Source organism: Vibrio coralliilyticus (assembly GCF_024449095.1).
GTDB lineage: Bacteria > Pseudomonadota > Gammaproteobacteria > Enterobacterales > Vibrionaceae > Vibrio > Vibrio coralliilyticus_A.
This window is the reverse complement of the sequence record NZ_CP024627.1, coordinates 346,029-403,699: the sequence shown is the minus strand read 5'-3', so window position 1 is coordinate 403,699 and position 57,671 is coordinate 346,029. Positions and strand designations below refer to the sequence as shown.

Below are 57,671 nucleotides of genomic sequence, written 5' to 3'. Positions count from 1 at the left end.
GCCGCAATCGCACTTTGCTTTAAACCTTCAAGCTGAATTTGGTCTGAGTAGGCGAAACCTGTTTTCTCACCAGCAACCGCTCGCACACCGAGACCACAGTCGATGTTAAACGAGCCATCCTTGATGATACTGTCTTCCAGAACCAATGATTCATGCCAGCTCGACTGAAAATAGATATCTGCGTAGTCAATCTGACGACTGGCAATGCTCGCTAAGGTCTCTGCAATGTCTTGCTCGGTCAGACCAGCCGAGTTTAGCAATGCATCTTCTACTTGGTTTATTGTCATACTTCGCTCTTAAACATGTAAATGGTTTTGGAACCGGGTGTGGCTGAGAGTCGGCATCGCCTTACGGATGTCATCTACTCTCTCTAAATCAATATCCACTAACAAATTTTGCGGTTGAGTGTCGAGACGAGCAACCACCTCTCCCCAAGGAGAAATAGCCATGGAATGCCCCCAAGTTTCTCGCCCACAAGGATGAACCCCAGTTTGATTGACTGCAATCACCCAACTCTGAGTTTCTATCGCGCGTGCTCTGAGTAAAGGCTCCCAATGCGCTTCACCTGTCACAGCCGTAAATGCAGCAGGCACCAGTAATACATTGGCACCTCGTCGCACCAGCTCATTGTATAGCTGTGGAAAACGAACATCATAGCAGATTGTTAAACCTAAATGAGCGATAGGCGTATCGACCGATACAATTTGTTCTCCCGGCTTAAAGGTTTCGGATTCGCGATAACGCTGATGCGAATCGGCAACATCGACATCAAACATATGCAGCTTATCATAGTGTGCGATGAGCTCACCTTGAGGGCTGAAGACTAACGAAGTCGTAGTCACATCATTACCACACCGAATCGGCATGCTCCCGATGACTAAAAAAACAGAGTGGCGCTTAGCTATCTGCGCTAGCTTTGATTGAATCGCTCCCTGATTCAATGGCTCGGCCATCGTGTGGTAATCCGCTCGATTACCAAACACTAGGCAGTTTTCTGGGGTGACCACCAGCGTTGCTCCCGATTTAGCTAAATCAGCGACTTGCTGTTGGATATAGGCCAGATTTTGTTGAGGATCTGGCCCTGAGGTCATTTGAATTAGTCCCACTCGTTCCATGAGCGCTCCTTACTCTTTCGTTGCTTCGCGTAAATTTTCCGGCAGCTTAAACTCACCTTTGCTTCGCGACAGCTCTTTAACCACTGGCGCATCCAGCGGGCCTTTGACTTCGTAGTTAACCTGAGTAAAGACCTCGACTACAGGTGAAATCACCGTGGTAATAGCCAAAACATACAAAGCGGTTTGCGGTGTGACAGCAAACGCTGTCAGTACAGGGATACCCGATGTAATATCAGGAACAAAGTTTACCTCCGCATCCACAGTACGTGAGTTTAAGTTGGCCAACCCCTTAATGGTCATCTCACCTGCAACAGCATCCATCTTAATATCATTAGTCAGAAAGATACCATTTTTAATCTCACCGCTGCCGGTAATGGAGTTGAACGCCATGCCGTTGTCGAATACATCACTAAAATCGAGCTGCATTTTTCGAATAATGGAATCTAAGCTAAAGAGGCCGAGTAGCCGCGCTGCCCCACTCACATCTGAAATTTGACCTTTACCTAGCTGAGTCGATACATGCCCTTGGAGAGTATCGACCCTCATCGACCATGGAGAACCATCCCACTCAATTTTTGAGTCAATCTCAAACGGCGCTTGCTGAATGCCAGACGTTATGCCGAAGCGCTCCATCACATCGCTGTTGTTTTCACCTGACATCGCGATATTAAAATTGGTGTGACTGGTTTCTTTTGTCAGTCGCCACGAACCATTCATATCCACCTTATTCGCGCCGCTTTGGAAGGAGAGTTTTTTCCACTCAAGGCGGTCTCCTTGACGCTGAAGATCTAAGTGAGTTTTCCCCACTTTATAGCCTTGTAGCCAGAAATCATCGATAGTAAGCGTGATATTGGGTATCTGCTCATGGAAGGTTCGCTCAAAATCACTGATCAACTCTTTCTGATCTTTGCCTGCTTCAAACAACGATGTATCTTTATACTCTGTATCTAACGCTGGGATATAGACATGTAACCTATCGAGCGCGATGGAGAGATCATAAGGTTCAATATAGCTTGCCTCACCTGCGATCTCTTGGCTTTCAAGGCTCATATGCCAACCCAGATTTTTGCGCTTAGCGGTGAAATCAACATCATTCCATTCTATCCCAGCCAAAGTCAGTTCCCCTACATCCAACTCCAATCGATTTGGCATCGGAATTTCGGGCGTATTCATAGTGTTTAGAACCGCTTTATGGGTACCTGATGTAGGGGGGGAAAGACGTTCTGCCCACTGCTCAATATCTAACTTATCCGTGCGGATCTGAACTTGATGACCCGCTACCGGGCTCATTTTAAAACTGCCTTTACCTAAAATCAGGTTTGTTGCTTTTAACACCGGAGTCTCTGGGCGAATGTCAATTTCAGCCTGATACTTCAAATTCGGCAACTGAAGACGAGCCGTAATACTTTCCTGATTCCCCGAGGCCTGCATACTGGCTTCACCAGATTGATGTAATTCTTTATTGAGTGGATAAGGATAGTGACTGCTCACCAGCTTCAGGTCAGCACGAGTATCCAGTTGGTAAGTAAAGCCGACGTCATTAAGCTGAATATCAACTCCCATTCGCCACGGTGCATGGCCATCGAGAGGCTCAGTCCAACGCCCGCCTAGATAAGGTGTCAGAGGTTTCAAATCCCAATCACCAACCGCATCAATATTTACGCTGTAGCCTTGGCCTGCATTTTCACCAGCAAAGTCTATCGCTACAGGTTGTTTCAACAAGTGCGCTGACAAACCTGCCGCACTGACGACGTCATTATCAAATTCGACTCGGCCTGAAACCGTTTCTAGTGCTACTGGAGGCGTCTCAATTGTAACTTGATTTTCATCCAAGTCAGCGAAGCCCCAAGCTCGTACTTCCTCATCAGAGCTAAACGGTATATTGAGCTTAAAGCTGGATGTCACTTTGCCATCCACCTGTACCGCTGTTAAAGCAGCCCCTACAGAATCAACCAATGGCGTCGCCGTCATATAATCTCGAACGGCATTACCTTGTGCGACAGCACTCGCTTCTATTTCGATATGACCACCGGGAGCAAGCTCAGGTATACGGCCAGTAATTCTAGTGGCCTCTACATCCATTAAAGTTGCACTGCGTGAGTCGAGGTACATAGCATCGTTTTGGAAGAGTAGATCTAGTTGTAAATCTGTGATGGTGGGCCAAGCTGTATCAAAGCTGAACTGGGCTTGCTTCAACCCAGCCCAAGCCTGAAAAATGCCATCATTATTGTGGTAGGGAAAGTCCGCTAGCTCACCGTACCAGAGTAACTTGGCCGTATTCACTTTTCCGCCTTGAATCGCCGTCGAAAGGTAATCGGTTAAGTCTCGCCCAAGGGCCAAAGTCGGCAAGTAACGCCAAGTTTCCCCTGCATTATATACATCGGCTTCGGCGTAAAATGACAGAAACGGGTTTTTATCATTGGGAAAATCGAGTCTAAACGCACCGAGCACCTGAAGATCGGGTGTCGCCGCCGTTACCTTATCCGCCCACAAACTCCAGCCATCTTTGTGGTTCTGCCAAACCATATCCACTTGGCCTTGCTTGATGTTCAACGGAGCCTGAAAGACCTCTCCATAAGGCAATACATCATCAATTAATGTCACACTGGCTTGAGCTTGATGAACATCACCTGATATTTTCGCCGCAAGCTGATGAATACCCGGCAGCAACTCCCATTGCTTCATAGAGCCATCAGTAAGCTCTGCTGAGTATTTGAGTGAATCCAAAGCTTCACCGCTCATCGAAACCCGAATATCTTCTACTAAGCCTCCAAGGGCTAAAGTCTCCAAGAGCTGAGTCGTTTTTTTGGATTCTGGCGCCAGTTTAACTAAAGGCAGGATAGCACTAAGATCAAGTTGAGAGATGTTGAGCAACCAGTGTTCTGGCTGCCACTGATAAGCCATATCTAACTCAGGCCATGGTTCACCATCCGTTTGTAACTGAAGTGAGTGAGCGTTAACTTGCCAACCTTCCCCTTTAGGCTCCAGTTGTAAAATGCCCGACTCTATTAACAGCTCGTGTTCTTTTCCTTCTTTCCACGTCAGTTCTGAAGGTTCGAGCGCAACATAGGCATTAGTCGGTTTATTGTTCTGTAACGTAATCCAGCTATTTAAACTAACCTGACCTTTCTCTATCCCTGTTTCAGTCTTGAGGTACTTGGTTAGCCAAGGCGTCACTAAAACATTATCCACGGCCAAGTAGAATTCACCGCTCACTTCCGCTAGTGAACCATGATCGACAAAGTTAGCTTTAACCTGAGCAGAGTTTAGGTTGCTGTGAGCAATGCTAATCTCACCGTCTGCGATGTGGCGTCTGCCTTTGTTTTGCCAGAATAACTTCACTATTTCCAGTTCACGCTTTGAACCATCAATTCCCTGCAGGAATATTTCAGAATCCACCAGAGAGAAGCTATCTAGCTGACGCAGGAGAAGCTGATCTAATTGCTGAACAACACTCTTCTGCTCACCTTGCGGTTGCATGGCCGCCTTCTCACCCGACTTGACCCATTCGATGGAGCTGATATCCAATTTGAGGTTATGGATACTGAGGTCAGCAATCACTGGGCGTCTATCAATGAGAGACTGAATGAGATCAAATTCGACTTCAACCGTTTGTGCCGAAAAGTGAATACCACTACTTTCAGGCGTCTTCGCGCGTACATTTTGTAGAGAGACCGAAGGGTGCGTATTGCGCCAGAATCCACTGATGTTATCAATGTCGAAGTCCAGCTCTGAGCCTTGGTTGACCCAGCCCTGAATCTCACTTTGGAAGTGATTAAGCTGTGGCAAAGTAATGCGCAACGTGGTGATGGCAACAGCCATGGTGACCAATACCGTCACCAAGAGCCACATTAATACCTGAATTAAGCGTCTAGCTATGGTGTTCACAAAAAGCCTACATCATGACAACGTCAAATTGCTCTTGAATATAAAGGGGCTCAGTTTGAACTTTCACCTGCTTGCCAATAAAGACTTCCAGCTCTGCCAGCGCGTGCGATTCATCACCTTGTAGTGCGTCCGCAACGGAAGGAGAAGCGTAAACCACAAACTTGTCTGCATCATATGCCCGATTCACTCGAGTGATTTCACGAAGAATTTCATAACAAACCGTTTCGACCGTTTTCACACTTCCGCGCCCCTCACAAGTTGGACAAGTCGAACAGAGAATATGTTCAATACTTTCGCGTGTGCGCTTGCGTGTCATCTCGACCAAGCCTAATTGCGTAAAGCCATTAATATTGGTTTTGACTCGGTCTTTATCAAGGGCAGCTTCCAGTGAAGTAAGTACACGCTTACGGTGTTCTTCTGACAACATATCTATGAAATCAATGATAATAATACCACCAAGGTTACGTAAGCGAAGTTGGCGGGCAATCGCCTGAGTCGCCTCAACATTGGTATTAAAAATCGTTTCTTCGAGGTTGCGACGGCCAACAAAAGCACCAGTATTAATGTCAACCGTTGTCATCGCCTCTGTCTGATCAATGATAAGATAGCCACCAGATTTGAGTTCCACTTTACGCTCCAGAGAACGCTGAATCTCATTCTCAGTGTCGTACATATCGAAAATGGGCTTATCACCGTCATACAATTCAAGTTTTTCTGTCAACTCAGGCACATACTCAGAGGTAAATTCTTTGAGGTTTTCAAACTCCAAACGGGAATCAACCAATATCTTGGTCAACTCTGTCCCCACAAAATCGCGCAGAATACGTTGGGACAAGCCAAGTTCACCATACAGAGTGGAACGGGTTTTGTACTTCGAACGACGCTCATTCACTTTAGACCAAAGTCGTTTGAGGAATGCCGCGTCCTGAGCAAGCTCAGAATCATGCGCCCCTTCCGCAGCGGTTCGGATAATAAAGCCACCATCTTCATCGCAGTAATGACCGACGACTTTTTTGAGACGGTTACGCTCCTCTTCGCTCTCGATACGCTGTGAAACCCCCACATGACTTGCGCCTGGCATAAATACGAGATAACGGGAAGGTAAAGTAATGTCTGTGGTCAGGCGAGCACCTTTGGTCCCCAGCGGGTCTTTAACGACTTGGACGACAATATCCTGCCCTTGACGAACCAGTTCAGAAATATCCCTCACCTGAAACTGCTGCTTTTCATTCTCAGCCACACATTCAGTATGCGGAACAATGTCAGAGGCATGGAGAAACGCCGCCTTGTCGAGGCCAATATCAACAAAAGCGGCTTGCATGCCCGGTAGGACACGACTCACTTTGCCTTTGTATATATTGCCGACTATTCCACGCTTCGCCTCACGTTCAACATGGATCTCTTGTAGGGTTCCCCCTTCAATCATGGCCACACGAGTTTCACTCGGGGTCACATTGATTAGCAACTCTGCACTCATCGGCGCACCTCAAAATTTTAAATTATAAGAATTTGTGCAAGAGCTGGTCTGTTTCGAATAATGGCAGGCCTACCACAGCGTGATAACTGCCTTCAATACGCGTCACGAAACGTCCTCCAATACCTTGGATTCCGTAACTACCAGCCTTATCGCATGGTTCACCTGTCTGCCAATATTGTTCTATCTCTTTTTCTGACAAAGACTTAAACCAAACGTCTGTAGTGACCACTACAGTTTCTTGATGTTCGTTTGTCGCCACTGTCACCGCAGTCATTACCTGGTGTGCACGCCCCGACAGTAGCATTAGCATCCTTTTAGCATGTTCCAGATCTTCCGGCTTTTCCAGAACCGTACCATCGCAAACAACAATAGTGTCTGAACCCAGTACGACAGCATCGTTATCAATGGCTACGCCAGCCATGGCTTTATCGAAAGAAAGACGAGATACATACTGAAAAGGCGTTTCTTGGACGGCTTGGCTTTCTTCAACATCAGTGCGAATAACGCTAAACGAATACCCGAGTTGTGACAGTAATTCTTTGCGTCTCGGCGAACCTGACGCTAGCACCAGTTTTTTCATCATCAATTATCTTATATGCCAATGGCGTCTGACTCTGCGCATTAATAGGAACAGCCAAGGCCAGAGAATACAGTTTATCAAGCCACTCCATAGTGACAGCAGATTAAATGAAATGTCTTGAATCAGGTACTCGCCCGAGAAGATCAACACATCAAGCAAGACGGAAAGCAAGCCGATCAGCATTGCTTGCTGCCACAACGCCATATTACGTAGTACAAGGAAATTAAGAGCCACGAGATACACCACGATGGACATCATCATGCCGCGGATCCCCAGTGTCGAGCCAAGCAAGAGATCCCAGAGTAGTCCAAGCACTAGCGCAGTACCCACATTGACTCGATGTGGCAATGCAAGAACCCAATAGCAAATCACCAAAAATAACCAAGAAGGTCTCAGCACATCCAATACACCAGGCCAAGGAATCGTCTGCAGTGTTAAAGCAATTAAAAATGAAAAGGCAATGACCATTTTGCCTTTAAATACACTATTCGCCATTACCCACTACCTCTTGACTGTTATCTGGTAAGGCCTGCTGAATTTTATCTTGCCGAGAGTCATTAGGCCAAATCAACAGCAGATAGCGTAGACGTTCAAAGTCCACAACGGGCTCCGCCTCAATAGCCGCAAATTCACGTGCAGTATCACGAAGCACATCCACTACGTGCGCGACAGGGTAGCCTTCGGGGTATACACCTCCCAGCCCAGAAGTCACCAGTAAATCACCTTCCTGGATATCTAAACTGATCGGGATATGGTCTAGGTTAATCCGATCAATTTTACTGTTACCTGATGCAATGACTCGAATATCGTTACGTATTACCTGCACTGGAATCGCGCTCTGGCTGTCGGTAAGCAACAACACGCGGCTATTATGCGCTGACACAAATGTTACCTGACCCACAATCCCTTTTTCATTCGCCACAGGCTGACCAACATACACCCCATCGATCTGGCCTTTGTCGATAACAACCTGCTGTCGATATGGAGATGTGTCTACCGCCATGACTTCTGTAACGACCTTGCGCTCATCACGAACAAAGGAAGAACCTAACAGCTTGCGCAATCGCTGGTTTTCTTCACGATACTGATCCAATAACAGCATATCGTTTTTGAGACGCAGAATTTCACGTTTGAGCTGATAATTGCTCTCCATAAAGTCTTTACGAATATTGAAGCGCTCATAAGCGTCATCGAACATGGTGCGAGGAACGTCTGCGAGATACTGAATCGGCGCGACCATACTGTTAAGTAAATAACGTACTTGGGCAAATGCGCCTAAACGACTATCAGCCAGCATAAGGCTGGCTGATATAATGACTGCAAAAAACAGGCGTAATTGAAGTGAAGGTCCTCGGCCAAAAATAGGCTTCATTGAGTATGAGTTCCTTAATCGATCGAAGCAGCCTAGCGAATCACTAGGCCAACCCAATTATTCTTCACTGAATAGATCGCCACCGTGCATGTCGATCATTTCTAGAGCTTTACCGCCACCACGAGCCACACAAGTTAGTGGATCCTCAGCAATCACCACTGGGATACCCGTTTCTTCAGTCAGAAGGCGATCAAGATCTTTCAGTAGAGCACCACCACCTGTAAGAACCATACCATTTTCTGAAATATCCGATGCCAACTCTGGGGGGCACTGCTCCAGCGCAACCATCACAGCTGAAACGATACCTGTCAGCGGCTCTTGTAGAGCTTCAAGAATTTCATTGGAGTTTAGGCTGAAGCTACGTGGCACACCTTCAGCAAGGTTGCGGCCGCGAACTTCGATTTCTTCTACTTCATCGCCAGGGTAAGCGGAACCGATTTCATGTTTGATCTTTTCAGCCGTTGCTTCACCAATCAAACTACCGTAGTTACGACGGACATAGTTGATGATGGCTTCGTCAAAGCGATCACCACCGATACGAACGGAAGACGAGTAAACCACACCATTTAGGGAGATGACTGCGACTTCTGTTGTACCACCACCGATATCAACAACCATTGAGCCTGTAGGCTCAGAAACACGCAAACCAGCACCAATTGCGGCCGCCATTGGCTCATCAATCAAATACACTTCACGAGCACCGGCACCAAGCGCTGACTCACGAATCGCTCGACGCTCAACTTGCGTAGAACCACAAGGCACACATACAAGAACACGTGGGCTTGGTTTCAGAACACTGTTGTCATGCACTTGTTTAATAAAGTGCTGAAGCATTTTTTCTGTTACGTAGAAATCCGCAATCACGCCGTCTTTCATAGGACGAATTGCCGAAATATTACCTGGAGTACGACCTAACATTTGCTTTGCCGCATGACCGACAGCAGCGACGCTTTTGCCTGCTCTGTTACGGTCCTGACGGATAGCGACTACTGAAGGCTCGTCTAGAACAATACCCTGTCCCTTGACGTAGATAAGAGTGTTGGCAGTACCTAAATCGATTGATAGGTCATTAGAAAATATGCCACGAAGTTTTTTGAACATATTCTTCGCTCGTCCTGAAAGAATTAGAAGATAGAAAATTGCACTAAATGTACCAATGCCTTGCCGTATCAGCAAGGCATTGAACTATAAACATGGGCTGAAACCCGCAATTTCTAACAGATTCCTAACGAAAGTCGAAAAAAACGCCTTGTCTCTAATTCTGTTCATTCCACCAAATGACCCGATCGCTCCCTCGGTAGAGACCAAATTGTGTCAGTCCTGAGGCAGTACTTTCAAAATTGCCATCATCGTCTTCATCATCCCTTAGCCAAGGAAACAACGAATTCACGTTGAGAGAAGTTGTAATCGTTCCATAACTGCCAGAACCCGGTGGGGTGAATTCTATCCAAGACTCACCACCACTAGCTGTCGCAGAAACGAGTGAAGCATTAACCTCCGGTTGAGTAGGGCTACCGCTGTCAACAACCGTGTATTCCCCTGATGTAAATACAAAGTTTCCAATCGCCCCGAAGCTGGTGCATGAGTCATCGGTATTAGTTTCAAAGCGATCATTTTGATAGTGTTGTAATTCCAGTCTCTGCCTCACCGTTGCTATCTCAGAGCCATAGGTGTCGTTGATAAGCAAACGCCCCCAACGAAGCTGCATAGTGTCATCTACATTCTCAAAGGTAATACCTTGGCAAGCTCCTGAGTCGTTGGACTTCAAGCAAACGCCATCGGAATCAGTCACATCACTTGCAGTTAATACTAGTTGGAAGCTAGCAGTAAAAGGATTAATTGGTGTCGTTTCCTTGGTGTAGAAAATCATCTCATTATTTAACACCATGATGTTCTCATCAGAGGGAGTTCTAGTCACACTAGGAGAAGCCGTGGGGTCTAAAGCAATAGTTAAACCATTATCAGCAATATAGTTACGACTTCCCCAGCTATTACTGTAACGCCACCAATTACCGATAACATAATTTTCAATATCCGAACCATCAACGGCTTTAGGATTTAGCGTCAATGCAGGGTTAGTCGAATAACCAAATGATTGGCCAATATAGCTAAACTGCGGGAATTGAGAACAAGCCCCCAGCAGCACTGGCGTATTCAAAATACCAGTAGACGTCGCCGGAAGCTCAAAATATGCCGGAGTAAAGCGCCCGATATTACCTGTAGAGCTTGAGGTGATAGGTTTAGTCGTCTTTCCATAAAATGAGCTTGGTGGATCAACCGTAAAATTAAACACCCCAACCTCAGAGACCGACTGTGTAACACTATTAGTACCATTCAAAATCGGAACGTGGTTGTAAGAAGTGGTGCTGATACTTCCTGTGCTGCCTGTTGAGGGCTCAACCAAACTATGGGTGATGGTAATGCCACTATGTTTATAGTTGGGCGTCACTTCATCATCTTGATTATAAGCAGTGACTTTAAGAGTAAAGTTTTCTCCTGCCTTCGCAAAAACGCTACAACTTGTATCCGCACTACTACAAACACCTGTACCTCCAGAGGTATTCTCTGCGCTGACAGTTAGGTATTTAGGCGCACTAATAAAATTGCCACTCCCTGTTAGCTCTAACCCTTGTTCATCACCAGTACCATTAAATTTAGCATTGAGCTGCATGTGCCCTGCATCATCATAGTTAAGGTTAACCGATGCTTGCCCCGAGCTATTAAAGGATAGGTTGAAGTTGGTGGCATCGGATTCGTTAATACCAATTTCTGTGCTTTCTACCGATACTTTGGGCTGACCTATTAAGTCAGCCCCTTCAACAGGGTCTAAGTACTGGCTCCATAGGTCAACACTCTTAGTGACATTAGCAAAACTAGGTACACACTGAGTCGCACTATCACCTTGCTTAACCGCTTTAATCGTAGCAGTCACAGTCTCTGCACCATACTTATCAGGCACATCGATCACAAAGCCACTATCAGAAAAAACCATGTCACAGTTATTCTCACTCAAGCCACTGCCATCATCACACAGATTGCTAGAGAAAGGCTTAGCTGGTGGCGTAGAACCTGTCACATCCAATGTCAGTGTGCCTGGCTGATTCTTGCGAATATAAAAAGTACCAGAGCCTCCAGAGAAGGTTTTCACATTGCCACCAACCCATCCTCCACCTCCAGGAACGGTTGCAGGAGACAGAGTTGCCGTGACAGTATCTGTGTATTCTTCTGTACAACTTGAGTCTTTACATGCTCGGATGGTAACTTCTGATTCGTTACAAGTTACACCTTGCCCTGTATGCGTTATACGGAAATGGTCAATTTGATCTTCTATTGGGCGGGAATTCAGCGCACAAACTTGGAAGTTGTCGATTTCATGGATATTAGTCACACTACCAGTTGAACCAGTAATGGATAGCAAGAAATCGTCGGGAACTGCAGCTTGGTTGTATTGACTGTCCAACACATTAATGGGACCAACAATTGATTGCCAGCTACCATTACCAATCTTACGTGAGATCTCTACTTGGGATTCATTCGTCACTCTCGAATCAACCACAATCTTATAACGATGTACTGCTCCAGAGTTATTATCATCGACAGTTGGAGATAAGCAATCACCATTCTGGTTGGTTTGACCGTTATTACAAGCCCCCGCTAAATAACGATAACCCGTTTCATCCACGCCAGAACCTCGCAATGCAACCGACTGACGCCGGCGTCCTGGGTCACTGCCCTGCCCACCTTCATTCGAAAAGTTACCATACTCATCAAGACCCACACCAAGCCAACCACCAGCGAACCCCGGTTCATTTGTCTTAAATCCATAACCTAGAGGACCACCAAATGCCCCCGCTCTTGGCGTTACTAATGCATCAGACAGTACAACTGCAATACCATCCGCACCTGACCCATTGTAGGCAAAATGGTCAAATTCAATTTCAACCAAGTTATCCTTAGCTGGGAATAAGCGTTGATAGGTCGATGAAGTGGCCTGATTTTGAACTGCTTGGGTAAAGCGTAATCGGCTACTCACAATACCTGGCTGGAATGAACCACTACTGGTAGAAGTGACCCAAAGGCTAGAGAGTGACCCCGAACTAAAATCATCGCTGAAACACTGCAGTGTAGGGGTGTTGTCACATGTATGACGCTGGCGGTAAAGCTGACGAATCTGCTGCTCGGTGAGTGCCTCATCAAAGATCTGCACTTCATCAATCGCACCGTCGAATGCTCGCCCCGAATAATTCTGATCTTGTCCAATCTGAAAAGGATTACTGTTAGTTTGCAATTGCTTATTTTGGTTTGAACTTCGACTCGCTCTCAGCTCACCATTAATGAACAAACTCGCTTTTGATTTTTTAGAATCATATCGAATGGTTACAAAGGTCCAATCATTAAGGGGAACAGTTGAGCTACTGGTTAAGTTACGGGTAGAGCTATTTTTTTCCTGCCACCACCAATATATCCTTCGATTAGAATCAAGATGAAGTTCAAAGTTCGTATCCTTCGAAAAGATACTAAATAACCCCGAGTTTGGCTTACTAGTCGGATAAATCCACGCAGATACCGTTAAGGTCTTATTAAGATCGAGTAGATTATTGTCCGCCACTTCTACATATTGGTTACTATCATGCTCAAAATAGCCATACCCACACGTTCCCATATTATCAATTGCTGGCAATGCGGGAGTAGAGGTCGCTGTTAAAGCACCATTAATTGCTCGTCCATGTAAGTTATTACCAGACTCATCTTGCACTTCGTTAGCCGTACCATTCCAAGTAGATTCTTCAAGATGATATTTAGCAATTGGATCAGGTAAAGGGGTGACCCCACAAGAGTTTGCTGGAGATTGCTGGTATAAGCATGTCCCATCAACGGTACTGCCATCATTAACATAAACGGTTCCCCAGTTAGGCTGCCCTGCGGTAACATCACCGATAACTTCTGAGCCATCTTCTAGTTTTATATGGTTATTGGTACTGGTGAGGTCTCCAATTACGACTGAACCTTCTATCGTAATTTCTCCATTAGCATTCACCTCACCGTATACATCTGAGTCCTTGACTGTGACTTTATTGTTTGTAGACGTTAAATCACCCGTGATATTAGAATCTTCTATAGTAAGGTCGCCATTGGATTCAATATCACCCACGACTTCAGACTCTTTTACTGTCACTTTGTTATTTGGCGTAGTAACACTGCCCGTCACCTTAGAGGACTCTTCAATAGTGATATCACCATTAGCATAAACACTGCCGGTAACTTCGGTGCCTTTAAGTTCAACTTTGTTATTATCAGACCGTACAGCTCCACCAATATCGCTATCTTCAAGAACGATATCGCCACCAGTGATTATCCCACCGGTCATCTCAACATCTTCGAGCGATACAGTCGTACTATCTGCGTCAAAACGCCCATAAAGCGTATTGCTACTTTCCGACCAATCAAATGAACCATAGTTTGCTTCGAGATCAATGGTATAAGTAGCATTCCCGACAGTATTGCCACCATCGAAGCTAAAACCATCATCTGCACTTAATATTGAATTATCAGTAGCACGGATAGTGTCATTAGAAGAAAGATCCACCTTACCATTTTGACAACGATAGGTATCCGTTCCTGAGTTAAATGATAAAGACCAATTACCCGAGGAACAGGGGGGTAAACTGCGCTGAGCAGGGGTATGCGATAACACATACTCCTGAGCCACAGTAGGAGTAGATAACAAGGCCACCAAGATGAAAATCAGTCTAGGCATCATTACGTACTCCCACTTCTATCACTCTTTGTAACTGCCAAGTCCCAACCTGACACTGCCCGGTAGAAACCAGCTGAAAGACTTCTACATTATTATCCAATCTTCCTAACGACGAGCATGTGACCGTTGCTGAGCACTGAGATAGTCCGCCGCCATTAAAATTAATTGTTTGTTGAACCCCAAGCTGACAACTGCCATCCGTTACGGGTTGGTAAAAGCGACTGATTTCTATCTGAGCGGCTGAGCGTGCCGCCATTTCCGCTCTTGTGCCTATCACTGCGGCAATAAGCTGATCACTGCTACGCTCTTGGTTTCTATTGGCAATAGCGGCCATAAACCCCACCACCACCACAATGATGAAGATAACCAGTAACAATCCACTGCCCTGTTGTCTACGGCGTGTTGTAGATAAGCGCATCATGATCAAACCTTATCTGCTCTCCATTGTCAGAGAATGTTAACTCCATTTTTACCAAGCCATTTCGTTGCAATTGAGGTTCTGAGACCAAAAAATTTACTTGGTTAAGATTTCCAGCAACTCGAACACCACTACCCAACAACGCTGGTGTTAGAGAAGCCCTACCTAGATCATAGCCCGAATAACGCATTAGCTCATTGCCAACCAAGCAAAATGCGACTGGCTCTTGATAGAAATACAGGCGTTCAGCAGGGCTGAAGGTCGTAAAACCTGTGCTTACTGTCAGATCAACATCTACCATAGAAGACGTAGCGCCACTGGCAGTAAAATCAACATCACTTCTCACTTCAGCAATTTGGCCGGTGCCATCAATCGTTTTTCTTAGCTCAGAGGCATCCGTTGGGTAAACGACAACACGCTCACCCGCGGTAATACTTTTGACCACAGGTAATACTCTGATCGACGCAGAGGCGGAGGAAGGGGTAGGAAGATCCATATAAATAGCACTGTTGGTAATCGGCAGAATTTCAATGCAGTTATTTTCAACCACGACACTGTTAGGGATCGCTTCACGAATTTCTCGACGTAATCTTTCCGTGGCAAACCGCCCTTGTTGAATGAGCGCTTCTCTATTTGCAGAGTCGGAATAAAGCACTAATGACTGACGCACCACCTCACCCACAAACAAGCCGACTATACCGAGTAAAGTAATAGACACCACCATCTCAATCAGAGTAAAACCACGCATCAAAAATTCCCTTTTGTCGCCGCGAAGGGGTAGGAATTCCCCTGCCGATCGGTAATAGTGACGTTGATTCTCTTGTAGTTTGTCATTGCGGTCGATTCTACGCCTTGCATTGTTCCGCCGACTTCCTGCTCATAAAAAACCGTAATCGCAATATTATAGCCTTGGTAGCCATCATCGATGCTATTACCCAACACATCTTGAGCCGCTCCATTCAGCCCATCAAAGTCATCGACATCATTGTAGAGCGTTTTATCCGACTCTCCGGAATCCGATCCAAGGTTGGCCGCCGAAGTACATAACACTCGATCAACCTGAGCAACGATGACGCATTCAGGTACTCCTCCATTCGGCCCAGAATTCTGATCAAAATGGCGCCCTAATACTTCGTCCAATACTGCACGCCCAAGCTCAGCAGCTTTGACTGACGCAACTTGGTCGGCACTTTGCTTACCTTTAGGAAAAAGGGCTATCGAGACACCACCGATTGCGATGCCAATAATCACGATCACCACCACCATTTCTAACAGTGAAAAACCCTTTTTTTTAGCAACTTGTCGGATTTGCAAAAATACCACCTTCTGAATTGATACAAATAAATCGGCTGGTTCCCGACTGACCTTGAATTGCTATTGTGCAAGAAGCCGCAGAGCATTGCGAAGGTCGCCCTAAGCTATCAAAGTCAATAAACCCTTGGGAGCTAGAATTGAGTGTTATGGACACATCCTCGACCTCAGCATCGACAAAGCTGCTGTCACTGGTGTCACCTGGGAAAACAGTATTACAGGCTCCAGAAGTTATTGAAGCTGCCATATCAATGGCTTGGTTTCCACTCAGAATCCATCTACCACACAAATTACTACGATTCATTGCTCTTAGCTGAGTTAAACGCAACGAAGATAATACTGCCTCTTCCATTAATTGGGCATCGAAGCTACTTTTGCCGAAATATCGGCTGGCCGCATAAACAGAGACAACCGCCAGCAGAACAATAACCATGATCAGTTCAATGAGTGTAAATCCTCGATCACGCTTAACTTTCATAGCATACCTAAGTAGTTAATTTTTCTTATTTGATTATAAATTAGAAAGGCTATTGATGAGGGAATTTGTGTGAGTTTTGAGAAGGTATTTAGAAATGGAATAGAAGTAGAGTGGCTTAAAGAAAAGGCCAGCATTGCTGGCCTTCAGAGTTTAACAGCCTCCAGAAGACACCGTAGTAGTGGCAGCAGCAGAACTCGTTGCCTGAGTATAGGTTACTGCACAGGTCGCCGAAGTATTCGATTCAAAACCATACGTAATCGAAGAACCAGAGCTAGTCGCAACTGCCCAGTCAGTCGACAAGCCCGTAACAGCAGCACCGATACCTGCCGATGTTGCAGCAGGGTAACCATAAACAACGTTGATACTATCTACAGAACCTGATGCTTGAGCCTCAATGCCATTAATGGCTGCTTTACCATAAACAATACCAGCAGCACCATCAACTGCACCTTTTAGTCCTTGCAGGGAAGCTTCTCGAGCATCCTCTTGCAAGTTAAGAAAACGAGGTGCTGCAGTCACTGCAAGAATACCTAGAATAACAATCACCACGACCAATTCGATTAGGGTGAAACCGCCTTGTTTTTTCATAGTCTCAATCTCTCTGTGTTAAATGTCCGCAGTACTACTGCAAGGTTACGGTCACACGACCTGTTTTAATCTCATAAACAAACTGATGATCCGTACCACCTTCTTGTTGAATATAGGTACAAGTGTCATTTGAGTCATCAGCCTGTGCTGAATATTTTATATTTCCATTCGTGTTTGCATTCGATACTGTATCAACACTTGGTGGGTTTTGTAATAAGTTATTCATCAAGTCAATACACATCTGGTCAGTTAAGCTGGTTGGAAAACTCACATTATCGGTGTTTAAACCATAGGGATATCCGTCTCGAAAGCCAGTATCCGCATTACTGCCGTTTTGGGCGCGAGTCAGCCAAAAATCCACACCGTCATAGTCAACTCGATTATACGTTTCAGTGTTGACTGTCACCGAAGGACGAGCCTCTGCTTCCCATTGCGCACGAGCGGATAACACGCCAGTAGCAAAGCCACCAGCCACACCTTCCACGCTAGCCTTTTTCGCTTCATCAGTAACATCTAAAAAGCGCGGCAAAGCAGCAACCGCTAATAGACCAACCACAACAATGACAACAACAAGCTCAACTAACGAAAAACCGAACTGCTTATTATGCATAATGATAAACTCGCTATTTACTACAACATATTATACGAAATATCCGCAATATAGCTATCGCAAATACGTCAATATAATCACTTGGCCGAGAAGCCGACACTCACGGTAAAATTATTATCCACGAGCTGTATATGAATCGACTTTCCATAATTAAAAATATACTCACATCGATAATTATTTAATTCAGAACGCTCCACAACTTTAGACGGTGCTACCCCTAACACTCTTTGTTCTGGATATAATAACGAAAACCAACTCTCACATGCTGTTCTACTCTGTTCACGGTTTGGGATAACCCAACCATGCTTTGAAAACAAAAGGTTTTCAGTATCTACAACTAAGTGCTCTCGTTGGCCATTCAACATCCATTGCTGCTTATAGAAGCTCGCTCTTTCTATCATTCTTTTACTCGCCAGTAAAAATGCAGCATCATCAACATCTTCTTCTAATTTCTCGATTATCAGAACAAAGCTCAGTATTAGAATAATGATTACCAACAACCAAACAACGAATCTAGAGCGTTCAATATTACTCGACATATTAACCTTGAATTGCGTCTAACATGCCCCACATTGGTAGGAATATACCCAATGCAAGTATTAATACCATGCCCGCAACCACTACTAATAATATAGGCTCAATTCGTGCCGTCAGTGTTTTCAAATCATAATCGACTTCACGATCATAAAAATCAGCGGCTTCAAGCAAAAGCTCGTCAATCCGACCGGTTTCCTCTCCCACCGACAACATCTGCAGAACCAAAGGGGTAAATACCTGACTATTGCTCGCTGTCGATGAGATCGTTCCGCCTGCTTCAATCGAAGATTTCATCTCCAACAGACGATTTTCTAGATATCTATTTTCAAGCGCTTCTGCGGACAGAGCGAGTGACTGGTTAAGTGGAACACCTGCCTTCAACATCAGAGCAAACGTACGGGAAAAGCGCGCCAGTTGGGCACGATTTACCAGATCACCAATGATCGGCATACGCAGGCGAAACTTGTCCCAACGTTCTTGGCCTTTGGCTGTCTTGAGCCAAGCTTTGAATGCAAAGATCAGACTCACGATCCCAGCCAACATAAATGCCCAATAATTCACAAAGAAATCGGATGTCGCAATGATAATTCGAGTAGGTAAGGGTAAATCGACGCCAAAACGAGAAAACATGCTAGCGAACTGTGGGATAACCTTTACATTAAGGATAAACAACGCCACGACAATGAAACTGATCACAAAAGTGGGGTATCGCATTGCCGTTTTAATCCGCTTTCGCGTCTCCACTTCCTGCTCATAGTAGTTAGCCAGTTGCATCAAAGCCTGATCCAATCGACCAGTGTTTTCCCCCACATTGATCATAGAAACAAATAAAGGGCTAAAGACCTTAGAATGCATCTGCATTGATGCCGACAAGCTTCGTCCATTAGTCAGCTCTTGCGTTACTTCTTCTAGTGCCTCTTTTAACTGCTTATTAGCGCTATTTTGCGTCAAGCCCTTCATTGAACGCAGCAAAGGAACACCGGCTTTGGTCAAGCTGTATAACTGACGACAGAAAATCACCAGCACTTCCAAAGGGATCGAAGGTTTAAATATCGACCGGAGATCAATATCAAAAGAGCTGCCGCCTGAACCCTGTGTAATAGCGGTAGGAATGACACCTTTATTGATAAGCGATTCAGCCGCCGCCTCTTCATTGGGCGCTTCAACCTGCCCAGCCGCAGCTGAACCATCTAGATTACGTCCCTGATAGCTAAATACTGGCATCATTCTCCCTATAAGTAGATAGCTTCAACAGAGCCAGAAGCATCGCCTTCTCCAAGATTCATCACTTCGTCTAAGCTAACGATCCCCTGTAAAGCAAGCTCCATAGCAGAGGCAAGCAGAGGTTTATAGCTTGCCGATTGACGAGCAACAATGGAGAAACCCACAGCATCATTAGCTCGTAGCTTATCCATCATCTCCTGTTCAAGTTCAAGCATTTCAAAGACACCGATACGACCCTGATAACCAGTCAGGTTACAGTTTTGGCATCCACGCCCTTTAACAAAAGTCGCTTGCTCTTGGTTTGGGAAACGTTGCGCTAGCCACTGTCTACGTGCGTCTTCCACATCATCATCCGTTTTACAGTCAGGGCAAACCTTACGAACCAGACGCTGGGCAACCACTGCTCGAACGGCACTGGCTACCAAGTAACCCGGTGCTCCCATATCCATCATCCGAAGCGCACTATCCACCGCATCATTAGTATGCAAAGTACTCAATACCAAGTGGCCCGTCAGCGCCGCACGTAAGCCAATTTCAACCGTTTCTTGATCACGCATCTCCCCAACTAGAATGATATCTGGATCCTGACGAAGGAAGGTTCTCAGGATGGTGGAGAAATCGAGGTCAATTTTAGGGTTCACCTGCACTTGGTTAACACGCGGTAAGCGGTATTCTACCGGGTCTTCTGCGGTAATAATTTTCTTACCAGGTTCGTTCAGTTCACTCAAGGCACCATATAACGTGGTGGTTTTACCTGAGCCTGTTGGCCCCGTCACCAATATCATGCCGTGCGGGCGGCGAAGCTGCCGTCTTAGACGAACCAATAAATGGTCCGGAATACCTGACTTTTCAAGCTTTCTCACCCCTGTAGACTGGTTGAGAAGACGCATCACCACTGATTCACCATGCTGGACAGGCATGGTTGACATACGAATATCGACCGACTGACCTTTAGCACGTATATTGAAGCGTCCATCTTGTGGTAAGCGTTTTTCGGAGATGTCCAAGTTAGCCATTAGCTTGAGGCGCAGTACCAAAGCCGGAGCAACATTAACTTCATTCAGTAAGGTCTCGTGTAACACACCATCAATACGCTGACGCAAACGCAGCACATTGGCATCAGGCTCAATATGAATATCTGAAGCTCCAACTTGAATGGCATCTTCAAATAACGAGTTAATCAGTTTTACAACTGTAACTTCGTCACTGTCTTCATCCTCGATACTGAAATCAAACGCTTCATTGACCTGATGCTCAGCCTGAAGTTGCTCAGCAAAAGAAGCAATTTCTTTGGTTCGTCGGTAATAACGGTCAAAGCCATCCACCAGTTGTTTTTCTGGCGCAATAACAAATTCGATACTGTAGTTAGGTAACTGACCCAGTAACGCTTCTTGGGCAAAAAGATCCGCCGGATCACTCATAGCGACTCTTAGCGTATCCCCTTGACGCCCAATAACCAAAGTCCTCAAACGGCGGGCATGTACTTCGGGCAGTAGCTGTACCGCGTCGGCATCAACATTTGCACGGCTCAGGTCAATGAGAGGGACGTCAAGCTGCTGAGAAAGGAAGGTCAGCATTTGATGTTCCGTTAAGAAACCAAGCTCAATCAGAGTTGCTCCCAGTTTTCTGCCTGTGCTTTTCTGTGCCGCTAGCGCCTCTTCGACTTGAGACTCAGTAATAATCCCTTCTTCGACGAGCAAATCACCAAGACGCTTCCTAAGTTTAATTTGCATCTGGCTGCTCCTTTAAACGGCTGATAAGGGATAAACGGTCACGAATAAACTGCTGCGACTGACTGGATAACCCCAGCTTAGTTAAAGCTTGCTGGTAGGCTTCTTCGGCTTTGGCTAAGTTCAAAGCCCGTTCTTGTTGAATACCTAAGCCAAGCCACCATCGCCCACTATCAGGTTCCAGCGTCACTAAACTCTGATAGCTACTGAGTGCAATGTCATCTTGCTTCGATTTCTGAGCTAACGCTGCTCGAAGAGATAAATACTCTACCGGTGCCTTTTGAGGCACATGCACCAAAGCCGTTAAAGCCGCTTCATTTTGCTGCTCTTTGATGAGCAATTTAGCTAACGACATCCGCAGAGCACTCTCTTCTTTATCAATTTGAATGCCTTTACGTAAAATATCGACCGCCTTACGGACCTCTCCTTTACCGTAATAAAGTGCAGATAGCTTTTTACGATATTTAACGTTATCAGGCGCATAACGCAGCGCTTCTTGGTAATGCTTAAGTGCTTCAGTCAGGTTATTGTTATCCAGTGCTTTTTTCGCTCGACTTTGCGCTTTCTTTGCTAACTGAGCAGGAGACAACTCCACTTGTTGAATGACAACTTGCCCCTGAGCCACTTTCACTGAAGGAGCAGCAATGCTAGCCTCTTTTATTGTTGCCGGTTCAGGCTCAACGCTTGCTTTTGCTGCCTCTACTTCATTGGGGAGAGGATTCAATTTACTGACCAGACGAGGCTGTGAAAGATAAATAGTGTCGCTACTTACCGATGATTTCGATGTCGGTGAGGAAATAGGTTCATTCGCTTTCTCAACTCCGACGGTGGGCAAAGGTTGCGGATCAATAACTGGAGTCTGACTTGAAATAGCCCATCCCCCGACCGCTAAACTTAAGCCAAAGCTGCCTACCACCCAAGGCAAAACCTTAAGTTGTTTCACAGGTTTTACGTTCGCTTTAACCACTTGCTCTTGCTTAGTTGACTGATTATCGGCTAGTTCAGAAAGCGCATTGTTAATCGCACTCATGATAAACTCCAGCCCCAAATTAACGGGATTCTAAATTTTGGTTTGCAGCTGTCATACGTATCATGGATAGCATTAAACAACTGTTGGTTGCTGACAGTCAGTTCATCTTGACTACACGCCAGAACCAAACACTTATGGCAGATTTGATTGATCAACCTCGGAATACCTCGGCTCGCTTTCCAAATGGCTTTTTTCTGATTAACCGTGAAGATATCTACTTCCCCACCGGACTTTTCTAATCGGTTGTCGATGTACGCCACCACTTCAGAAACCGTCAGCGTTCTTAGCCGTGCACTAAAAGTAATACGCTGCCTAAGTTGGCGCAGGTGGTGCTGCTCTAATCGCTCATCCAACTCAGGCTGACCCAGCAAGACAATTTGTATCAGCTTATGGTATTCCGTCTCTAAGTTGCCAAATAAACGTAATACTTCCAGCGCTTCATCGCTTAAGGCTTGCGCTTCATCCACAAATACCACCACCTGAGAGCCATTTCGCGCAAACTCTATAAGTTTAGCTTGAATATCCTCGACCAGCGTGGTGTCTGCAGTGATGCTAACTTCGAGTTCAGTCGCAATGGCTCGCCTAAGTTCATCACCGCTCAGAGCAGGGTTAGGTAGATAAACAAGCTGAACGGCCTGACTCAGTTGGTTCACCAAGATCCGGCACACCATGGTTTTTCCAGTTCCGACTTCTCCGGTGATCTTGATCAGACCTTCTCCCATTTCTATCGCGGATTGAACCGTCTGAATCGCCTCATAATGAGGCTCCAACCCTAAGAACAATTCAGTGTTCGGGGTTAAGTGAAATGGAAACTGAGTTAATCCAAAATGCTCCAAATACATAGGCGATTATTGCTCATCAGGGAACCATTCCTGAAGTAAATCTCTAGATCTTTCGAGCTCTTTTTGCCACGTATTTACCCCCACAACGGTAGGTTTAAGTAAGATCACTAATTCAGTTTTCTCTGTGTACTGCGTAGTATTGCGGAACAAGTGACCCAATGCCGGCACATCACCAAGGAATGGCACTTTGGAAGTTCGCTCTAGAGTATTTGACTTCATCAAACCTCCGATGACAACCACATCCCCATCTTGAGCACGAATCACAGAGTCCGACTCGCGAATAGAGCTGGTCGCCAGCGGTAAAGAAACCGTATCCGAGCCATTGGTAATGTTTTTTTCTTCTTCTGTCACATCAATAACCGCAGGATGAACATGCAAAAGCACACTGCCATCATTGTCAATCTGGGGGGTCACATCAAGAGAGATCCCTGAGAAGAACGGCGTTAATTCAATATCCGTGCTGGTTGTCGATGTTGTACTGCCGGAATCGACGTTCGTCGAAAAGTCCGTCACAAAGTAACTGTCCGTACCGACTTTGATCACCGCTTTTTGGTTATTCGAAGCTGTCACTCTTGGGCTAGAGAGTACATTCAAGTCACCTTGAGTCGACATAAAGCTAATAACGGCATCAAAACTGCCGCTAGAGATGACTAAGTTGGACTGACCTCCTAGCAAAGTCCCTATCGCATCCAAACCAGGTAATGTAGCTGCTGTCCCAGGGTTTCCTTGACCAATCGTGTAGTTAGTCCCATTCGAAGTAAATGCCTTCGACCAATCGATCCCTTGCTGGTAGCCATCACTCAACGTCACTTCCAAGATTTTCGCTTCTAGGATCACTTGTCGATGCAGTCTTTGCTGTGAAACCCCAATAAAGCTTTTCACTTCCCGGATTTCATCAGGGAAAGCTCGAATCGTGATCACACCAGCTTGTGGGGTAGTCACCACACTTTGCCCTTGACCAGAGCCAATCAGCTGACTCACCGCTTGTTCTAACTGAGGCCAAAAGTCACTTTCACTGGTGGTTTCAATTTCCGTCCCTCCTTTTGATGAAGTGGTACTCGAGCTGCCCGAGCTGGAAGTATCCGAATCCGAACTGGAGGATGACGAACTGGAAGAGCTACTGTTAGTGATGGTGCCTGTGGTGATGGAGGTCAGCGAGCGACCGCTACGTTTAAATTGCAAGTAATCAACTGGGATAGTCACTGTTCTTAGCCCTGCTGGGTATATCTGGATAACTTTCCCTGTTGTTTCAATCTGATAGCCATAAAGGTCTTGCACCACAGACAACACTTCGTCCAATGTCACATCCGTTAAATTGACTGTGATACTGCCTGATACTTCTGGGTGCAAAGCAACACTAAATTCCGTTCCTCTAACCAAACTAGCAAAAAAAGCTTTAGCATCAACATCATTGGCTTGGATTCTAAAGCGCTTTACTGTTTCAAAGGTAGTGCTTGCTGCTCCCTCGAGGTCAGGCATTAAGTCTGCTTCAACAGAAGGTGGCAATTCATCTAAACTGCGGCTGCCTGATTGATTAATCGCTTCATTGAGCGCATCTTTAGCTTCCACTGGCTCACGATGGCCCATAGAACAACCGACTAATGACGCAACAGTAATTGCTACAACGAGTTTACGCATACGATTCCAATCACCTTACTGTTTTATATCCAGAGTAAATAGCTCTAACTTCCACTGCTTGCCCGCTTTGACTAGCGTAACAAGCTCCGGCCCAATGTAACTCACGGTGTAACCATTAACCGTTTCTCCTACTAATGCCACTTGATTGTTCAGAACGGCCTGACATTGTGCAATCTCTCGGCAAACGATACTTTGCAGCATCGGAACGGGTTGGTCAGTTATCTTAGAGGCAGGCTTAGCCTCTTGTGGCTTTTGCCAACCCAATGGGGCTGTCGGGTCCTGCGAAGCGAGGAGTATCGATGAGTAAGCCATCAAAATTACCATAATGCATCTAACCACCGATAAACTCCTGTCTTGTACCCAGTGTATACACTTCAAGTATTAAACGTGCTGTCGGGTATTCCTCTACGGTATAGCTGAAGCTTCTCCAATAGTACTTAACAGGCAAAGACTCTAGTGTGTTGAGATAAGTCAGAATCGAAAAATAGCTGCCAGTTAGTTCTATTTTGACCGGATGTAGATAATATCCAGTCCGTGTTTGGTTATCGACGCCACCTGTAATGGGTTCTGCGGTCATTGATTCAAGTGACACCAGTTTTAGCCCTTGTGTACCAGTTAACACATCTTCTAATAAACGAGCCATCTGACTAGGAGAAATCAGGTTTTCTATTATTTCTGCTAACTGCTGTGATAATTGCTGACTCTCTGTCAGCAACTTCTTGTATTCCAAATCAATCTTCTGATTAGGGTCTCGCTTAAGTTTAGCGGTTACCAGCAAAATATCCGCTTCTAAGCGCTGCACATTCTGCTTAGATGAGCTGACTTGCCCAGACAGGGACTGGTTGGCTTTCAAGATAGGTTCAACGAGCCAAACCAACAAAGTCAGGCTAATAATCACGATGCCACAAAGGGTTAGTAACCACTTTTCTCGTCGACTTAAAGTATTAAATTTATCATTGAGTTGGAGCCAAAATTGCTGCATTACTTGGGCTCCTGCTTAGTGATAAGTTCAAACGTCACAATATCATCATCGTTACGACCAATTTTAAGCTTTTCAAATGTACGTCCGACAAGGTTCACTTCGGACTTAAATTGATTGACCCAATTCGGAATGGCTTTAGCCTCACGCGCAAGCCCTTGTAAATCCATGGTATTGGAATCGATAAAAATATGGCTCAGTGAAATGTCTTGTCTTCCCAGCTCTGCCAATGCACGCATGACTCCTGAATATCCAATTTGCTGGGATTGATCAAACTCATTGACGGCTTTTAATGACGCGCGTTTCGCTTGAATCTCAAGCTTCAACCGGGCAACAGCTGCGATTTTAGCGGCTGAGGGCTTATGTTTAGCAAGACGCTGATTCAAGCCTGAAAGTTGTTGCTCAAGCTTCACTTGCTGTGCCCTGTGGTCTTCGAGCTCTTGCTCAAGCTGAATTTGTTGGACGTAAAGATAAGCAAAAGCGCTGAGTAACACTGTCGTTACCGCCCCCCAAGCCAAAACAACATTGGTGAGCGTAAAGTTTTCTTTTTTGGGCTTAAGAGAGTCAGGGAAAAGATTCACCGCACTTTCACTGAGTTGATCAGCATACTCAATCAGAATATCCCCTGATTCACGCTCATCCTCACTTAACCCGGCAACTTTGACACTCAAGCGTTCACTCAATGCTTCAACCAACTCTTGCTGGTCTTCTTCATCACAACAGACTTTCATTTTGTGGAGAGAAGCTCCACGCAATTGCGAAGAGAGGTAATCAATCGATCGCTGTAACTCCAAAGCGATCCCATCAAGCTGGAGAATGCTAGTCGCCACCCCAGTCAACGGAGAAGCTACCCCACGAATCGTTCTTTGGAAAGCACAGTGATGGTCAACAAAAGCACTGACTCGAAAGCTACTTTGCTTACTGCGCTGTAAAAGTAAAAAGCTTGATAACTCGCCCGCGGATATCCCCCATACCTCATCTTCAACTAAGACGCGGTTGAGCTGAATATGATGAGCAGACAGGCTTTGTTGCAGGCCGACAATCAGACTTTTAGGGGCAACATAGACTTGAAGTTTATTACCCACTGGAAGGTGCGCCGCATCAGCAACGATGTCCGTTACTTTTTCACTGATCAGGTCTTTAAGTAAAAACGGGAGTGCGCTTACCAACTCCGCATCTGGAATGTTGGGTTTATCGATTTGATAGGTTTGGTAGAATTTAGAGTTCAGAACAATATCAAGATGAAGATCCGTTAACTTGGATCGCACCAAGGTTTTAAGCAGTGTTTCTTGCCAGGAGTTGCCTTCCACCATCACTTTAGATGGCAGTTTTCCCTCAGCTAATGCTGAAAAATACAACTCGCCGGGTTGGACAACAACTGTCAGGTTTAAACCAACTCGTTTATTGTGACTAAACTTTCCGATCAAGGATTGGATATTCATTTACTGCTAACTTTTCGCCACCGGTTGCGACGACCAATTTGCACTTTACTGGTCGTCATGACTTTCTTTTCAGTTTCAACTTTAGGTAATAGCTGTTGCTCAGACTGAAAATAACGTCCTTGCACCCCTTGTACTCCTAAAGCCAGCATTGTTTTATACTCTTGTTTATTGTCGACACCCACGGCAATAACTTGAGTTTTAAGCCCTTCACAAGCTCCTAGCAAGCTACGTACAAATAACTGGTTTTCATCTCGCTGATCTATTTGTTTCACTAGACTTCTATGCAGCTTCAAAAAATCAATGGGCAGATCTTTTAAATAATGAGTACTTACTATAGAGCGACCTGCCTGCCCAACAGTAACTCGACAACCCAATCCAGAAATCATTTTGATCACTGGACGCATATAATCGAGATGTTTGACTAGTCTCGCTTCCGCAAATTCAAAAATCAGCGACTTGCGTTGTTCTGATGTTAATTGTAGTAGCTCATATCGAAACCACTTCAAGTAATCACGATCAGCAAAAGGTACTACGTGAATATTGACAGAGTAACATATTCTTTTCTTTGACACTTTCAAAAACTGAGCGACTGCCGAAAAAACAGCGCGATCCAAAACGGACTCATAACCCACAGATTCTATTGCAGAATTAAATCGCGATGCTTTTATCAATCCCTTATCAGGATCATTGATACGGACAAATAGCTCTGAATGCTCAAAGATTCTGTCTTTATGTGAGTCCAGTAAATAACAAGGTTGATAGAAAATATAAAGCTGGTCCGGCTTAAGCACTAAATCGAATAGAGTACGCCAACGCACACTGCCACGCTCATCATCATGCGTGACCAATTTATTAAACTTATTCCAGGTATTTACACGTTGTAATTGGGCACTTTTAAGAGAGGTTTCAGCTTCATCTAAAATACGTCCTTGACTCTCTCCTTCCCTGTACATACTGACACCAATATGCACCCAATTTTCTTTATCCAATGGAGAGGGAGGTGATAATTTAGTCAATTGCTTTAAGCTATTTATCGCTATTTGTGACACCTCTTTACTGCTTAAATGAGGGGCAAAAATGGCAAAATCAGACTCGTAATAACGAGAAAGAATCACATCAGGATAACGTTGAATAATATTATTCAAGCTATCACCAATATCGACAACAAACTCATCTGCGACCTGCTTGCCAGATTCTTCCTGCAGTTGCTCCCAATCGTCAATACGCAGCAGCAAAACACCGCCATGTGAACCATGCTCAGACAAAGCCGCTTCCAATTTACTGTCAAACAGGACACGGTTAGCCGCACCAGTTAATGGATCAAGGAAGGTTTGGGTACGAATAAATGTATCAAAGCGACTTCTTTCTTGACGTGCATCTTGTAGCTCTTCAATTAGGCAGTCTAATGCTTCACTGGCTGTATAGGGCCACTCTTTCATGTCCCCTTTCGCGTATTCTTCCACACGTCCGGCAAGAATCATTCTGCCCCGCTCCTCCAATAACTCAGAACCTGCAAGCTGTTCTTTCAACCACTTCACCCCACGCATTAAGCAAAAGATAATCAAGGCCACGGCCAATGTGATCGACCACAGAGCTTCAAGAGAATAACCGTAGCCTATGTATGGGGGGACAGCTTTAAAATGAAGGCGATAGCCAATATTGCGCTCCAGCTGATATTCAGTGTCATACAGCAAAGTGGTATCGACTTTCGAAGAAGTATCTTTATAACGGTATATCACACCGTTATCTGACAGGAGCTCCATTTCAACAATATTAGAGGCTTGAAGCATTTTGGGCATCCAACGCTGGAGTGAATAAGCCGCGTCAGGATCTTCCATTTCCTTATCCAATACTTCAACGATACCTTGCAGAGAATGATCTAAATACTCTTGCCCAAGTCGCTTAAAAGATAAGGTACCACCTAAAAATAGGATGAACATCGCACTGGTCACTATAACGGTGACAAACGCAACTAGGCGAGTGCTCAGTTTTAAAGTAGGTGTGTACCTCATAGATAAAGAATTCCTTTTCTCAAAATAAGGTCGCGATAGCGCTGGCGGTCAGTTAACTATGTGATAAAAGAGACCACTAACTGATGAGTCTGTTTTTCTAACTATATAAAAAAGCCGCGAAATTCGCGGCTTTTTTCAGGATTCAATGATCTAGAATGGGATATCGTCATCAAAATCCATTGGAGGTTCATTGTATTGTGGCTGGCTTTGACTCGGCTGCTGTTGCGGCTGAGAGTATTGCTGCTGAGCAGGTTGGCTTTGCTGCATCGCTGGCTGTTGAGGCTGTCCCCAACCACCTTGCTGCTGAGGTTGACCCATTGGCTGACCTGATGCTCCCCCCTGCGGACGACCACCAAGCAATTGCATTTGACCAGCTGGCCATTGAACAACGACTTCAGTTGTGTAACGGTCTTGACCATTTTGGTCTTGCCACTTACGCGTTTGAAGTTGGCCTTCAATGTAGACTTGCGAGCCTTTACGTAGGTACTCACCCGCGACTTCAGCGGTCTTACCAAAGAGCACAATACGGTGCCATTCCGTTTTTTCACGCTGCTCGCCCGTATTTTTGTCTCGCCAAGATTCAGAAGTTGCAACGGTAATGTTCGCCACGGCACTACCGTTCGCAGTGTACTTAACTTCAGGATCCTGCCCTAGGTTACCCATAATGATAACTTTATTTACTCCACGGCTCGCCATGATTCGCTCCGTCTAAATTCTCTATTAACCTTAAAAATAGCGCACTAGGATAACACGCTTTAGCCTTCGAACAAATTGCAATCCACACCATGAGCTCACAAAGTCATCAGCCCAACTCAGGGCACATCTATTTTCGAGTAAATTCAATCTATTGTTCGATTGATAGATTTAATGATTACTTATCAATATGAAATTGAACGCAATCCTGTAAACTTGATTCGCACTGGTCAAATTTCTCATTCACTCTGCCAACACCTCAATTAAACCGAATGAAGAACCTTATGGCCAAAAACATTTACGCCCGAACTATCTACTTTCTTTGTGAAGATACATCGAAACCCCATCACCTTATCCATCAAGTAGAAAAGCTACTCAGTATCGACATTCCACGTATTGAGCCCAATGAACTCATGCTTGCCATGCAACAACATAAACATAAGATCCTAATGATAGATCACAACAATTATCAAAAGCTTAACAACCAGATTCGCGACCTCCCTCTGTCGAATAAAATGTTTGAGACGATCATTTTTAATGTCGAGAAAAGACTGACTACAGAAGAACTATTACGTTTTGGCAACCTCAAAGCCTTATTTTACCAAGAGGAGTCTATTGAAGCAGTCGCCAAAGGATGTGGTGAAGTCATCAACAGCCAAAACTGGCTGCCACGTAAGGTCGCCGCTCAGCTACTGCACTATTACCGCCATGTAGTATTAAGCCAGACCGCACCCGCGACAGTAGATTTAACAGCCCGCGAGATCCAAATTCTTCGCTGTTTAAAAACTGGCGCATCAAATATGCAGATTGCCGAAGACCTGTTTATCAGTGAGTTCACGGTGAAGTCTCATTTATACCAAATCTTTAAAAAGCTCTCGGTCAAGAATAGAGTGCAAGCCATCGCTTGGGCCAATCAACATATGATGTCTTAAATATAATCCAATGTGCAAAAACTCACGTTTTCGCTTCTATAGTCATTATTCATTCATGCAAAAAGTGATATGGTTGCGCCAGCTATATAAAAGACGAAATACAGATATAGGGTTTTAACATGATCAAAAAGTGCCTTTTCCCGGCAGCAGGCTATGGAACTCGCTTTCTCCCAGCGACCAAATCCATGCCTAAAGAAATGATGCCTGTCGTTAACAAGCCATTGATTGAATACGGTGTAGAGGAAGCGATTCAAGCCGGAATGAATGGTATGTGTATTGTCACAGGTCGTGGTAAACACTCGATCATGGATCACTTTGATAAAAACTACGAATTGGAACACCAAATCAGTGGGACGAACAAAGAAGAGCTCTTAGTCGATATCCGCGATATCATCGAAAGTGCTAACTTCACCTACATCCGTCAACGCGAGATGAAAGGGTTGGGTCATGCAATTCTGACTGGGCGTGAACTCATCGGTGATGAACCTTTCGCTGTAGTTCTGGCGGATGACCTTTGCGTCAACGAACAAGAAGGTGTGCTGGCGCAAATGGTGGCACTGTTTAAACAGTTCCGCTGCTCAATTGTTGCCGTACAAGAAGTGCCTGCTGATGAAACACATAAGTACGGTGTGATTTCAGGTGAAATGATCAAAGACGATATCTATCGCGTTGATGACATGGTTGAAAAGCCAGAACCTGGTACCGCCCCAAGTAACCTCGCTATCATTGGTCGCTATATCCTGACTCCAGATATCTTCGAGCTGATCGAAAATACCGAGCCAGGCAAAGGCGGTGAAATTCAGATTACAGATGCCCTTCTGAAACAGGCTAAAGCAGGCTGTGTTCTGGCCTACAAATTCAAAGGCCAACGTTTTGACTGCGGTAGCGTTGAAGGTTACATCGAAGCCACTAACTACTGTTTTGAGAACCTTTACCTTAAAGACAGCAAGAAATCTGAGTTGGGTAAACAAAGTACAACCAAAGAAGCCTAATGGTTTATTTCTCTTTTTTCAAAGGCTGCTCTGTGAGCAGCCTTTTTTATTACTGTTTTTTCATACAGTATTTTCTTTGAACATTTATCACTCTATGTAATACTTAGCCCACTTGTTTTTACATTGAGCGAGAGCAATGGATAAGATCGAAGTTCGCGGCGCACGCACTCATAACTTAAAAAATGTCAATCTGACTATCCCCCGAGATAAACTCATCGTCATTACTGGATTATCAGGTTCAGGTAAGTCATCACTTGCCTTTGATACTTTATATGCGGAAGGTCAGCGGCGCTATGTTGAGTCACTATCCGCTTACGCTCGTCAATTTTTATCTTTAATGGAAAAGCCAGATGTTGACCATATCGAAGGTCTATCCCCTGCCATCTCCATTGAACAAAAATCAACATCACACAATCCTCGCTCAACCGTCGGTACCATTACTGAAGTCTACGACTATTTACGTTTACTCTATGCACGAGTCGGTGAGCCCCGCTGCCCAGAACATAAGGTTCCACTCACCGCCCAAACCATCTCACAGATGGTCGATAAAGTATTGGAACTGCCAGCAGGCTCTAAAATGATGCTACTGGCTCCCATCGTTAAAGAGCGTAAAGGTGAGCATGTAAAAACACTGGAAAACCTCGCAGCGCAAGGTTTTATCCGTGCTCGTATCGATGGTGAAACCTGCGATTTATCGGATCCTCCGACCTTAGAGCTGCACAAGAAACACACCATCGAAGTGGTCGTAGATCGCTTTAAAGTGCGCGATGACCTACAGCAGAGGCTGGCAGAGTCCTTTGAAACCACACTGGAACTTTCTGGCGGTATTGCAGTGGTTGCGCCTATGGACGGTAATGGTGAAGAGGTGGTGTTTTCTGCTAACTTTGCTTGTCCGCACTGTGGTTACAGTATGCAAGAGTTAGAGCCAAGGCTTTTCTCATTCAATAATCCAGCGGGGGCGTGCCACACCTGTGACGGCCTTGGTGTGCAACAATACTTTGACCCCGCGAGAGTTATTCTTGATGACTCCTTAAGCTTGGCAGAAGGAGCCATTAGGGGGTGGGATCAAAAGAACTACTATTACTTCCAAATGCTCTCTTCCTTAGCTGAGCACTTTGATTTCGATCTTAAAGCTCCTTTTAAGTCCTTACCGAAGAAAGTTCGTGATGTAGTGCTGAATGGCTCGGGGCGAACTGAGGTTGAGTTTAAATACATCAATGATCGCGGTGATATTCGTGTGAAACGTCACCCATTTGAAGGGATACTGAACACTTTAGAACGTCGTTATCGAGATACAGAGTCAAATGCGGTCCGTGAGGACTTGGCAAAATATATTTCGACTCGTACCTGCTCTAGCTGTGAAGGCAGCCGTCTTCGTCTTGAAGCCCGTAATGTGTTTATTGGCGATACAACATTGCCCGAGATTGTTGAGTTAAGCATTGCCGATGCGCTCGGTTTCTTTGCGTCACTAGAGCTAGAAGGGCAAAGGGCTCAAATCGCAGAGAAAGTGATGAAGGAGATCAATGATCGTCTCCAATTCCTAGTGAACGTTGGCCTCAACTACCTCAACCTTTCCCGTAGTGCCGAAACTTTATCCGGTGGTGAAGCACAACGAATTCGACTCGCCAGCCAGATTGGTGCAGGGTTAGTCGGAGTCATGTACGTGCTGGATGAACCCTCCATCGGGCTACACCAACGCGACAACGAACGACTCTTGAATACCCTGACCCATCTACGTGATTTGGGCAATACCGTCTTGGTCGTTGAACACGATGAAGATGCAATTAGAATGGCGGATCATGTGATCGATATTGGCCCCGGCGCCGGGGTTCATGGTGGTAATGTAGTCGCAGAAGGCACCATGGAAGAGATTGTCGCCACTCCAGAGTCTCTAACGGGTCAGTACCTTAGTGGTGCGAAAAAAATTGAAGTGCCTAAACAACGCACTCCTATAAATAATAAAAAAGTGGTCGAGTTGTTCGGGGCAACAGGCAACAACCTTAAAGATGTCACATTAACGATTCCAGTTGGCTTGTTTACCTGTGTGACTGGCGTATCGGGATCAGGTAAGTCGACTTTGATTAACGATACTTTCTTTAAAATTGCCCACACTCAACTCAACGGTGCAACAACTGCGACCCCATCACCTTACCAAAAAATAAAAGGGCTAGAGCATTTTGATAAGGTCATCGACATCGATCAAAGCCCGATTGGGCGCACACCACGCTCCAACCCTGCAACTTATACGGGGATCTTTACCCCGATTCGTGAATTATTTGCCGGTACTCAGGAAGCAAGAGCTCGAGGCTATAAACCGGGTCGCTTCAGCTTCAACGTACGCGGTGGTCGCTGTGAGGCCTGTCAAGGTGATGGTGTAATCAAAGTAGAAATGCATTTCCTGCCTGATGTCTATGTACCTTGTGACGTATGTAAAGGAAAACGCTATAACCGCGAAACGCTGGAAGTTCATTACAAAGGCAAGACGATTGATGAAGTACTCGGAATGACGGTTGAAGATGCTCGCGAATTTTTCGACCCTGTGCCTGTTATTGCCCGTAAGTTGCAAACTCTGATGGATGTCGGTCTGTCATACATCCGACTAGGTCAGGCGGCAACGACCTTATCCGGTGGTGAAGCGCAACGTGTTAAGCTAGCTCGAGAGTTGTCAAAGCGCGATACAGGCAAAACACTCTATATCTTAGATGAACCCACAACGGGCTTACACTTCCATGATATTCAGCAACTGTTAACGGTACTGCATCGTCTACGAGATCACGGCAATACTGTGGTTGTTATTGAGCATAACCTTGATGTGATTAAAACCTCAGACTGGATTGTGGATCTAGGTCCAGAAGGCGGGCAAGGTGGCGGTGAAATTATTGCCCAAGGCACACCTGAAGAGGTCGCTAAGGTCACAGGTTCTCATACCGCAAGGTTCCTCAAGCCTATGTTAAAATAACGAAAAGTAGTAAATTAAACAGACCAGAATTTGGTCTGTTTTCTTTTAAGGACATAATCATCGATGGCAACTACCCATTTAGCAGGGACAAGCTTAGAGCCTCAAGCGCCTAAACTTCCACTCACCAAGCCATTTCTTGTTTCTATTGCAATAGTGTTTCTGCTCGCAATGCACATTTTTATGCCTAACCCCGGAGGGTCTGGGCTGGCATTGTCTTTTAATGCGACCACTTGGATTGCTGTCAGCCTTTCTCTCGCGTTGGGATTATATCAAGCAGGGACACAAGGGGTACTGCGATACAACAAACTGACTATAGGGCTCTTCATTTGTTGTTTACTACTAACCATACCTGTGCTCTACCCCAAGTCAGACTTTTCTTTATCTCAAGGCAAGCTTATCGGCCTTTGGGCAGGTTTTACCCTCTTTTTCGTGCTGCAACAATTTCGTTTCAGTAACAAACAAAAACAGCGTTTACTGTGGTTTATTACCATCGCGGTTTTCATTCAAGCCCTATTTGGTTGGGTACAATACTTCGTTCTTCAGCCTAATAATCTATTTGGCTACGATACCGCCCAAAACCGCCCCTATGGTATTTTTCAACAGCCGAACGTCATGGCGAGTTTTCTCGCGACAGGCCTAGTTCTTTCCGGGTACCTACTCACTCGACACCCCAAAAAATATCACCGCCAACTCAGTGAAGTGCTACTACTCTACGTCATGCCAGTTGTGACAGTTCCACTTTTGATACTGATTGCTTCTCGCACCGGCTGGTTAGGCGCCTTGCTTGCTGTCATGTTGCTGTTACCTTACTTATACCGATTTGCCACAAAAAAGCGCTTTTGGGGATGGCTAGCCGCCATCTGCCTGGGTTTATCTATAGGTAGCAGTATTAATCTCCTGTCGGCTGGAGATTCTCTTGCCACGCAGCGCGCTAATCTGGAAGGCCCGCGACAGTACACCTTTCCACAAACTCTGGATATGCTAGTCGAGAAGCCCTTCACAGGTTATGGCTACGGACGATTTGAGCCTGAATATATTGTCTACACGGCCCGCCAGCATCAGCTAAACCCTAGCTATCATCCAGGTTTGGCTGCGATGGATCACCCACATAATGAACTGCTCTATTGGGGAGTTGAAGGGGGGTTATTGCCTGTTTTAGCCATCATGCTTGCTGCCGTGATGGTGTTACTTCGGATATACAACGCGAAAAAAGGTACTCGCTTAGCTATGTTTGCTTTATTTGTCCCTATCGTTCTGCATAGCCAATTGGAGTACCCTTTTTACCATTCAGCCATCCACTGGATTACCTTTGTGGTTTTGCTCTTTTGGATAGATCAACGTGCTGGCTCATACCGTCTCGCATCCATTAGCATTGTCAGTAAAACACTCTTTCGAGTGATGAGCTTAATCGTACCCATCCTAGTCAGCTTCTATATGCTGACAGCCCTACATACCAACTATGTGTTGACGAAGTTTGAAACATCAACGCCTAAAGACCCAGACTTGCTCAATGAAGTGACTAATCCAATCGTTTGGAAAGACAGATACGATTGGGACATTTATAGCACCTATCTCAATATTGGCCTTTATCGTCAGGAAGCAAAGTTCATCCAGCCCTACATTGACTGGTCACTTCAGATTATTAAAGACAAGCCAAGGCCGGCGTTTTATAACAACTTAATCCTTGCTTACCAAGGCTTAGGCGACAGCGAACGTGCCGAGCAAATTCGCAGAGAAGCCCAATATCTATTTCCTGAACGAGATTTCTCACACGTACAGTATATTGCGCCAGATATTGATGCACTAAAAGCCGACAGCGAAAAGCAATTAGATTGAATTCAACCCTAAGTTAGCCAACGATGACTCACCAGCTTTGACAAAGCCGCTCAGAGCTGGATGGGCGTTCTGCTGAGACAAATGTTCTATCTTATCCGCAACCGCCACTTTTCCTTGGTCAACAAAGGCAAAATGCGAAGCAATAGCTTTAGCGTCACTGATATGATGAGTCACCATCACCACGGTAATATTGCGCTCTGCGGCTAATTGCTTGACCAGTCCGAGCATCTCTTCTCGCAATACCGGATCAAGCGCCGAGAAAGGTTCATCAAGCAACCAAATAGGATGAGGCTGAACAAAGCAACGAGCCAATGCGACACGCTGACGCTGTCCGCCCGACAATTGCTCAGGTAAACGATCCAAATAGTCCGCAATACCGACCTGCATCGCTGCGTGTTCCACCTGACTGACTTGCTCTGAGTTGAGCTTCAAACCAGGGTGCAGGCCCAATCCGATGTTTTCACGTACTGAGAGGTGGGCAAACAGGTTATGCTCCTGAAACAGCATCGCAAAAGGACGCTGGTGAGGCTCTTTGCCCACAACCTCTAATCCACCAGCTTTAATACTGCCACTTTCAGGTTCGATAAAGCCTGCGACCAAGGCCAGTAACGTTGATTTACCTGCCCCACTCGGCCCCATCAATGCGACCAGACTCCCCTGCTCAATATGTAAATCAAAATGGAATAGGTCCTGATGGTAATAGTAACGAACATCATTGAGGGTCAACATAAGTCACCTTAGAGTTTGCCTTAAATAGGGTTTCAATCAGTGCAAAACAGCCAACACTGAGCAGTAACAGAGTGACTGACACGACAGCTGCTGCATCCATCTGATAGCTGCCCAGCAATTGGAAAAGATACAACGGCAACGTGCGGAACTCCTGACTACCAAATAGGGCAATCGCACTTAAATCTCCCACCGCAAACATAAAACTGATCGCGAAAGCATGAGCCATCGGCTTTTTCAGGGCTCGCCATTCAACAACGCGAAAGCGCTGCCAGCCTTTCATACCTAAGCTTGCACATACGTATTGGTATTGCTGCTCGATATGCAGCATCGGCTGTGACAAGGTTTTGATCACGTAAGGCAAACCCATCAGCGCATTCACCGCGATCACAATAAAAAACGCCAGACTAAACACATCGGTAAAAGATCGCAGTAGTAAGAATAACCCAGTAGATATCACCAAACCGGGCGTGACAAGAATGATCGTTCCCAGTAACTCAATCTGATCCGCATGACGGTTTTTTGCATTCAAACGCAATCGACGGCTGGTCAGCATTATTGCAATCCCTGCCGAGAGCGCGATACCGCTCGCCAATGTTGCCACTTTAAGTGACGACCATAACGCCAGCCAAAATCGTTGATCCGTAAACACTGATAGGGCTTCTGAGTTGATGCCACTGAGCACCACCATCAGTAAAGGTGGCAGCACTAATAGCATACTCAGGCCAATCCAACTCCAATCCCAGATACGTGACCAGATGGAATCCTTGGCCATATAAAGGTTGTGACCTTGTGTACCAGAACTCACAGCCACAGGCTTGGTCAAACGCTGCACTGCCAACGCCATAATGCCACACAATAGCATCTGCCATATCGCCAGTAATGCCCCTGCCTGCAAGTCAAAATCGAATTTGATCGCTTGATAAATCGCCAGTTCTATCGTGGTCGATTTCGGCCCACCACCGAGTGCCATTACCGTCGCGAAACTAGTAAAACACAGCATAAACACCAAGCCACACACGTGCGGCAACTGCTGACGCAAGCGAGGCCATTCGACCCACTTAAATTTATACCAATGGCCCATACCTAGATGAGTACACAGTTTATGCTGTTCAGCGGGAATAGACTCCAATGATTGCAATAGCAAGCGCGTTGCATAGGGCAGGTTAAAAAACACATGCGCCAGTAAAATACCGTTCAGACCGTAAATCGAAAATGGCAGTTTAGAATCAAACCATGCTAAAGCTGATGACAACAGACCGCTATTACCATAAATCGCCAGTAAGCCAAACACCCCAACCAGCACAGGCAGTACTAATGTGGTAGCAAACAGCTTAAGCAGCAAAGATTTACCAGGAAAGGTACGCCGAGATAGTGCGTGCGCGACTGGGATGGCTAAGCCAACACTGAGCAGAGTCGACAGGAACGACTGGTAAAAGCTGAACTTGGTGACATGCCGATAATAAGGGTCTGACCAAACCTGAGCGATATTCAGAGATGGGGCGGCAACTAATAAAGCACCGAGAGCAGAAACAACAAAGGCCGCGATAGCAATCGCGACCCAGAGTCCCAATTTTGGAATACTACGCAAAGCGTCTCCTTAGAAGGTTAAGGCGCTTTGCCACTCACGTATCCAAGATTTTCGATTTTGCGCTACTTCTTCTGCGCTAAAGCTCAAGGCTTTTTCAGGTACCGTCAGTGTCTCAAAGCCTTCAGGCAGTGCGACTTTAGTTACTGGGTACATCCAGTTGCCTGTTGGCATCAAAGACTGGAAGTCGTCGCTAAGGATAAACGTCATAAATTCATCGGCTAATTTTTCGTTTTTCGATGCTTTTACTTTAGCCGCCACCTCAACCTGAGTGTAATGGCCTTCGGCAAAATCAGCGGCGGCGTATTTGCTGTCGCTTTCTGCGATCAGGTGATACGCCGGTGAGGTAGTGTAAGACAACACCATGTCTGACTCACCTTCAAGGAACATAGAGTAAGCCTCAGACCAACCTTTTGTCACAGTGACGGTTTTCTTAGCCAGTTGTTGCCATGCCGGGGTAACGTCATCGCCATAGACAGATTTCATCCACAGCATCAGGCCTTGGCCCGGCGTTGACGTACGGGGATCCTGATAAATCACTTTCAGATCATCGCGAGATTCCACCAGCTCTTTAAGGCTCTTTGGTGGATTGGTAAGCTTTTCTTTGTTGTAGACAAACGCAAAGTAACCGAAGTCATAAGGCACAAAAGTGCTGTCTTCCCAGCCGTTAGGCAGATTGACCGATTTGGTATCCACTTTGTGCTCGGCTAGCAGTCCCGTTTTCTGCGCTTCTGCCATCAGGTTATTGTCCAAACCTAACACGATATCCGCTTTGCTGTTGTCTCCTTCAAGACGCAGGCGATTAAGAATAGAAACGCCATCATCAAGAGCAACAAAGTTCACATCACAGCCACATTGAGCTTCAAACGCTTTTTCCACTTTCGGGCCTGGGCCCCAATCCGCGGCAAAAGAATCGTAGGTATAAACGGTAAGGGTGTGATCTGCTGCCAATGCAGAAAAAGATGTCAGTGTGGCAACGGCGATGGTACTTAAAGTGGTTTTCACTGCTCGCTCTCTCCTTGGTTGAGCGGCACAGGTTTGAGGAAACATTGGCAGGGCAAATGTTCAGACTCAATTCCTACGCCAGCATTATCTGGTTCAGGTACACGGGTCCTGGGCTTTGCCCAATCTCAGCTTCATCTGTGCGATGAATAGCTCCCCGATGAGTATCGGCTGATTGTAATCGTAATGTTGTCAATTAGCCAGAGTTATACACGCTGGTCATATCCCCAACGCGGGACAAGCCCCTGTTCAACATTAAGATGATCGAGAATTCTCGCCACCATAAAGTCGACCAGATCATCAATAGACTTAGGTTGATGGTAGAAGCCTGGTGCCGCAGGCATAATGGTGACGCCCATCTGCGACAACTTATGCATATTCTCTAGATGCAACGTAGAGAACGGTGTTTCACGCACGACCAACAGCAACTGGCCGCGTTCTTTGATCACCACATCGGCCGCACGCTCAATAAGATTATCAGACATACCATGTGCGATGGCAGCGACACTGCCTGCAGAGCAAGGGCACACGACCATCTGTTTCGGTGCTGCGGACCCAGAAGCCACTGGAGAGAACCAGTCGTCTTTACCATAGACGATGAGTTTTTCGGCATCACAGTTTAAGTGTGTCACTAGCGCCTGTTGAGCCAAATCAGGGTTGGCAGGTAGCTTCAAATTATGCTCGGTCGCTAACACAACCCGAGCCGCTGAAGAAATCAGTAGGTGAACTTGATAGCCCGCAGCTAACAGGCATTCAAGTAGTCTTAGTCCATAGGGCGCACCGGAAGCCCCTGTAAAAGCGAGTGTAATCGCTTTGTGTTTCTCTTGGTTCATACCGTTACATTCATCTATTCGGCAAGTTTCGCCAGAATTTTATCGTGGATACCTTCAAACCCACCATTGCTCATCACCAGAATTTGATCGCCCGGTTGAGCCTGTTCTGCCATCATCTGCACTAACGCATCAACACTGTCTGACGCATAAGCCGACTGCTGACATTGCTGGGCAATGTCCTCGACAGACCATTCAATATTATCTGGTTGATAAAGGAAGACGACGTCAGCCTGAGCAAGGGACGCAGCCAATGTTTCTTTGTGCACGCCACGTTTCATCGTCGCACTGCGAGGTTCAAGTACTGCTAGGATACGTTGTTTGCCAACCTTATTACGCAATCCACCCACAGTAAGTTCAATCGCCGTAGGGTGATGAGCGAAGTCATCGTAAACCGTAACCTGATTCACCTCACCTTTTAGCTCAAGTCGACGTTTGGTATTGATGAATTTCGCCAGCGACTGGCAAGCTAAATCCGGAGTAACACCCACGTGACGAGCCGCGGCGATGGCCATCAAGGCGTTATCGACGTTATGATCGCCCACCAGATCCCACTTCACAGTACCGACGGCTTCCCCTTGGAAGAAAACTGTGAATATTGAACCATCGGCGACTTGTTTCTCCGCTCGCCAGTCACCTTGTTCGCCGCTGAACTCCGTTTCGCTCCAGCAGCCACGCTGTAATACATCGGCAATTGCTGAATCGCCTTGCGGGGCAAGGATTCGACCATTCCCCGGCACGGTTCTGACTAAGTGATGGAATTGGCGCTTGATCGCTTCCAGATCATCGAAGATATCCGCATGATCAAACTCCAAATTGTTCATGACTAACGTGCGAGGATGGTAATGCACGAACTTAGAACGCTTATCGAAAAAAGCGCTGTCGTATTCGTCGGCTTCAACGACAAAAAACATACTTTCGCCCAAACGTGCTGAAACCCCAAAGTTGCCCAGCACCCCACCAACAAGGAAGCCAGGTTGATAGCCACAGTCTTCCAAAATCCACGCCAGCATGCTGGAAGTTGTGGTTTTACCATGGGTTCCTGAGACCGCCAGCACCCAGCGGTCATGGAGAAGAAACTCCTGCAGCCACTGTGGGCCTGAGGTATATCTCAGGTTACTGTTGAGTACCTGTTCGACACAGGGGTTACCTCGACTCATCGCATTTCCGATCACAACCAGATCAGGTGCTGGGTCAAGCTGAGAAGGGGCAAAGCCTTCAATGATTTCAATACCTTGAGATTCCAACAATGTACTCATTGGTGGATAAACGTTGGCGTCACTGCCCGTCACTTTGTGACCTAATTGACGAGCTAAAATTGCAGCACCTCCCATAAATGTGCCACAAATTCCCAAGATATGAATATGCATAAACAACCTTCTCCAAGGCGAAAACTGAGCTGACATTATGGCGATTATACGCAGAAAAGCGAACTACTTTGCTCACTGTTTTTACGTCACACGAGCGCAAATGATTACGTGTTATGCTCGTTCTCGTTATAGGATTGCATCAAATAGAACGATGAAAACCTTAATTAGGTCGACAAATAAAACGAGATCTCAGTCAGTTAGTTCATTACCAATAAAAAGATCTAACTCTTAGACTAGAGCGTAGGCGAAATCTAAGATCCGTCAGAGGTCATCAACGCCAATCCCCCTATATTGAAGCGACTTAAAGGAAAAATCATGTCTGGAATGCGCACCCTTGGCGAGTTCATTGTTGAGAAACAAGCGGACTTCCCCCACGCTAGCGGTGATCTATCATCCCTACTTTCTTCTATCCGACTTGCTGCAAAAATCGTTAACCGCGAGATCAACGCTGCAGGTCTTGGTGACATTACCGGTGCAGTCGGTACAGAGAACGTACAGGGTGAAGACCAGCAGAAGCTGGATGTTTACGCGAATGAAAAGTTTAAAGCAGCGCTAGAAGCCCGTGATCAGGTTTGTGGCGTTGCCAGTGAAGAAGAAGACGAAGCTGTTGCGTTCAATAAAGAGCTGAACAAAAACGCGAAATACGTGGTTCTGATGGATCCGCTAGATGGGTCTTCAAACATCGATGTTAACGTGTCAGTTGGCACTATCTTCTCAATTTACCGTCGCGTGTCGCCTATCGGCACCCCGCCGACAGAAGAAGACTTCCTTCAGCCAGGCCACAAGCAGGTCGCTGCAGGTTACGTCATTTACGGCTCTTCAACGATGTTGGTCTACACAACCGGTAAAGGCGTGAATGGCTTTACCTACGATCCATCTCTGGGCACATTCTGCTTGTCTCATGAAAACATGATGATTCCTGAAGATGGGACGATTTACTCAATCAACGAAGGTAACTACATCCGCTTCCCGATGGGTGTGAAGAAGTACATCAAATACTGCCAGGAAAATGAACCGAGCGAGCATCGTCCTTACACGTCACGCTATATTGGCTCACTGGTCGCGGACTTCCATCGCAACCTGCTTAAAGGCGGCATCTACCTTTACCCAAGTACGCAAAGCCATCCAAACGGTAAGCTGCGTTTGCTATACGAATGTAACCCAATGGCTTACATCATTGAGCAAGCTGGCGGTGTAGCGTCTGATGGTAAAACTCGTATCATGGACCTCAAACCAACCGAACTGCACCAGCGTGTGCCTTTCTTTGTTGGCTCAAAAAACATGGTCAAGAAAGTGGAAGAGTTCTTAGAGCAACACCCTGAAGATTAAATATAAAGGCGCTTTCGAGCGCCTTTTTCACATTTTCTTGAGCAAAATCTCGCCTTAGTTGGTTTACATAAAACCGAGTTTAGCAGTAAGGTATTCCGGTCTTATATTCAGCCCGTGTGCCTCATTGAGGTACAAACTAAAAAAGGAACTTTCTTAATGAGTTTAAACAACGTACCAGCAGGTAAGTCTCTTCCTGATGACCTCTATGTCGTGATTGAAATCCCAGCTAACGCTGATCCAATCAAATATGAAGTAGACAAAGATTCAGGTGCTGTGTTCGTCGACCGCTTTATGTCTGCACCTATGTTCTACCCATGTAACTATGGTTACGTAAACCACACTCTGTCTCTAGACGGTGATCCGGTAGACGTTCTGGTTCCAACACCACATCCTCTGATGCCTGGTTCAGTGATCCGCTGCCGTCCAGTCGGTGTTCTAAAAATGACCGATGAGTCTGGTGAAGATGCGAAAGTAGTGGCGATACCACACACTAAGCTGTCTAAAGAATACGATCACATCCAAGACGTAAACGACCTACCTGAGCTGCTAAAAGCGCAAATCACGCATTTCTTTGAGCGTTACAAAGAGCTTGAGTCTGGCAAGTGGGTAAAAGTCGACGGTTGGGAAGACGTAGAGTCAGCTCGCAAAGAGATTCTAGAGTCTTACGAGCGCGCACAGAAATAATCAAAAAGAGCCAGCAATGCTGGCTCTTTTTACATAAGTGTACACTTAGACTCGCTGACACCAATCACCTGATGAAATAATGGTATCGAGCTTACTACTGTCTTGATACAAGTATATCCAAGCTTCACCAAAAGGAGTCTCAATCTGCTCACGGCGATACTCGACTGGCACATCTTCCAGCTTATCTACCTTGGCCAATGTCTCATCATCAATCAGGTACACTTCACCCAGTATTGAGTCATGACCTTCAACCACTGCCGGATACGATCCAAGATCGTATAACGCGTAGTTAGGAAGTGTTTCAAAATGCCCCAAGCATTGGGTTCCGATCAGATAATCGTGGTTGCTCTCCCCTTGACGTAGGGTTCCATACACAAAGAGTAAATGCTGCATCCTGCCACCTAACTTTCCGATTAATTAAACTCAAACTGATACAGTAGATCGACAGCACTATCCAGACCTGACACAGCCTCAACGTACAAATCCTGCATCAGACGATAGCGCACCGTAAACTCACCCACAGAGTCAAAAATACCAACGCCATATTTGACTTGTAAGCCCGGTAGCACATAGCCACTCACGGTCACTTGGGAATCATCACCAGATCCTGCGGTATCCAACTGAAGATCCTGAACACCAAAGGCTTCTCCAATTTCTCCAACCACGTGACCACTTTGCGCTAGACTCAACCCAATCAAAGTCGTCGTCATAGAGTTTCCTCCAGACTCCCCGTCTATATTCTGACCACGTAACAAATAAGATAGTGCATTAGCTTGTGGCATAGCGGGTTCAGAGAAGATAGTGACGGTCGGTTCGTCAGCTGGGCCTGTAACTCGCACTCCTGCCGTCACCTCATCCTGAGTGTTATCAGGGTTACGTATAGCGGTAATTTGCACATAAGGCTGATCCACTGGACCATTCATGAGAATCTTCCCTTGTTTGATCAACAAGTCTTGACCAAAAGATCGATAAGAACCATCCACAATGTTCACTTCACCGGTCACAAATGGTCCCTGATCGCGTTGTGCAACATTGAGATTACCCGATAACCCGCCTTCCAAGCCAAAAGCGGACAGCTTGAAATCATCACCAATATTGATGTTGACATTTGTTTGAATACTGAATGGAACACTTGTCGTTTCATCTTCGGGTTGTAACTGCTCATTCAATAGCACTTGATCTTTTGACACCCCGATCGCGCTTGGTGGTAACTCTTCAACCACAATTCGCCCCCAAGGCAAAGAAATATCACCATCGATACGAGCTTGTTGAGGTGAAGCGGAAATCGTCATATCCGGCACAACTTTGATTTTTACCATCGGCGGCACATCCACCAATAGCTCTTCAGCAAAAACACGCACATTGGTCTGCCAATCTTCAAGATCTTGCCAGTCAGCATCACCCGCGATTTCCAACTTGCCATCCGGGGTATTAATCGCTGCGGCTAAGGTCGCATCATAGCCAGAGAAATTAACCACCAGCTTACCCGTATCAATTTCGACCGGCGTAATCTCACCTTTAAGCAAAATATCATCGACCACAAACTGGCCATTAACGCGAGGTTGCATCATTGGGCCTGAGAAGGTTAATTCTGTCTGAATATTGGATTTCATCTTGCTGTAGCCCCCAAGCAGTGGAGCAAGAAAATCCACGTTAAACGTCGTTAAACCCAGCTTACCGTCGAGCCGTTTGTCTTTTGCTAACACATCAGGGATCCTAACTTCTCCTGAAATGTCACCATTGTCCGTTACATCCAATAGCCAATCCGCCTGTAGCTTATTGTCTACTAGGTGAGCATTGAGCTTGAATGACTCCCAACCTAGCTTTACAGGTTGCTTGTTAGTCTGAGCCAACGAGCCTTTTGGCATCTCCACATCAAGCATCACCTCAGGTGCAGTGTCAGGATTCCACTTCGCGATGGCTGCTGCGTTAACGGTGCCTTGTAGATTAATTTCCTGTGGGATAAAAGTTTTGATCTGTTCAAAATCGAATTGTTTAATTGAGAGGTGCGCTTCTCCACTCTTGCCTGCCGTTAAATCTTGATCGAGACAAACTGAAGAACCGGATTGCAACCAGCAATGGGCAGCAACGAAAGCTTGTTGTGAATCCATCAGCAATTCTATTGGTGTCGGCTGTGCCAAGGTCCATGTTCCCTGTTCCGAAGTCAGTGACATGTTCTCTAACGCCCCTTTCCATGCAAGCTCAGGCGTATCTTGAAGCGCACCTTGAATCGCAAGTTTCGTCGAAGCAAGATTTGAATCAACATCCAATCTCAGCGTATGTTGCTTCTGCTCCCCATCAAAGTTCAACGCAATGGTATCGATCAAATAGTCTTGATAATGAGTATTAGCGACTTGAAGTTTGAGTTCTCCTGACGGCAAAGGTAACGGAGAGATCTGCCCTTTCAGCGCCACGCTTTGCACACTCACTTCCTGCTGCCATTTTATCGCTTTCGCCTTGAGGTTAATGCCAACTTGGGGCTGCTCTAATTGGCCGGTCAGCTTGATCTTACCTTGTGCGCTGCCCTTCAAGTCGGGGATCGACTTAGCAATATCCAAAAAGTCTACCGTCACCTGCATGTTCAACTCTCGGTCTATATCCCCTTTAGCTATGAGGTGATTAGGACCATGGGACAAAACAAGGCGAGGTGTACTGAGTTTGATATCTCCACTACTAGCGCGATCTGATGCTGACAACGCACCTTCAATGTTAAGTGGGTAATCACGTAAGATACCATCGATATCCAAAGTAGGTAGTTCCACCTGCCAGCCACCTTGCTCAGTTAATGAACCTGACGTCGATAGCTGACCGCTGATTTTCCCTTCCGCCTGCTGCCACTGGAGGCCAGGCTGAATATCGACCAATGATATGTCCGCTGCCCAATTAATCGGAGCTTGCCAATTCGCCATCACCGTACCACTCACCTCTCCACCTAAAGTTTGTATAGAGAGGGACTGAAGATCGATTTGGTTTAAATCCCCATTGCCGCGCAAAGTCAGGTCAGCATCAGGCAATTGCTTACCTTTCAGAGCCGAATCGAGTTCAATACTGTAGCCGTTTAGCGAGCCTTGAGTATGCAAGTTGCGTATTGTGGCAAAATAATCACCTTGACCTTTCAACGGCCATTGAAGGTCGCCATCACTCAAAGTCAGTTCAAAAGGAAATTCAGACTTCAGTGGCTGCAGTGCCGCTTCAAGATGTGCCTTCGCTAAACCTCCGAAGTCTGCCTTTAACTCCAAGTCAGCAACACTTCCCGTCGCATGCAGTTTGACTGTCTGTCCATCCGCTATCTCCTGCTTCACTTTGGCATTCAGTTCCAGATCCAACGGATAGTCATCTGCTAAGGTCACCGTTGTACTCAGCACACCTTCGACTTCAGGCATATCCAACTCAAGAGTATCAACCTGAACTTGGGAGCGGGCCGCACTTGCCTCCAACCCCAAATGGTGCACGACTACAGGAGTGGGTTGTCGCAGCTCAAAATCATTCACATCTAGTCGCACTACATCAATTTGCAGCGGTAAGGTAATGTTTGGTAAGGCTATCGGTGTGTTAGCGTCCGCAGAAGGACTTGCAGCAGGGGCTGGTTCACTGGCCTCACTTGGCGCCAGTGCGACGCGAATGGAGTCTAGCGCCGTTTTGTTGATTCGTAGACGATTGCCCTGAAACGCTAATCCAGTCGTGAAAGACTGCCAGTTGATCTGATTACCTAGAATATCCAGATATATGTCGGTTAAGGCGACGCGTTTGACTTTAATTGGCAGCGGCGCTGTTACTAGACCACTTTCTTCAGCCACAGATTCATCTGGCGTTGCGTTGCTCTGCGGTAATTCCGGCATCTCAAATTTAAGGCCATCTACCGCGAGTTCATCGACACAAACGCTGGGCTCTGTCAGACAAGTAGCATTAACTGCCAACGTGATTGAGCGTGCCTGCACATCGACGTTAAGTGAGTCGTCTTTAAACACAACACCATTAAGCGTAAAGCGCGGGAAAATCGCTCCTGAATGGGACTCGACTTTCAACTGAGGCACAAACTTTTCTGCACCCCAGAGCGCTAATTTAAGACCCGGAGTTGTAAACAGTACTACTGCTAAGCCGATGGCAATCGCCACCAATAAGCTGATTAAAGAGATAGATAGCCACTTAGACCATTTAAACACTACCTTGGTCATAACTCAGGCCCTAATGTGAAGTGGATTTTGAATTCATCACCCGGCGTCGCATCTAACCCCCATGCAAAATCGAGACGAATAGGACCGACGGGCGATGCCCACCGGACACCAAAACCGGTCCCGCGTTTAAAGTCAGGTTGGTCATTGAACGCATCACCGTAATCATAAAAAAGCGCGCCCCACCATTTACCATAAAAACGATACTGATATTCGAGAGAAGAGGTGGCGATGTACTTTGCGCCCGTTAATGCGCCACTGCTATCTTGAGGAGAGATAGACTCGTAACCATAACCACGTAAATTGTTATCACCACCGGCAAAGAAACGCAGTGATGGCGATAACTTATCAAACTCATCCGCGAAGTTAGCACCGCCGTCTAAGCGCAAAAGGCCACGATGATTACGCCCTAAACTTCGAATCCATGTGGTTCCTGCTTGAAGCCGAATCACTCTAGTCTCAGACAGCAAGCTATCATCGCCAAACTCCAACGTCATGGTTTGACTATCTCCCCAACGAGGCATCGCTCCACCACGAATACGACTCCGGCTGAACGTCACCCCAGGTAACACAAACTGCCCTGAGTCATCTTGTAAGCCCTGCTCATAATTTTCCAGCAAGTAACGTACAAATAAAGTCCTGTGCCAGCCATTATCTAATAGCCAATGACGCTCAACAGCCAAGTTCGATTCCAAGCTTTTGGTGTTACGGTTGTCGACATTTTTCATACCGTAGCTGACTTGATAATACTCATTGAGTGCATCTTCAAGTGGAATTCGGTAACCAGCAGTAATCGTTTGTTCTGGCCCAGAAAGTGAGAAGCTACTGTCAAAGCTGTGCCCTCGGGCATTTACCCAAGGCTTTTTCCATTTTAAAGAGCCTTTTACTCCAACATCTGTGGAGTAGCCTAAGCCCGTTTCAATTTTGTTCTTAGCCTGTGGTGCCAGAGACACTTTCACTGGTAGTTCCCGACCTTTTCCAAGCATGGATAAATCGGGCTCCACAAACACCGAAGAAAACCAATCCGTATTCGAAAGGTTTTGGTTGAACTCACCTACTTGAGAAACCTGATATGGGTCACCTTGTTTGAATGGTGCCAACGAGCCAACACGGTCTTCTTCAATTTGGCTGCCAGAAATGATCTTCTCACCAAAGGCATAACGAATCCCACTATCGAAATGTAAACGTATGAACGCTTCATTCAAATCAGGAGATACCTCCAGTCGACTCATGGTGTAGTCACCTTCGAAGTAGCCTTTTTGCAAAGCGAGGTTGCGAATACCAGATTTGAGACCGTCATACAAACTGTGGTTAAGAACTTCCCCTTCATGAATACCGCTTTTACGAATCAGAGCCTTAAATGAACGATCATCACTAGCTTCGCCCGTTAGCTGTATATCCACTTCTTTAATCAGTACAGGAGAACCGGGAGTGATGACCACCACCAATTCACTTCCCTCGTCTTCCACACGAAAAGAAAAATCTGGGTGGTAATAACCAAGCGCATTGAGGGCTTCGGTGAGGCTCTTTTCAAGGCGAGCTTGAAAGCGTAGGCTGGTGTTGTAATCTTCCTCAGGGATAGAAGACAGATAAGCGTCAACATTCGTCTCCAACTCACCAGATAAACCTTCAACGGACAAATCCACGGTCTGAGCAAAAGCAGGTAAACCGCTAGCAAGGAGAATGACTGGTAATGACTTTCTTATCATGGTTTATTTACTACCTAAAAATCTTAACGGAATAATAACGCCACTCAAAAAATAAGTCTGTACGAAAACAGTCAATTAGGCGGTCTACTCTCAAGATTGTTAATGTAAGGATATTTTCTATGCTCGACAAACAAACTATGATCACCGCTCAGCAGGCACTACCAGGCCGTGATCAAGCCCTGCCCCTTGATGATTCACATTTTGTTAATCAATCCAGTTTGACCGCAAAGCCTGCCAAGGGTTGCGAAGAAATGTTGTTTGGCATGGGGTGTTTTTGGGGGGCTGAGCGCCTGTTCTGGCAACTTGATGGCGTAGTTAGCACCTCTGTAGGGTACGCAGGCGGTTTTACGCCTAACCCTACCTACGAAGAAGTGTGTTCAGGCCAGACAGGTCACACAGAAGTAGTGCGGATTGTCTTTGATCCTACTGTCATCAGCCTCAAACAACTATTGCAGATCTTCTGGGAACACCACAATCCAACCCAAGGTATGCGCCAAGGCAACGACTTAGGCACACAATATCGTTCTGCCATTTACGTTTATAGCGATGAACAATATCAGGCAGCGATACAATCAAGAGACGAGTATCAAGCGTTGCTCGGACAGGAAACCTCATCCATTACCACCGAAATCTTGCCTGCTGGTCGATATTATTATGCGGAAAGCTACCACCAGCAATATTTGGCCAAAAACCCGAATGGGTATTGTGGGTTGGGGGGAACGGGGGTTTGTTTTCCACCGGAAAGTTAAGGCATACAAAGTAAAAGTCGCCCAATTGGGCGACTTTTTATTTTCCTACACAGGTAACAGGGTAATGGCCTGATTGATTTCCTTAAAGGTATTCATTTTCTTTTTATCTTTAATATCCGGCATTAAGACTTTGCCGTTATCAAATCGGAACTCACCGACCCCTGAAATAACAAACTTTCCTTTGAATAAGGTTTTGACAAAACGTGCCACCTGACGTGGACGATATTTTGTAAACTCGCGTAGCATAACCACCTCATATCCATTTGCGATTCGAACCTATCCTTGGTTCCACCTTTCCTCCTGAAAGGCTTACAACACATCATACACATTAATAGTATCACCACAAGCAGCAGGATCACAATTAACAAACAAAAAATTAACATTTGGCATTTTACTCAGCAATAGAGAAAATTTCGTTATATACTTTTTCCGCTTACTAAAAAGGAAGAAAACAATGAAAAACAAGACTCTATTAGCTTTAGCAATAGCATGCTCTCCCATGTTTGCTCTGGCACATAATCTCTCTGTAGGTCAGCCAGTGCCGAGCATTGAAGTGACGAATTACGGTGAGATTATGGTCAAGGACAACGATACAAACTATCAATCATGGTCCTCTCAGGACATGTTGGGGAAAGTTCGTGTCATTCAAGCGATTGCCGGTCGCAGTAGCTCAAAAGAGCTCAATGCTCCACTAATGGCCGCGATTACTGCCGCTAAATTTCCAGAAGACAACTACCAAACCACGACAATCATCAATCAGGATGATGCTATTTGGGGCACAGGATCGTTCGTCAAGTCCTCAGCCGAAGACAGCAAAAAAGAGTTTCCTTGGTCTTCAATGGTGCTTGATGAAGATGGCGTTGTCGCGAGTGCTTGGCAGCTAGCAGAAGAATCATCAGCCATCATAGTTCAGGACAAACAAGGTCACGTCTTGTTTGTTAAAGAAGGCGCACTCAACGAAGATGAAGTTCAACAAGTTCTGACCCTAATTAAAGATAATATCTAATCTCATTTGATCTTAGCGTTTCAATAAGAGTTGTTATAACATAACAGCTCTTTTTTCGTATTGAACAAAACGCTGTGACTTCTATTCATTCCCATCGCATCAGATACTTAACCCTTCATGCTCTATGTGGCATTGGGCTGATGCTGTGGATGAGTTTCGCCTACATCGACCATCAATACGAGCTCTCGTCAGCTCATCATGATGAACATCACTGCCAGCTATTCTCATGCGCACAACACGGCATGAGTCAATCATCTCTGACACTAATCGACACCTCATTACCTGATAGATTCGTCATTCAGGATGATTACCACTTCTACCAGCGACCAGCCTTTGCCTATCAAGCTCGCTCACCACCTGTAAGACTGATTTAGTTCACTCAAACTTTATACGTGCTGTTTTACCACTACAGCCATCGATTTTTATGATGACACTTTATTAGGATTCACAATGAACTCAATGACAAAAACTGCCACATTGGTTGCTCTTGCACTAAGTACCACTGCTTTCGCTGACGAAGGCTTTCGTCAACACGAAGCTCACGTACATGGACACGTTGAACTGAACATCGCTCAAGATGGTAAAGAACTGTTAATGGAAATTACCGCTCCTGGCGCTGATGTTGTGGGCTTTGAACATGCTCCAAAAACAGCAGAGCAAGAAAAAGCCCTTAAAGAGGCCGTCACTCGCCTAGAGAGAGCAGACTCAATTTTTACTCTTGCATCAGCAGCAGGTTGTAAAGTTGAACATCAGTCAGTCACACATACACTAGGGGCTGACGACCACGACCACGACCACGACCACGACCACGACCACGAAAAGCATGACGGACATCATGATGAACACAAGCATCACGATAGTCATGAAGAGCATCATAATGAGCACGAAGGTCACGAACACCATGATGAACATAAAGGTGGCCATGGCGAATTTACTGTCGAATACCACTTCGAATGTGACGATATTAACGCGCTCTCTTCCATCGATACGCAATGGTTTAACGCTTTCCCAACCACAGAGTCGATCAGCGTGAACCTACTGACAGATAAAGTGCAAACAGCACTTGAATTGTCTTCAAGCAACACTAAGATTTCGTTTTAATCACTCTCTAAGTCTGATGGCCTAAGCCATCAGACTTTTTCGTTCAGGTTATGCCGATGGTAGAAAATAGAAGCAACAGCGTTGTCGAGCTGGAGCAGGTCACCTTTACCTGGCCCGGAAATCCAACGCCAACACTCGATATCAATCAACTTAGTATCACCGCAGGAGAACATCTCTTCATCAAAGGACCTAGCGGCTGCGGTAAATCGACTTTACTGGGCTTGCTCACGGGGATTAATACAGCCAGCAGTGGCCAGTTACGGGTTCTTGGCCAAGACCTTAACCAGATGAAAGGTAGCCAGCGCGACAAGTTCCGTGCCGACCACATTGGCTATATATTTCAACAGTTCAACTTGTTGCCTTATCTCAATGTGATTGAAAACGTCATCCTACCCTGCCAGTTTTCCGCACAACGCAAATCACAGGTCGATACATCACTGGTTGAAGACGCGACTCGGCTGCTGGAAAAACTTCATCTACCTGCACATTTGCTGGATAAGCCTGTCGTGGAACTGAGTATTGGTCAGCAACAGCGTGTCGCAGCCGCTCGAGCTCTGATTGGCAAACCAGCCCTAATCATTGCCGACGAACCAACTTCTTCGCTCGACTACGACAACCGCACCGCGTTTATTGAGTTGCTGCTTGAGCAGGTGAATCAAGCTCAATCAACTCTGCTGTTTGTTAGTCATGACCCAACATTGGAAAGTTTGTTCGACAGAACATTAAACTTAAACGAATTGAATCAGGTAGGAGTGACACCATGACCCCAACATTCATGCTTGCCTGGAAAAGTGTTCGTAATCGCCGTGTCACCGCCATTCTGACCATATTAACCGTCGCAATTTCGGTCATCCTACTACTGGGTGTAGAAAGAATCCGTACTCAAGCCAAAAGCAGCTTTGCTAATACTCTCTCAGGAACTGACCTGATCGTCGGTGGACGCTCTGGTCAAGTAAACTTGCTGCTCTACTCAGTGTTTCGCATCGGTAACGCCACCAATAATATTGACTGGAAGAGTTATCAGGAATTCAGCAATCATCGCTCTGTGAAGTGGGCGATTCCTATATCTCTCGGAGACTCACACAAAGGTTTCCGCGTGATGGGCACCAATCACAGCTATTTTGAGCACTATCGCTATGGCAAAAAACAGAACATTGCCATCGCTGAGGGACGCGAATTTGACGGCTTGTTTGAGACCGTCATTGGCTCTGATGTCGCCCGCTCTCTGGGGTACAAGATAGGCACAGAAATCATTATTGCCCACGGTATCAGTGACGTTGGATTCAGTCGTCATGACAACCTGCCATTTAAGGTGGTCGGTATTTTAGCCCCAACAGGCACCCCAGTAGACAAAACTGTTCATGTTTCTCTTGAAGCGATTGAAGCGATTCATGTGGGTTGGGAGTCCGGAGCCCACTTGGGCAATACACCAAGCTCAGATCAGCTTGAAAAGCAAAACTTCCAACCAAAACAGATCACTGCCATGTTGCTTGGCCTAAACTCCAAAATTCAGACCTTTGCTCTGCAACGTCAAATTAACACCTACCCTAAGGAGCCCTTGAGCGCGATTCTTCCGGGAGTTGCCTTGCATGAATTGTGGGGAATGATGTCGGTGGCAGAGCAAGCTCTGATGGCCGTGTCTGTCTTTGTTGTTATTGCCGGTTTACTCGGTATGTTGTCGAGCTTACTAACTAGTCTCCAAGAGAGACGACGGGAAATGGCAATCCTGCGAGCCATGGGAGCGAGGCCTAGGCATGTACTGGCGCTACTGGTTATGGAAGCCAGTGCCTTAACCTTAGTCGGCTTAGCGGTTGGCGTTATAGGTTTATATGCCCTGTTAGCGACTATTGCTCCAGTAATTCAACAGCAATATGGGATACACATAGAGATGATAGCTTTATCCCATTATGAGTGGATGCTACTTGCAGCTGTACAGTTAGCAGGTACTGTAATCGGCTTTATTCCAGCGTTCCGCGCGTATAGACAATCTCTCAGCGACGGTATGACAATACGAGTTTAAATATGAAACAGATATTCTTAGCGCTCATGCTTGCCGTGAGCTTTGTAACCCCATCGCTGGCTAGTGCCAGTGAAGATATTCTCAAACTAGATTGGATAGATCTAATCCCAGAAAGTGAACGCCAGCAATTTGATTCTTCTGGTATGCCAGTAACGGATCACTCTGGTCAAGCAGCAAAGCAATCGCTAGTGGGTAAAGTACGCCAAGAGCTGAATGGCAGTAAGGTAAAAATACCTGGCTTTGTGATCCCCTTAGAAGGAGATGAGGATAAAGTCACGGAATTTCTGCTGGTTCCATACTTTGGTGCATGTATTCACGTTCCACCACCACCACCAAACCAAATCATATATGTGAAATTCCCTAAAGGAGCGCCTGTGCAGCAACTTTGGGATGTCATTTATGTGGTAGGAACATTAAAAACGGAAACCATCAACCATGAACTGGCTGAAACAGGCTACGTTTTAGAAGGCACCGCTATCGAAGAATACGATGACTACTAATATTATTTAACATAAAAGCAACCTGTTAATTATCCGCTTTTCTTTATATGTATCTAGAGAGATAAACCAAGACGGCTAGATAAACCAGAAACAATAGGGCAATTGACAGGTGCTTTTTCAGTTTACTCTCATTTAAAAACTTCATAAGCCCCTCAAAAACATCGATAACAATTTTAACAACTTATTATCATTTGGCATAGCGCCAATTTTCAAAGCTTGCTCACATAGTTCTTCTGGCGGCTAAACTGGTTAAGAGGTAAATTTAATAAGCATATTTAACACTTTGATGAGTAAGGAATTCACATGTCAGAGAAGCAAAAGCCAGTTGTCATTGAGCACGAGTCTAACGCTGAAGCTCGGCATGAGAAAAAAACCACCTACATCAAAGACAGTGCTAGCCGAGTCATGAATATTGCTCAAACTCATGGCCTTGATGCCCTGTTACAAAAAGAGGCTCCGCAAAAGACTGCATTAGAGAGAGCGCTGATTCGAGAGCGCCGCTACAAAGAACAAAAGCAGAAAAACCTCGAACAAATTCTCAAGCTCGCTCACCTCTCCTGTAAAGACGAAACGGCGGGCGACCCAGATCATGACTGGCTTCATCGTTTCTTCTCTATGGCACAAGAAGTTCATAACGCATCGATGCAACGCTTATGGGCACAGGTGCTAAAGCGTGAAGTCACGAACCCTGGCTCCACTTCCATGAAAGCTTTGAAGGTACTACAGGATATGTCTCCCAAAGAAGCGCAAATACTGCAGCGTGCCGCTTCTCTTGCATGCAGCTTTGGAGGAGATACTAGTCGTAAACTATTAATTGGTTATCGAGCTCAGGGGGGAATTTTCAACTTTGGTAAGCGCAACATCACTGGCAACATCAATGTCGGTAACTTCCAGTTGCCTTACTCCAATCTGTTGGTGCTGTTTGAGTTAGGTTTGATGCACGGAACAGAGCTTGAGTCAGGCGAAATTGATCTCGACTCTCCCTTACCCCTAACATATCAAGGCAAACAGTTATCATTGCAAGCGCACAGCAAAGGTGTTCGACTACTCTATTACCGCTTCAGCCCTACGGGCAATGAGTTATGTAAGCTGCTTGGTAATAAGCCTAATATGCAATACTACGATCAGATGATCGCTTTGCTCAGCCAGAAATTCACCGCAAGTACCGACGTCAAGTCAACCATTGATACCACCGTATGATAAAGAGTTGCCTCGAGAAAGTATTAACTCCAATTATAAAAAACGCCAACCTTTCGGTTGGCGTCATCATCAGCTAACTAGGTTATATGCGATTACGCTTTGAAAGCCTTAAATGCATTAATCAAACCATTAGTCGAACTATCGTGTGAGCTGATTGCTGAATCATCCGCAAGTTCAGGCAAGATTTGGTTTGCTAGCTGCTTACCAAGCTCCACACCCCATTGGTCGAAGCTGAAGATATTCCAAATAACACCTTGTACAAAGATCTTGTGCTCGTACATAGCGATTAGGTTACCCAGTGTACGTGGTGTGATCTGTTTTACTAGGATTGAGTTAGTTGGGCGGTTACCTTCAAATACCTTGAATGGCGCAAGTGTTGCGGCTTCTTCTTCGCTCTTGCCTGCTTTAGCAAATTCGGCTTTCACTGTCTCTTCTTCTTTACCAAAAGCAAGCGCTTCAGTTTGGGCAAAGAAGTTAGACATCAATTTCTGGTGATGATCACCTGCTGGATTATGACTGATGGCAGGTGCAATAAAGTCACAAGGGATCAGCTTAGTACCTTGGTGAATCAACTGGTAGAACGCATGCTGACCGTTAGTACCAGGTTCACCCCATATAATTGGACCTGTTTGGTAAGTCACTGCGTTACCGTCACGATCAACGTACTTACCGTTCGATTCCATATTGCCCTGTTGGAAGTAAGCAGCAAAACGGTGCATGTACTGATCGTATGGAAGAATCGCTTCAGACTCAGCGCCATGGAAGTTGTTGTACCAAAGCCCCACTAGCGCAAGGATTACAGGAATGTTGCTCTCAAAATCCGCTGATGCAAAGTGGTTATCCATTTCATGAGCGCCATCAAGTAGCTCAATAAAGTTGTCGTAACCAACCGCTAGAGCAATTGAAAGACCAATTGCCGACCACAGAGAATAACGACCACCAACCCAGTCCCAGAACTCGAACATGTTGTCTGTGTCGATACCGAACTCAGACACTGCTGGAGCATTAGTTGAAAGCGCTGCAAAGTGTTTCGCTACGTGCGCTTCATCACCTGCAGATTCAAGGAACCAATCTCGTGCGCTATGTGCGTTGGTCATGGTTTCTTGAGTAGTAAACGTCTTAGAAGCAACTAGGAATAACGTGGTTTCTGGGTTTACTTTTTTAAGCGTCTCAACGATGTGAGTACCATCAACGTTAGAAACGAAGTGCAGATTTAGGTGGTTTGTGTATGGCGCTAGTGCTTC

Annotated in this window: 50 protein-coding genes and 1 riboswitch (2 of these 51 cut by a window edge); of the genes, 14 read left to right on the top strand and 36 right to left on the bottom strand. The window is 45.8% G+C overall.

Translation table 11 applies throughout. The features are described from left to right. From tldD to CTT30_RS01730, 26 genes are all read right to left on the bottom strand, one after another. A protein-coding gene (tldD, locus tag CTT30_RS01855; RefSeq protein ID WP_252035893.1) for a metalloprotease TldD crosses the window boundary here: on the bottom strand, positions 1-287 show its 5' portion. The gene continues 1,159 nt to the left of window position 1, outside the view; the window shows 287 of its 1,446 coding nt (coding positions 1-287); it begins with the start codon at positions 285-287; its stop codon lies beyond the left edge, outside the window. Between the two features lie 9 nt (positions 288-296). Continuing rightward, entirely contained in the window at positions 297-1,115 is an 819-nt protein-coding gene (locus tag CTT30_RS01850) for a carbon-nitrogen hydrolase family protein (protein ID WP_252035892.1), read from the bottom strand. 9 nt (positions 1,116-1,124) lie between these two features. Beyond that, positions 1,125-4,967, bottom strand: coding sequence for a YhdP family protein (locus CTT30_RS01845; protein WP_252036590.1), 3,843 nt, complete (start codon positions 4,965-4,967; stop codon positions 1,125-1,127). A 43-nt stretch (positions 4,968-5,010) separates the two neighbouring features. Further along, complete coding sequence (gene rng, locus CTT30_RS01840; protein WP_239835124.1) at positions 5,011-6,480, bottom strand: ribonuclease G; 1,470 nt, start codon at positions 6,478-6,480, stop codon at positions 5,011-5,013. A 22-nt stretch (positions 6,481-6,502) separates the two neighbouring features. Beyond that, positions 6,503-7,063 (bottom strand): Maf family protein, encoded by a 561-nt coding sequence (locus tag CTT30_RS01835; protein ID WP_275667395.1) that lies wholly within the window; start codon positions 7,061-7,063, stop codon positions 6,503-6,505. Positions 7,064-7,066: 3 nt separating this feature from the next. After that, positions 7,067-7,555, bottom strand: coding sequence for a rod shape-determining protein MreD (mreD, locus tag CTT30_RS01830; protein WP_239871306.1), 489 nt, complete (start codon positions 7,553-7,555; stop codon positions 7,067-7,069). Then, positions 7,545-8,432, bottom strand: a complete 888-nt coding sequence (gene mreC / locus CTT30_RS01825) for a rod shape-determining protein MreC (protein WP_239835122.1) — start codon at positions 8,430-8,432, stop codon at positions 7,545-7,547. Before mreC ends, mreD begins: the two co-directional genes overlap by 11 nt. A gap of 57 nt (positions 8,433-8,489) precedes the next feature. Further along, positions 8,490-9,533 carry a rod shape-determining protein gene (locus CTT30_RS01820; protein ID WP_004747218.1) on the bottom strand — a complete coding sequence of 348 codons (1,044 nt, stop codon included), beginning with the start codon at positions 9,531-9,533 and terminating at the stop codon, positions 8,490-8,492. 154 nt (positions 9,534-9,687) lie between these two features. Continuing rightward, entirely contained in the window at positions 9,688-14,193 is a 4,506-nt protein-coding gene (locus tag CTT30_RS01815; RefSeq protein ID WP_252035891.1) for a DUF6701 domain-containing protein, read from the bottom strand. Continuing rightward, entirely contained in the window at positions 14,183-14,611 is a 429-nt protein-coding gene (locus CTT30_RS01810) for an MSHA biogenesis protein MshP (protein ID WP_252035890.1), read from the bottom strand. The genes CTT30_RS01815 and CTT30_RS01810 overlap by 11 nt, the downstream gene beginning before the upstream one ends. After that, a complete protein-coding gene (locus tag CTT30_RS01805; RefSeq protein WP_239876684.1) occupies positions 14,583-15,356 on the bottom strand; it encodes a PilW family protein in 774 nt (257 codons plus the stop codon). Before CTT30_RS01805 ends, CTT30_RS01810 begins: the two co-directional genes overlap by 29 nt. Beyond that, positions 15,356-15,922: a prepilin-type N-terminal cleavage/methylation domain-containing protein gene (locus CTT30_RS01800; protein WP_252035889.1), complete on the bottom strand. Its 567-nt coding sequence runs from the start codon at positions 15,920-15,922 to the stop codon at positions 15,356-15,358. Before CTT30_RS01800 ends, CTT30_RS01805 begins: the two co-directional genes overlap by 1 nt. After that, positions 15,900-16,397: a prepilin-type N-terminal cleavage/methylation domain-containing protein gene (locus CTT30_RS01795; protein WP_239871321.1), complete on the bottom strand. Its 498-nt coding sequence runs from the start codon at positions 16,395-16,397 to the stop codon at positions 15,900-15,902. The genes CTT30_RS01800 and CTT30_RS01795 overlap by 23 nt, the downstream gene beginning before the upstream one ends. Before the next feature lie 150 nt (positions 16,398-16,547). Continuing rightward, on the bottom strand, positions 16,548-16,985 hold the full coding sequence (locus CTT30_RS01790; protein ID WP_252035888.1) for a prepilin-type N-terminal cleavage/methylation domain-containing protein: 438 nt from the start codon (positions 16,983-16,985) through the stop codon (positions 16,548-16,550). Between the two features lie 34 nt (positions 16,986-17,019). Then, positions 17,020-17,595: a prepilin-type N-terminal cleavage/methylation domain-containing protein gene (locus CTT30_RS01785; RefSeq protein WP_239871326.1), complete on the bottom strand. Its 576-nt coding sequence runs from the start codon at positions 17,593-17,595 to the stop codon at positions 17,020-17,022. A gap of 77 nt (positions 17,596-17,672) precedes the next feature. Next, entirely contained in the window at positions 17,673-18,134 is a 462-nt protein-coding gene (locus CTT30_RS01780; RefSeq protein ID WP_239835114.1) for an MSHA biogenesis protein MshF, read from the bottom strand. A 1-nt stretch (position 18,135) separates the two neighbouring features. Then, a complete protein-coding gene (locus CTT30_RS01775) occupies positions 18,136-19,356 on the bottom strand; it encodes a type II secretion system F family protein (protein ID WP_252036589.1) in 1,221 nt (406 codons plus the stop codon). 8 nt (positions 19,357-19,364) lie between these two features. Next, the gene (mshE, locus tag CTT30_RS01770; RefSeq protein WP_252035887.1) at positions 19,365-21,089 is read right to left on the bottom strand and encodes an MSHA fimbrial ATPase MshE; all 1,725 of its coding nucleotides are present in this window, start codon (positions 21,087-21,089) and stop codon (positions 19,365-19,367) included. Then, complete coding sequence (locus CTT30_RS01765; protein WP_252035886.1) at positions 21,079-22,116, bottom strand: tetratricopeptide repeat protein; 1,038 nt, start codon at positions 22,114-22,116, stop codon at positions 21,079-21,081. Before CTT30_RS01765 ends, mshE begins: the two co-directional genes overlap by 11 nt. Beyond that, positions 22,113-22,958 carry an ExeA family protein gene (locus CTT30_RS01760; protein WP_239876689.1) on the bottom strand — a complete coding sequence of 282 codons (846 nt, stop codon included), beginning with the start codon at positions 22,956-22,958 and terminating at the stop codon, positions 22,113-22,115. Before CTT30_RS01760 ends, CTT30_RS01765 begins: the two co-directional genes overlap by 4 nt. Positions 22,959-22,964: 6 nt before the next feature. Next, complete coding sequence (gene mshL, locus CTT30_RS01755) at positions 22,965-24,596, bottom strand: pilus (MSHA type) biogenesis protein MshL (RefSeq protein WP_239871341.1); 1,632 nt, start codon at positions 24,594-24,596, stop codon at positions 22,965-22,967. Between the two features lie 15 nt (positions 24,597-24,611). Continuing rightward, positions 24,612-24,908, bottom strand: coding sequence for an MSHA biogenesis protein MshK (locus CTT30_RS01750; protein WP_239835109.1), 297 nt, complete (start codon positions 24,906-24,908; stop codon positions 24,612-24,614). Between the two features lie 19 nt (positions 24,909-24,927). Next, positions 24,928-25,578 carry a type II secretion system protein GspM gene (locus CTT30_RS01745; protein ID WP_239871344.1) on the bottom strand — a complete coding sequence of 217 codons (651 nt, stop codon included), beginning with the start codon at positions 25,576-25,578 and terminating at the stop codon, positions 24,928-24,930. After that, the gene (locus CTT30_RS01740; RefSeq protein WP_239876691.1) at positions 25,578-27,017 is read right to left on the bottom strand and encodes a type IV pilus biogenesis protein PilM; all 1,440 of its coding nucleotides are present in this window, start codon (positions 27,015-27,017) and stop codon (positions 25,578-25,580) included. Before CTT30_RS01740 ends, CTT30_RS01745 begins: the two co-directional genes overlap by 1 nt. Further along, positions 27,014-29,029: an RNase E specificity factor CsrD gene (gene csrD, locus CTT30_RS01735; protein WP_252035885.1), complete on the bottom strand. Its 2,016-nt coding sequence runs from the start codon at positions 29,027-29,029 to the stop codon at positions 27,014-27,016. Before csrD ends, CTT30_RS01740 begins: the two co-directional genes overlap by 4 nt. Before the next feature lie 150 nt (positions 29,030-29,179). Next, on the bottom strand, positions 29,180-29,725 hold the full coding sequence (locus CTT30_RS01730) for a single-stranded DNA-binding protein (RefSeq protein WP_239835105.1): 546 nt from the start codon (positions 29,723-29,725) through the stop codon (positions 29,180-29,182). A gap of 281 nt (positions 29,726-30,006) precedes the next feature. Here CTT30_RS01730 and CTT30_RS01725 point away from each other — a divergent pair, with 281 nt between their 5' ends. From CTT30_RS01725 to CTT30_RS01710, 4 genes are all read left to right on the top strand, one after another. Next, positions 30,007-30,654, top strand: coding sequence for a LuxR C-terminal-related transcriptional regulator (locus CTT30_RS01725; protein ID WP_239871354.1), 648 nt, complete (start codon positions 30,007-30,009; stop codon positions 30,652-30,654). 119 nt (positions 30,655-30,773) lie between these two features. Continuing rightward, positions 30,774-31,646, top strand: a complete 873-nt coding sequence (gene galU / locus CTT30_RS01720) for a UTP--glucose-1-phosphate uridylyltransferase GalU (protein ID WP_239835103.1) — start codon at positions 30,774-30,776, stop codon at positions 31,644-31,646. A 136-nt stretch (positions 31,647-31,782) separates the two neighbouring features. Next, positions 31,783-34,605: an excinuclease ABC subunit UvrA gene (gene uvrA, locus CTT30_RS01715; RefSeq protein WP_252035884.1), complete on the top strand. Its 2,823-nt coding sequence runs from the start codon at positions 31,783-31,785 to the stop codon at positions 34,603-34,605. 63 nt (positions 34,606-34,668) lie between these two features. Then, on the top strand, positions 34,669-36,441 hold the full coding sequence (locus tag CTT30_RS01710) for a PglL family O-oligosaccharyltransferase (RefSeq protein ID WP_252035883.1): 1,773 nt from the start codon (positions 34,669-34,671) through the stop codon (positions 36,439-36,441). Here the strand turns inward: CTT30_RS01710 and thiQ are convergent. The 5 genes from thiQ to mpl all read right to left on the bottom strand — a co-directional run bounded on the left by thiQ (position 36,433) and on the right by mpl (position 41,957). Continuing rightward, positions 36,433-37,170, bottom strand: a complete 738-nt coding sequence (gene thiQ / locus CTT30_RS01705; RefSeq protein ID WP_252035882.1) for a thiamine ABC transporter ATP-binding protein — start codon at positions 37,168-37,170, stop codon at positions 36,433-36,435. The genes CTT30_RS01710 and thiQ overlap by 9 nt on opposite strands. After that, the gene (gene thiP, locus CTT30_RS01700) at positions 37,154-38,758 is read right to left on the bottom strand and encodes a thiamine/thiamine pyrophosphate ABC transporter permease ThiP (protein WP_252035881.1); all 1,605 of its coding nucleotides are present in this window, start codon (positions 38,756-38,758) and stop codon (positions 37,154-37,156) included. The genes thiQ and thiP overlap by 17 nt, the downstream gene beginning before the upstream one ends. A gap of 9 nt (positions 38,759-38,767) precedes the next feature. Continuing rightward, positions 38,768-39,760, bottom strand: a complete 993-nt coding sequence (gene thiB / locus CTT30_RS01695) for a thiamine ABC transporter substrate binding subunit (protein ID WP_252035880.1) — start codon at positions 39,758-39,760, stop codon at positions 38,768-38,770. Positions 39,761-39,813: 53 nt separating this feature from the next. Then, positions 39,814-39,927: riboswitch (TPP riboswitch) on the bottom strand. Between the two features lie 36 nt (positions 39,928-39,963). Continuing rightward, positions 39,964-40,590 (bottom strand): flavin prenyltransferase UbiX, encoded by a 627-nt coding sequence (locus CTT30_RS01690; protein ID WP_252035879.1) that lies wholly within the window; start codon positions 40,588-40,590, stop codon positions 39,964-39,966. Positions 40,591-40,604: 14 nt separating this feature from the next. Further along, positions 40,605-41,957, bottom strand: a complete 1,353-nt coding sequence (mpl, locus tag CTT30_RS01685; protein ID WP_252035878.1) for a UDP-N-acetylmuramate:L-alanyl-gamma-D-glutamyl-meso-diaminopimelate ligase — start codon at positions 41,955-41,957, stop codon at positions 40,605-40,607. A 315-nt stretch (positions 41,958-42,272) separates the two neighbouring features. Between mpl and fbp the strand changes: the two genes are divergently transcribed. Both fbp and ppa read left to right on the top strand, forming a co-directional pair. After that, positions 42,273-43,286, top strand: a complete 1,014-nt coding sequence (gene fbp, locus CTT30_RS01680) for a class 1 fructose-bisphosphatase (protein ID WP_239876698.1) — start codon at positions 42,273-42,275, stop codon at positions 43,284-43,286. Positions 43,287-43,442: 156 nt separating this feature from the next. Continuing rightward, positions 43,443-43,970 (top strand): inorganic diphosphatase, encoded by a 528-nt coding sequence (gene ppa, locus CTT30_RS01675; RefSeq protein WP_252035877.1) that lies wholly within the window; start codon positions 43,443-43,445, stop codon positions 43,968-43,970. Positions 43,971-44,015: 45 nt separating this feature from the next. On the opposite strand, the gene CTT30_RS01670 is transcribed toward ppa, so the two are convergent. Genes CTT30_RS01670 through tamA form a run of 3 tightly spaced genes read right to left on the bottom strand, consistent with a single transcriptional unit; the run spans position 44,016 to position 49,851 of the window. Next, positions 44,016-44,363, bottom strand: coding sequence for a gamma-glutamylcyclotransferase family protein (locus CTT30_RS01670; protein ID WP_252035876.1), 348 nt, complete (start codon positions 44,361-44,363; stop codon positions 44,016-44,018). A 20-nt stretch (positions 44,364-44,383) separates the two neighbouring features. After that, on the bottom strand, positions 44,384-48,145 hold the full coding sequence (tamB, locus tag CTT30_RS01665; RefSeq protein ID WP_252035875.1) for an autotransporter assembly complex protein TamB: 3,762 nt from the start codon (positions 48,143-48,145) through the stop codon (positions 44,384-44,386). Continuing rightward, a complete protein-coding gene (tamA, locus tag CTT30_RS01660; RefSeq protein WP_239871390.1) occupies positions 48,142-49,851 on the bottom strand; it encodes an autotransporter assembly complex protein TamA in 1,710 nt (569 codons plus the stop codon). The genes tamB and tamA overlap by 4 nt, the downstream gene beginning before the upstream one ends. A gap of 119 nt (positions 49,852-49,970) precedes the next feature. Between tamA and msrA the strand changes: the two genes are divergently transcribed. Continuing rightward, entirely contained in the window at positions 49,971-50,600 is a 630-nt protein-coding gene (msrA, locus tag CTT30_RS01655; RefSeq protein WP_239871393.1) for a peptide-methionine (S)-S-oxide reductase MsrA, read from the top strand. 45 nt (positions 50,601-50,645) lie between these two features. On the opposite strand, the gene ytfK is transcribed toward msrA, so the two are convergent. After that, positions 50,646-50,846, bottom strand: coding sequence for a stringent response modulator YtfK (gene ytfK / locus CTT30_RS01650; RefSeq protein ID WP_239835089.1), 201 nt, complete (start codon positions 50,844-50,846; stop codon positions 50,646-50,648). Between the two features lie 208 nt (positions 50,847-51,054). Here ytfK and CTT30_RS01645 point away from each other — a divergent pair, with 208 nt between their 5' ends. The 7 genes from CTT30_RS01645 to CTT30_RS01615 all read left to right on the top strand — a co-directional run bounded on the left by CTT30_RS01645 (position 51,055) and on the right by CTT30_RS01615 (position 56,427). Next, a complete protein-coding gene (locus CTT30_RS01645; RefSeq protein WP_252035874.1) occupies positions 51,055-51,606 on the top strand; it encodes a YtfJ family protein in 552 nt (183 codons plus the stop codon). A 140-nt stretch (positions 51,607-51,746) separates the two neighbouring features. Further along, positions 51,747-51,980, top strand: coding sequence for a DUF2607 family protein (locus CTT30_RS01640; protein ID WP_252035873.1), 234 nt, complete (start codon positions 51,747-51,749; stop codon positions 51,978-51,980). Between the two features lie 76 nt (positions 51,981-52,056). Further along, on the top strand, positions 52,057-52,707 hold the full coding sequence (gene zrgA / locus CTT30_RS01635) for a zinc uptake protein ZrgA (RefSeq protein ID WP_252035872.1): 651 nt from the start codon (positions 52,057-52,059) through the stop codon (positions 52,705-52,707). A 56-nt stretch (positions 52,708-52,763) separates the two neighbouring features. Continuing rightward, a complete protein-coding gene (locus CTT30_RS01630) occupies positions 52,764-53,471 on the top strand; it encodes an ABC transporter ATP-binding protein (protein WP_239876704.1) in 708 nt (235 codons plus the stop codon). Then, a complete protein-coding gene (locus CTT30_RS01625) occupies positions 53,468-54,727 on the top strand; it encodes an ABC transporter permease (RefSeq protein ID WP_252035871.1) in 1,260 nt (419 codons plus the stop codon). The genes CTT30_RS01630 and CTT30_RS01625 overlap by 4 nt, the downstream gene beginning before the upstream one ends. Before the next feature lie 2 nt (positions 54,728-54,729). Continuing rightward, on the top strand, positions 54,730-55,227 hold the full coding sequence (locus tag CTT30_RS01620) for a DUF3299 domain-containing protein (RefSeq protein ID WP_239871408.1): 498 nt from the start codon (positions 54,730-54,732) through the stop codon (positions 55,225-55,227). A 303-nt stretch (positions 55,228-55,530) separates the two neighbouring features. Beyond that, on the top strand, positions 55,531-56,427 hold the full coding sequence (locus CTT30_RS01615; RefSeq protein WP_252035870.1) for a TIGR03899 family protein: 897 nt from the start codon (positions 55,531-55,533) through the stop codon (positions 56,425-56,427). Between the two features lie 92 nt (positions 56,428-56,519). Here the strand turns inward: CTT30_RS01615 and pgi are convergent, their stop codons facing one another. Then, positions 56,520-57,671, bottom strand: the 3' portion of a protein-coding gene (pgi, locus tag CTT30_RS01610; RefSeq protein ID WP_252035869.1) for a glucose-6-phosphate isomerase. 501 nt of this gene lie beyond the right edge of the window; the window shows 1,152 of its 1,653 coding nt (coding positions 502-1,653); its start codon lies beyond the right edge, outside the window; the stop codon is at positions 56,520-56,522.

What these genes read in the sequence shown, in the direction of transcription:
- CTT30_RS01745 (WP_239871344.1), bottom strand. Translation starts at nt 25,578, where the DNA reads ATGCAGCAATTTTGGCTCCAACTCAATGATAAATTTAATACTTTAAGT.
- CTT30_RS01765 (WP_252035886.1), bottom strand. Translation starts at nt 22,116, where the DNA reads ATGAGTGCGATTAACAATGCGCTTTCTGAACTAGCCGATAATCAGTCA.
- mpl (WP_252035878.1), bottom strand. Translation starts at nt 41,957, where the DNA reads ATGCATATTCATATCTTGGGAATTTGTGGCACATTTATGGGAGGTGCT.
- mreC (WP_239835122.1), bottom strand. Translation starts at nt 8,432, where the DNA reads ATGAAGCCTATTTTTGGCCGAGGACCTTCACTTCAATTACGCCTGTTT.
- CTT30_RS01850 (WP_252035892.1), bottom strand. Translation starts at nt 1,115, where the DNA reads ATGGAACGAGTGGGACTAATTCAAATGACCTCAGGGCCAGATCCTCAA.
- galU (WP_239835103.1), top strand. Translation starts at nt 30,774, where the DNA reads ATGATCAAAAAGTGCCTTTTCCCGGCAGCAGGCTATGGAACTCGCTTT.
- ppa (WP_252035877.1), top strand. Translation starts at nt 43,443, where the DNA reads ATGAGTTTAAACAACGTACCAGCAGGTAAGTCTCTTCCTGATGACCTC.
- fbp (WP_239876698.1), top strand. Translation starts at nt 42,273, where the DNA reads ATGTCTGGAATGCGCACCCTTGGCGAGTTCATTGTTGAGAAACAAGCG.
- CTT30_RS01725 (WP_239871354.1), top strand. Translation starts at nt 30,007, where the DNA reads ATGGCCAAAAACATTTACGCCCGAACTATCTACTTTCTTTGTGAAGAT.
- csrD (WP_252035885.1), bottom strand. Translation starts at nt 29,029, where the DNA reads ATGAGGTACACACCTACTTTAAAACTGAGCACTCGCCTAGTTGCGTTT.
- CTT30_RS01730 (WP_239835105.1), bottom strand. Translation starts at nt 29,725, where the DNA reads ATGGCGAGCCGTGGAGTAAATAAAGTTATCATTATGGGTAACCTAGGG.
- zrgA (WP_252035872.1), top strand. Translation starts at nt 52,057, where the DNA reads ATGAACTCAATGACAAAAACTGCCACATTGGTTGCTCTTGCACTAAGT.
- CTT30_RS01780 (WP_239835114.1), bottom strand. Translation starts at nt 18,134, where the DNA reads ATGTCGAGTAATATTGAACGCTCTAGATTCGTTGTTTGGTTGTTGGTA.
- CTT30_RS01740 (WP_239876691.1), bottom strand. Translation starts at nt 27,017, where the DNA reads ATGAATATCCAATCCTTGATCGGAAAGTTTAGTCACAATAAACGAGTT.
- CTT30_RS01750 (WP_239835109.1), bottom strand. Translation starts at nt 24,908, where the DNA reads ATGGCTTACTCATCGATACTCCTCGCTTCGCAGGACCCGACAGCCCCA.
- CTT30_RS01630 (WP_239876704.1), top strand. Translation starts at nt 52,764, where the DNA reads ATGGTAGAAAATAGAAGCAACAGCGTTGTCGAGCTGGAGCAGGTCACC.
- CTT30_RS01710 (WP_252035883.1), top strand. Translation starts at nt 34,669, where the DNA reads ATGGCAACTACCCATTTAGCAGGGACAAGCTTAGAGCCTCAAGCGCCT.
- CTT30_RS01815 (WP_252035891.1), bottom strand. Translation starts at nt 14,193, where the DNA reads ATGATGCCTAGACTGATTTTCATCTTGGTGGCCTTGTTATCTACTCCT.
- mshE (WP_252035887.1), bottom strand. Translation starts at nt 21,089, where the DNA reads ATGCAAATTAAACTTAGGAAGCGTCTTGGTGATTTGCTCGTCGAAGAA.
- rng (WP_239835124.1), bottom strand. Translation starts at nt 6,480, where the DNA reads ATGAGTGCAGAGTTGCTAATCAATGTGACCCCGAGTGAAACTCGTGTG.
- CTT30_RS01790 (WP_252035888.1), bottom strand. Translation starts at nt 16,985, where the DNA reads ATGAAAAAACAAGGCGGTTTCACCCTAATCGAATTGGTCGTGGTGATT.
- tamB (WP_252035875.1), bottom strand. Translation starts at nt 48,145, where the DNA reads ATGACCAAGGTAGTGTTTAAATGGTCTAAGTGGCTATCTATCTCTTTA.
- CTT30_RS01640 (WP_252035873.1), top strand. Translation starts at nt 51,747, where the DNA reads ATGCTGTGGATGAGTTTCGCCTACATCGACCATCAATACGAGCTCTCG.
- CTT30_RS01785 (WP_239871326.1), bottom strand. Translation starts at nt 17,595, where the DNA reads ATGCATAATAAGCAGTTCGGTTTTTCGTTAGTTGAGCTTGTTGTTGTC.
- CTT30_RS01670 (WP_252035876.1), bottom strand. Translation starts at nt 44,363, where the DNA reads ATGCAGCATTTACTCTTTGTGTATGGAACCCTACGTCAAGGGGAGAGC.
- CTT30_RS01625 (WP_252035871.1), top strand. Translation starts at nt 53,468, where the DNA reads ATGACCCCAACATTCATGCTTGCCTGGAAAAGTGTTCGTAATCGCCGT.
- CTT30_RS01775 (WP_252036589.1), bottom strand. Translation starts at nt 19,356, where the DNA reads ATGCCAGTATTTAGCTATCAGGGACGTAATCTAGATGGTTCAGCTGCG.
- mreD (WP_239871306.1), bottom strand. Translation starts at nt 7,555, where the DNA reads ATGGCGAATAGTGTATTTAAAGGCAAAATGGTCATTGCCTTTTCATTT.
- CTT30_RS01845 (WP_252036590.1), bottom strand. Translation starts at nt 4,967, where the DNA reads ATGTGGCTCTTGGTGACGGTATTGGTCACCATGGCTGTTGCCATCACC.
- ytfK (WP_239835089.1), bottom strand. Translation starts at nt 50,846, where the DNA reads ATGCTACGCGAGTTTACAAAATATCGTCCACGTCAGGTGGCACGTTTT.
- mshL (WP_239871341.1), bottom strand. Translation starts at nt 24,596, where the DNA reads ATGCGTAAACTCGTTGTAGCAATTACTGTTGCGTCATTAGTCGGTTGT.
- CTT30_RS01615 (WP_252035870.1), top strand. Translation starts at nt 55,531, where the DNA reads ATGTCAGAGAAGCAAAAGCCAGTTGTCATTGAGCACGAGTCTAACGCT.
- CTT30_RS01795 (WP_239871321.1), bottom strand. Translation starts at nt 16,397, where the DNA reads ATGAAAGTTAAGCGTGATCGAGGATTTACACTCATTGAACTGATCATG.
- CTT30_RS01645 (WP_252035874.1), top strand. Translation starts at nt 51,055, where the DNA reads ATGAAAAACAAGACTCTATTAGCTTTAGCAATAGCATGCTCTCCCATG.
- thiQ (WP_252035882.1), bottom strand. Translation starts at nt 37,170, where the DNA reads ATGTTGACCCTCAATGATGTTCGTTACTATTACCATCAGGACCTATTC.
- tamA (WP_239871390.1), bottom strand. Translation starts at nt 49,851, where the DNA reads ATGATAAGAAAGTCATTACCAGTCATTCTCCTTGCTAGCGGTTTACCT.
- CTT30_RS01690 (WP_252035879.1), bottom strand. Translation starts at nt 40,590, where the DNA reads ATGAACCAAGAGAAACACAAAGCGATTACACTCGCTTTTACAGGGGCT.
- CTT30_RS01820 (WP_004747218.1), bottom strand. Translation starts at nt 9,533, where the DNA reads ATGTTCAAAAAACTTCGTGGCATATTTTCTAATGACCTATCAATCGAT.
- CTT30_RS01805 (WP_239876684.1), bottom strand. Translation starts at nt 15,356, where the DNA reads ATGCGTGGTTTTACTCTGATTGAGATGGTGGTGTCTATTACTTTACTC.
- uvrA (WP_252035884.1), top strand. Translation starts at nt 31,783, where the DNA reads ATGGATAAGATCGAAGTTCGCGGCGCACGCACTCATAACTTAAAAAAT.
- CTT30_RS01810 (WP_252035890.1), bottom strand. Translation starts at nt 14,611, where the DNA reads ATGATGCGCTTATCTACAACACGCCGTAGACAACAGGGCAGTGGATTG.
- CTT30_RS01760 (WP_239876689.1), bottom strand. Translation starts at nt 22,958, where the DNA reads ATGTATTTGGAGCATTTTGGATTAACTCAGTTTCCATTTCACTTAACC.
- msrA (WP_239871393.1), top strand. Translation starts at nt 49,971, where the DNA reads ATGCTCGACAAACAAACTATGATCACCGCTCAGCAGGCACTACCAGGC.
- CTT30_RS01835 (WP_275667395.1), bottom strand. Translation starts at nt 7,063, where the DNA reads ATGATGAAAAAACTGGTGCTAGCGTCAGGTTCGCCGAGACGCAAAGAA.
- CTT30_RS01620 (WP_239871408.1), top strand. Translation starts at nt 54,730, where the DNA reads ATGAAACAGATATTCTTAGCGCTCATGCTTGCCGTGAGCTTTGTAACC.